This window comes from Psychrobacter submarinus, assembly GCF_904846685.1.
GTDB classification, from domain to species: Bacteria; Pseudomonadota; Gammaproteobacteria; order Pseudomonadales; family Moraxellaceae; genus Psychrobacter; species Psychrobacter submarinus.
In genome coordinates this window covers 171,040-228,710 of sequence record NZ_CAJHBQ010000001.1, presented here as the reverse complement: position 1 = coordinate 228,710, position 57,671 = coordinate 171,040, and the positions used below count along the sequence as shown (strand labels likewise).

44 protein-coding genes and 5 tRNA genes (1 of these 49 running past the window's edge) are annotated in these 57,671 nt (G+C 45.3%); 30 read left to right on the top strand and 19 right to left on the bottom strand.

Annotated features, from left to right (window positions below; all coding sequences use genetic code 11):
• Positions 1–132: 132 nt before the first annotated feature.
• The 10 genes from JMY03_RS01125 (at position 133) to rimI (ending at position 8,699) form a co-directional block, all read left to right on the top strand.
• Positions 133–1,728, top strand: a complete 1,596-nt coding sequence (locus JMY03_RS01125) for a peptide chain release factor 3 (RefSeq protein WP_025644526.1) — start codon at positions 133–135, stop codon at positions 1,726–1,728.
• A gap of 204 nt (positions 1,729–1,932) precedes the next feature.
• Positions 1,933–2,778: a DUF3298 and DUF4163 domain-containing protein gene (locus JMY03_RS01120; protein ID WP_227675438.1), complete on the top strand. Its 846-nt coding sequence runs from the start codon at positions 1,933–1,935 to the stop codon at positions 2,776–2,778.
• Positions 2,779–2,855: 77 nt separating this feature from the next.
• Positions 2,856–3,845 carry an FHA domain-containing protein gene (locus JMY03_RS01115; RefSeq protein ID WP_201600240.1) on the top strand — a complete coding sequence of 330 codons (990 nt, stop codon included), beginning with the start codon at positions 2,856–2,858 and terminating at the stop codon, positions 3,843–3,845.
• 213 nt (positions 3,846–4,058) lie between these two features.
• A complete protein-coding gene (locus JMY03_RS01110) occupies positions 4,059–5,555 on the top strand; it encodes an anthranilate synthase component I family protein (protein WP_201600238.1) in 1,497 nt (498 codons plus the stop codon).
• A 179-nt stretch (positions 5,556–5,734) separates the two neighbouring features.
• Positions 5,735–5,810 (top strand) — tRNA-Thr (locus JMY03_RS01105).
• 79 nt (positions 5,811–5,889) lie between these two features.
• Positions 5,890–5,973 (top strand) — tRNA-Tyr (locus JMY03_RS01100).
• Between the two features lie 63 nt (positions 5,974–6,036).
• Positions 6,037–6,110 (top strand) — tRNA-Gly (locus tag JMY03_RS01095).
• A gap of 135 nt (positions 6,111–6,245) precedes the next feature.
• Positions 6,246–6,320, top strand: a tRNA-Thr gene (locus JMY03_RS01090).
• 472 nt (positions 6,321–6,792) lie between these two features.
• Positions 6,793–7,983 (top strand): elongation factor Tu, encoded by a 1,191-nt coding sequence (tuf, locus tag JMY03_RS01085; protein WP_025644530.1) that lies wholly within the window; start codon positions 6,793–6,795, stop codon positions 7,981–7,983.
• A gap of 224 nt (positions 7,984–8,207) precedes the next feature.
• Positions 8,208–8,699, top strand: a complete 492-nt coding sequence (gene rimI / locus JMY03_RS01080) for a ribosomal protein S18-alanine N-acetyltransferase (RefSeq protein WP_201600236.1) — start codon at positions 8,208–8,210, stop codon at positions 8,697–8,699.
• 2 nt (positions 8,700–8,701) lie between these two features.
• On the opposite strand, the gene JMY03_RS01075 is transcribed toward rimI, so the two are convergent.
• From JMY03_RS01075 to trxB, 3 genes are all read right to left on the bottom strand, one after another.
• On the bottom strand, positions 8,702–9,145 hold the full coding sequence (locus tag JMY03_RS01075; protein ID WP_201600234.1) for a MerR family transcriptional regulator: 444 nt from the start codon (positions 9,143–9,145) through the stop codon (positions 8,702–8,704).
• A 67-nt stretch (positions 9,146–9,212) separates the two neighbouring features.
• The gene (gene aat, locus JMY03_RS01070; protein ID WP_201600232.1) at positions 9,213–10,031 is read right to left on the bottom strand and encodes a leucyl/phenylalanyl-tRNA--protein transferase; all 819 of its coding nucleotides are present in this window, start codon (positions 10,029–10,031) and stop codon (positions 9,213–9,215) included.
• Positions 10,032–10,070: 39 nt separating this feature from the next.
• A complete protein-coding gene (gene trxB, locus JMY03_RS01065) occupies positions 10,071–11,084 on the bottom strand; it encodes a thioredoxin-disulfide reductase (RefSeq protein ID WP_201557941.1) in 1,014 nt (337 codons plus the stop codon).
• Positions 11,085–11,547: 463 nt separating this feature from the next.
• Here trxB and JMY03_RS13490 point away from each other — a divergent pair, with 463 nt between their 5' ends.
• Entirely contained in the window at positions 11,548–14,988 is a 3,441-nt protein-coding gene (locus tag JMY03_RS13490; RefSeq protein ID WP_201600210.1) for a DNA translocase FtsK, read from the top strand.
• Positions 14,989–15,130: 142 nt separating this feature from the next.
• Positions 15,131–16,624 carry an amidase gene (locus JMY03_RS01055; protein WP_201557936.1) on the top strand — a complete coding sequence of 498 codons (1,494 nt, stop codon included), beginning with the start codon at positions 15,131–15,133 and terminating at the stop codon, positions 16,622–16,624.
• A 15-nt stretch (positions 16,625–16,639) separates the two neighbouring features.
• Here the strand turns inward: JMY03_RS01055 and JMY03_RS01050 are convergent, their stop codons facing one another.
• Together JMY03_RS01050 and rlmH are read right to left on the bottom strand one after the other, a co-directional pair.
• Positions 16,640–17,530 carry a DODA-type extradiol aromatic ring-opening family dioxygenase gene (locus tag JMY03_RS01050; protein WP_201600198.1) on the bottom strand — a complete coding sequence of 297 codons (891 nt, stop codon included), beginning with the start codon at positions 17,528–17,530 and terminating at the stop codon, positions 16,640–16,642.
• Positions 17,531–17,595: 65 nt separating this feature from the next.
• Positions 17,596–18,084 carry a 23S rRNA (pseudouridine(1915)-N(3))-methyltransferase RlmH gene (gene rlmH / locus JMY03_RS01045; protein WP_025646669.1) on the bottom strand — a complete coding sequence of 163 codons (489 nt, stop codon included), beginning with the start codon at positions 18,082–18,084 and terminating at the stop codon, positions 17,596–17,598.
• Positions 18,085–18,282: 198 nt separating this feature from the next.
• Between rlmH and JMY03_RS01040 the strand changes: the two genes are divergently transcribed.
• Positions 18,283–18,729, top strand: coding sequence for a DUF2147 domain-containing protein (locus JMY03_RS01040; protein ID WP_201600195.1), 447 nt, complete (start codon positions 18,283–18,285; stop codon positions 18,727–18,729).
• A gap of 115 nt (positions 18,730–18,844) precedes the next feature.
• Here JMY03_RS01040 and JMY03_RS01035 read toward each other — a convergent pair whose 3' ends face one another.
• The 7 genes from JMY03_RS01035 to dapC form a co-directional block, all read right to left on the bottom strand.
• A complete protein-coding gene (locus tag JMY03_RS01035) occupies positions 18,845–19,390 on the bottom strand; it encodes a DUF421 domain-containing protein (protein ID WP_201600192.1) in 546 nt (181 codons plus the stop codon).
• A 263-nt stretch (positions 19,391–19,653) separates the two neighbouring features.
• A complete protein-coding gene (locus JMY03_RS01030) occupies positions 19,654–20,118 on the bottom strand; it encodes an ABZJ_00895 family protein (RefSeq protein ID WP_201600189.1) in 465 nt (154 codons plus the stop codon).
• A 47-nt stretch (positions 20,119–20,165) separates the two neighbouring features.
• Positions 20,166–22,202, bottom strand: coding sequence for a D-alanyl-D-alanine carboxypeptidase/D-alanyl-D-alanine-endopeptidase (locus tag JMY03_RS01025; RefSeq protein ID WP_201600186.1), 2,037 nt, complete (start codon positions 22,200–22,202; stop codon positions 20,166–20,168).
• Between the two features lie 95 nt (positions 22,203–22,297).
• Entirely contained in the window at positions 22,298–22,903 is a 606-nt protein-coding gene (locus JMY03_RS01020; RefSeq protein ID WP_201600183.1) for a 3'-5' exonuclease, read from the bottom strand.
• Between the two features lie 68 nt (positions 22,904–22,971).
• The gene (locus JMY03_RS01015) at positions 22,972–24,897 is read right to left on the bottom strand and encodes a DUF294 nucleotidyltransferase-like domain-containing protein (RefSeq protein ID WP_201557928.1); all 1,926 of its coding nucleotides are present in this window, start codon (positions 24,895–24,897) and stop codon (positions 22,972–22,974) included.
• 173 nt (positions 24,898–25,070) lie between these two features.
• On the bottom strand, positions 25,071–25,829 hold the full coding sequence (locus JMY03_RS01010; protein WP_192529359.1) for an IS5 family transposase: 759 nt from the start codon (positions 25,827–25,829) through the stop codon (positions 25,071–25,073).
• A gap of 91 nt (positions 25,830–25,920) precedes the next feature.
• Positions 25,921–27,174, bottom strand: coding sequence for a succinyldiaminopimelate transaminase (gene dapC, locus JMY03_RS01005; RefSeq protein WP_201600180.1), 1,254 nt, complete (start codon positions 27,172–27,174; stop codon positions 25,921–25,923).
• Positions 27,175–27,440: 266 nt separating this feature from the next.
• Here dapC and JMY03_RS01000 point away from each other — a divergent pair, with 266 nt between their 5' ends.
• On the top strand, positions 27,441–28,112 hold the full coding sequence (locus JMY03_RS01000) for a hypothetical protein (RefSeq protein WP_201557920.1): 672 nt from the start codon (positions 27,441–27,443) through the stop codon (positions 28,110–28,112).
• A gap of 22 nt (positions 28,113–28,134) precedes the next feature.
• Here the strand turns inward: JMY03_RS01000 and glnD are convergent, their stop codons facing one another.
• Entirely contained in the window at positions 28,135–30,894 is a 2,760-nt protein-coding gene (gene glnD, locus JMY03_RS00995) for a [protein-PII] uridylyltransferase (protein WP_201600177.1), read from the bottom strand.
• A gap of 150 nt (positions 30,895–31,044) precedes the next feature.
• Positions 31,045–31,836 carry a type I methionyl aminopeptidase gene (gene map, locus JMY03_RS00990; RefSeq protein ID WP_025646680.1) on the bottom strand — a complete coding sequence of 264 codons (792 nt, stop codon included), beginning with the start codon at positions 31,834–31,836 and terminating at the stop codon, positions 31,045–31,047.
• 344 nt (positions 31,837–32,180) lie between these two features.
• Between map and JMY03_RS00985 the strand changes: the two genes are divergently transcribed.
• The 5 genes from JMY03_RS00985 to JMY03_RS00970 all read left to right on the top strand — a co-directional run bounded on the left by JMY03_RS00985 (position 32,181) and on the right by JMY03_RS00970 (position 35,976).
• Positions 32,181–33,254: an esterase/lipase family protein gene (locus JMY03_RS00985; RefSeq protein ID WP_201600174.1), complete on the top strand. Its 1,074-nt coding sequence runs from the start codon at positions 32,181–32,183 to the stop codon at positions 33,252–33,254.
• A gap of 27 nt (positions 33,255–33,281) precedes the next feature.
• The gene (locus JMY03_RS00980; protein ID WP_201600171.1) at positions 33,282–34,385 is read left to right on the top strand and encodes a lipase secretion chaperone; all 1,104 of its coding nucleotides are present in this window, start codon (positions 33,282–33,284) and stop codon (positions 34,383–34,385) included.
• 173 nt (positions 34,386–34,558) lie between these two features.
• The gene (locus tag JMY03_RS13225) at positions 34,559–34,690 is read left to right on the top strand and encodes a hypothetical protein (protein ID WP_257785223.1); all 132 of its coding nucleotides are present in this window, start codon (positions 34,559–34,561) and stop codon (positions 34,688–34,690) included.
• A 345-nt stretch (positions 34,691–35,035) separates the two neighbouring features.
• Positions 35,036–35,521 (top strand): META domain-containing protein, encoded by a 486-nt coding sequence (locus JMY03_RS00975; RefSeq protein ID WP_201600168.1) that lies wholly within the window; start codon positions 35,036–35,038, stop codon positions 35,519–35,521.
• A 305-nt stretch (positions 35,522–35,826) separates the two neighbouring features.
• Positions 35,827–35,976 (top strand): DUF2256 domain-containing protein, encoded by a 150-nt coding sequence (locus tag JMY03_RS00970; RefSeq protein ID WP_201600166.1) that lies wholly within the window; start codon positions 35,827–35,829, stop codon positions 35,974–35,976.
• Between the two features lie 20 nt (positions 35,977–35,996).
• Here the strand turns inward: JMY03_RS00970 and JMY03_RS00965 are convergent, their stop codons facing one another.
• The gene (locus JMY03_RS00965) at positions 35,997–39,926 is read right to left on the bottom strand and encodes a restriction endonuclease subunit S (protein WP_201600163.1); all 3,930 of its coding nucleotides are present in this window, start codon (positions 39,924–39,926) and stop codon (positions 35,997–35,999) included.
• 28 nt (positions 39,927–39,954) lie between these two features.
• Positions 39,955–43,716, bottom strand: coding sequence for a methionine synthase (gene metH, locus JMY03_RS00960; protein WP_201600150.1), 3,762 nt, complete (start codon positions 43,714–43,716; stop codon positions 39,955–39,957).
• A gap of 556 nt (positions 43,717–44,272) precedes the next feature.
• Between metH and JMY03_RS00955 the strand changes: the two genes are divergently transcribed.
• The 3 genes from JMY03_RS00955 (at position 44,273) to JMY03_RS00945 (ending at position 46,720) form a co-directional block, all read left to right on the top strand.
• Positions 44,273–44,827, top strand: a complete 555-nt coding sequence (locus tag JMY03_RS00955; protein ID WP_201600142.1) for a fasciclin domain-containing protein — start codon at positions 44,273–44,275, stop codon at positions 44,825–44,827.
• A 152-nt stretch (positions 44,828–44,979) separates the two neighbouring features.
• The gene (locus tag JMY03_RS00950; protein WP_201600138.1) at positions 44,980–45,930 is read left to right on the top strand and encodes a fasciclin domain-containing protein; all 951 of its coding nucleotides are present in this window, start codon (positions 44,980–44,982) and stop codon (positions 45,928–45,930) included.
• A gap of 169 nt (positions 45,931–46,099) precedes the next feature.
• Positions 46,100–46,720 carry a fasciclin domain-containing protein gene (locus JMY03_RS00945; protein WP_201600136.1) on the top strand — a complete coding sequence of 207 codons (621 nt, stop codon included), beginning with the start codon at positions 46,100–46,102 and terminating at the stop codon, positions 46,718–46,720.
• 215 nt (positions 46,721–46,935) lie between these two features.
• On the opposite strand, the gene JMY03_RS00940 is transcribed toward JMY03_RS00945, so the two are convergent.
• A complete protein-coding gene (locus tag JMY03_RS00940; protein WP_201558883.1) occupies positions 46,936–48,501 on the bottom strand; it encodes an alanine/glycine:cation symporter family protein in 1,566 nt (521 codons plus the stop codon).
• A gap of 743 nt (positions 48,502–49,244) precedes the next feature.
• On the opposite strand from JMY03_RS00940, the gene JMY03_RS00935 reads away from it, so the two are divergent.
• From JMY03_RS00935 to JMY03_RS00920, 4 genes are all read left to right on the top strand, one after another.
• Entirely contained in the window at positions 49,245–49,874 is a 630-nt protein-coding gene (locus JMY03_RS00935) for a LemA family protein (protein WP_201600134.1), read from the top strand.
• Between the two features lie 48 nt (positions 49,875–49,922).
• A complete protein-coding gene (locus tag JMY03_RS00930; RefSeq protein ID WP_201600132.1) occupies positions 49,923–51,086 on the top strand; it encodes a TPM domain-containing protein in 1,164 nt (387 codons plus the stop codon).
• A gap of 88 nt (positions 51,087–51,174) precedes the next feature.
• Positions 51,175–51,699 carry a TPM domain-containing protein gene (locus JMY03_RS00925; RefSeq protein WP_025644474.1) on the top strand — a complete coding sequence of 175 codons (525 nt, stop codon included), beginning with the start codon at positions 51,175–51,177 and terminating at the stop codon, positions 51,697–51,699.
• Positions 51,700–51,747: 48 nt separating this feature from the next.
• On the top strand, positions 51,748–52,749 hold the full coding sequence (locus JMY03_RS00920; protein ID WP_201600130.1) for an adenosine deaminase: 1,002 nt from the start codon (positions 51,748–51,750) through the stop codon (positions 52,747–52,749).
• 42 nt (positions 52,750–52,791) lie between these two features.
• On the opposite strand, the gene JMY03_RS00915 is transcribed toward JMY03_RS00920, so the two are convergent.
• Positions 52,792–53,586 carry an SIR2 family NAD-dependent protein deacylase gene (locus JMY03_RS00915; RefSeq protein ID WP_201558893.1) on the bottom strand — a complete coding sequence of 265 codons (795 nt, stop codon included), beginning with the start codon at positions 53,584–53,586 and terminating at the stop codon, positions 52,792–52,794.
• Positions 53,587–53,654: 68 nt separating this feature from the next.
• On the opposite strand from JMY03_RS00915, the gene JMY03_RS00910 reads away from it, so the two are divergent.
• A complete protein-coding gene (locus JMY03_RS00910) occupies positions 53,655–54,008 on the top strand; it encodes a hypothetical protein (RefSeq protein WP_201600128.1) in 354 nt (117 codons plus the stop codon).
• A 975-nt stretch (positions 54,009–54,983) separates the two neighbouring features.
• Here JMY03_RS00910 and JMY03_RS00905 read toward each other — a convergent pair.
• Positions 54,984–55,060 (bottom strand) — tRNA-Arg (locus tag JMY03_RS00905).
• 317 nt (positions 55,061–55,377) lie between these two features.
• Here JMY03_RS00905 and JMY03_RS00900 point away from each other — a divergent pair.
• The 3 genes from JMY03_RS00900 to JMY03_RS00890 all read left to right on the top strand — a co-directional run.
• The gene (locus tag JMY03_RS00900; protein ID WP_025644469.1) at positions 55,378–56,046 is read left to right on the top strand and encodes a c-type cytochrome; all 669 of its coding nucleotides are present in this window, start codon (positions 55,378–55,380) and stop codon (positions 56,044–56,046) included.
• A gap of 303 nt (positions 56,047–56,349) precedes the next feature.
• On the top strand, positions 56,350–57,312 hold the full coding sequence (locus JMY03_RS00895) for an ABC transporter ATP-binding protein (protein WP_201600126.1): 963 nt from the start codon (positions 56,350–56,352) through the stop codon (positions 57,310–57,312).
• Positions 57,313–57,344: 32 nt separating this feature from the next.
• Positions 57,345–57,671, top strand: the beginning of a protein-coding gene (locus JMY03_RS00890; RefSeq protein ID WP_025644465.1) for an ABC transporter permease. It continues 447 nt past the right edge of the window; 327 of the gene's 774 nt are visible here — the first part of the coding sequence; its start codon is at positions 57,345–57,347; the stop codon falls past the right edge of the window.

The window sequence follows — 57,671 nt, the reverse complement described above, 5'->3', positions numbered from 1 at the left end:
ATCGTCTAAGGCGTGTTTTTTTTGCGCAAGTTGGGCACCTTAAGACGAAATCGGCTACAATACGCGCACTATTTTATTTTTAGAATACATTTTAAAGCAATATTCTAAATCAACATTATCGAAGTCAAAATTATGAGCGTAGATCCAAAAGTTTTAAACAAAGAAGTCGCCAAACGTCGTACCTTCGCTATCATCTCGCATCCTGATGCCGGTAAGACCACCATGACCGAAAAGCTACTCTTATGGGGTCAAGCGATTCAGGTGGCAGGCGAGGTCAAAGGCCGCAAGACTGATCGCCATGCCACCTCTGACTGGATGAGCATGGAGCAAGAGCGCGGTATCTCTATCACCACATCCGTCATGCAGTTTCCTTATAAAGAGCACATGGTCAATCTGCTTGATACACCAGGTCACGCTGACTTTAGTGAGGATACTTATCGTACTCTGACTGCTGTCGATAGTGCGCTAATGATGGTCGATGGCGCTAAAGGCGTGGAAGAGCGAACCATCAAGCTGATGGAAGTCTGCCGCATGCGTGACACGCCGATTATCTCTTTTGTCAATAAGCTTGATAGACAGATTCGTGAGCCGCTAGACTTGCTCAGCGAGATTGAATCTGTACTAAAAATTAAATGTATTCCGCTGACTTGGCCCATCGGTATGGGGCAGGATTTCGTGGGCGTCTATCATCTGACTGAAGACAAAACCTATCTTTATGAAAAAGGTCATGGCGGCGAGATCACAGTGTCCGAGACCCGCGAAGGTTATGATTATCCAGATATTCGCGAGCGTTTAGGCAAGTTGATGTTTGACGCTTTTGAGGAGTCGCTTGAGCTAGTACAGATGGCGCTTGAGGACTTCAATACTGAGGAGTTCTTAAAAGGGGAGATGACGCCGGTATTGTTCGGTACCGCGTTAGGTAACTTTGGTGTCAATATGGTGCTAGATACGTTAGTTAAATACTCGCCGCCGCCCAAGGCGCATCCGACAGAGCAGCGTATTGTCTCGGCAACAGAGCCTAAGTTTTCTGGCTTTGTGTTTAAGATTCAAGCCAATATGGATCCGCGTCACCGTGACCGTATTGCGTTTTTGCGGGTGTGCTCTGGTAAGTACGAAAAAGGCATGAAAATGCGGCAAGTGCGTCTAGGTAAAGACGTGCGGATTGCTGATGCTTTGACCTTTTTGGCAGGTGACCGCGAGGCACTAGAGGAAGCTTATCCCGGCGATATCATTGGCCTACATAATCACGGCACTATCTCGATTGGCGATAGTTTCACTGAAGGCGAAGCGCTGAATTTCACTGGTATACCGCACTTTGCGCCTGAGCTGTTTCGCCGAGTGGTGCTCAAGGATCCACTGAAGTCCAAAGCGCTACAAAAGGGCTTACAGCAGCTCTCCGAGGAAGGCGCCACGCAGGTATTTATGCCGCAGATTAATAACGACTTAATCTTAGGCGCGGTCGGGGTGCTGCAGTTCGAAGTTGTCGCTCATCGTCTCAAAGAAGAGTACAAAGTACAGTGCAGCTTTGAGCCGGTCTCTATCGCTACCGTACGCTGGATTCACTGTGATGATGAGGCAGCATTGGCGAAGTTTAAGAAAAAAGCACATGACCAGTTATCGATTGATGGTGGCGGTTATTTGACTTATCTAGCACCGTCACGGGTGAATCTACAGCTGATGCAAGAGCGCTATCCGGAAGTGACGTTTAGTAATACCCGTGAGCATTGATTTTTAGTTTTTATTTTTAAAGAGGCACGCTTAGCGTGTCTTTTTTTATGCCACTTTAGATAACATCTGAGAGAAGTAGCGGGTCATTCAATCTAGAGTAGCGCATAACCTTCAACACATTTTAAACAATGAGTATCAGCAGATACGCTATGATTATAAAAATTAAGCATAATAATTTTTATTCATAACAGACTGAGGTCTACTGTGGTATCTGCCTTCTTAAACACTGCCAATAAAGCGAAAAGAGACGTTGTTCGGATTTTTTCACTCACATTTGTCACTGGTGGCTTACTCTTCGCTAGCCTAGCAGCAAACGCCAGTACTTTAATCAGTAGTACTGAATACATAGACTACGAGTTTCCAGACAGCGTACAAGAGCAATGTTATGAGAAAAACAACTGCCCAGAGATTAAGGTTAAATATCTAAAAGCCAACCAAGACTGGCTGAATGATATCGTCAATAAACGCGTGAATAATATTGTTATTAATAGCAAGATGAGTGAGTCGCCAGTGAGTAACGCTACTGATGATAAGGCGGCCAAACTCGCTATCGACGACTTTGCTCAGTCGCAAATGATTGACCTACCAGATGAGGTGCAATGGTCCTATAGTCTAATCGTCACCCCTGAATATTTGGGCCACGTTAAGCTTGGACAAGGAGAGGATTTAGAGCTATTTGAAATCAGCTCCTACGTCTTTACAGGCGGCGCTCATGGCATGCCTTCTAGGGAGTATCTGGTATTTGATCCGGCAAGCAAACAGCAAATCACTCTCGAGGATATGCTAAAGCCGAATCAGCAGGCGCGTTTTAACGCTCTGGCCTATGACGCGTATCAATCTTGGGTGCAGTCAATGGATGAGGATGTCAAAAGTTATGAGCAGAGCTGGCCTTTTACTTTGAGTCACAACATAACTCTGACTGATAAAGGCGTTGATATTCGTTATCAGCCTTATGCTATTGGCCCTTACGCTTATGGTATGCCAGTACTAACAATTGCGTATAGCAAACTTCATGGCCTCCTCAAGCCGCGTTTTTTGCCTAGCATCTAAACATCGCTTATAAGCGTTCATTGTTTTAAATTTTATTTTATCAATAATAACACTTACCAATAATAAGGAAGAACCACATGACAGACAATACCAACCAATCGAACCCAGTAACCCCAGATGCTACATCTGAGTTATCTAGCTCTACTACGACTTGGCAGCTGACCGCATTGACTGCTGCACTTGGCGACTTACAGCTGAGCGTTAGTGACAGCCTATCAGTAGGCCGTGGCAGCGATAATGATGTGGTGCTAGGCAGTAAAGCGGTTTCGCGTAACCACGCAGTACTGAGCGTGCTGGATACTGAGCTTTATGTCAAAGACTTAGACTCCTCTAACGGGACCTTTGTTAATGATAAGCGTATTGAGGCGAATAAAACGGTTCAGCTGAACGCCGACGATAAGCTTGGCTTTGCTAGCTTTGAGTTTCAAGTCATGGCTTTAGCTGCCGAGGATATAGAGTCAAGCGCCATTGATCCAGCCACCAAACAGCCGAAAGTAAAAGAGCCAGAAGAGATAGTAGGCTCAGTGCAAGAAGATCTAGAGAGCACTAGCACGCCATCGAAGCAGTCGGCAACAGAGTCATCACTACCACCTGCCGCTGTTGAAGAAACGATCGCAGCAAGACCTGCATCACCTAGTGAGCCAGTAGCCAAAGAACAAGTCGCTGCAACGCCAGTAGTCGAAGATCCAGTCGTTAAAGAGCCGGCCACTAAAGATCCAGTCGTTGAAGAACCAATAGTAAAAGAGCCAAAAGCCGAAGCACCCGTAGCCGAACGTCAAAGTCCTGAGCATGACAAAACCACGACCACGTCTCTACAAGAAGAAGCCGATCCAGAGGTCTTACGCGCTAAGCAAGCGGCTACAGCGCAGTTCTCAGGAACGGCAAATCTAGGTCAGTCCCGCGACCTAGGAACGACGGGTAATAATGCTATGGATCAAGCGGTAAACAACCCAGCCAATACTGCCGCTAGTGAGAAAAAGCCGAGCGGCGGTTGGTTTATCTGGGTATTTATCGCTCTTATTATTATCGGTATCGCGCTGTGGTTATTTAACATGGGCGGCGCGTAATTCGATTCGCTGACGGGCTGGTATCCGAAGTCCTATGATATGAGCAACTTTACTATCCTATTTTGTTATAATAGCGAGCCTAATGTTGGCTCGCTTTTGTTTAGCCCTCGTTTTAACCCTTTACTTAACTATCACTGAAACTTACGAGTTTTCTCGATTATCACTGTGGTTTACTTTATCCTTGTTAATTAATACCGTGCTCAGAGACGTCTTATGATGACCTTCGAAGAATACAATACCCTAAAAACCAAAGGCTTTAGCCATGCTCCTCTTGTCAAAAAGCGTTTGATGGACGCGCAGACACCCGTATCTGTGTTTTCAAAAGTGCGTGACTTGAGTGGTTCTGCTTATTTGTTTGAGTCAGTAGTCGGCGGCGAGCGTTGGGCACGGTTTTCGATGATTGGCCTCGGCAGCGATCTGATACTGCAGTATGCTGATGGCAATATGACTATCAAGCAAGACGATCAGATAAATGTCGATGCCGTCGATGATCCATTTGCTTATATACGTAAGCTTATGGCCGATTATAACATGCCAACAGTGGATGATATTCCCTCGTTGCCAAGTTTTAGCGGCGGTTTAGTCGGCTATTTTGGTTATGATATGGTACGAGTCATCGAGCCTAGTGTGGGCTTGTCAGAGACACCTAATCCGATGACTTTGCCTGATATGTGGCTGATGCTATCGATGAGCGTCATTGTCTTTGATAATCTAGAAAACACCTTATCTATCATCGTTTACGCTGATTGTAGTGATGAGGATGGCTATGGCGCGGCAATTCGCGAGCTTGAAAGGATAGAGGACAAGCTTGCCGAGATGCCAGATTTGAGCGCGCCTATTATGCCAACGCCGAAGTTCGTCTCGCAAACCGGGCAAGATAAATACTGCTCAGACGTCAATAAAATAAAGGACTATATCTTTGCAGGCGATGTCATGCAAGTCGTCCCAGCACAGCGCTTAACCGCTGACTACAGTGGCGATTCGCTGGCTGTATACCGAGCACTAAGATTCCTCAATCCATCGCCTTATTTATTCTTAGTACACGGATATACGTTGGACGATCACAAGCGCTTTGACATCATTGGCGCCTCCCCTGAGATTCTATCGCGCATTGAAGATGGTAAAGTCACGGTGCGCCCTTTAGCGGGTACTCGCAAACGTGGTCAGGATGAGAGCGAGGACTTGGCATTAGAGCAAGAGCTACTCTCAGATACCAAAGAGATCGCTGAGCACTTGATGCTGATAGACTTGGGCCGTAATGACATCGGCCGCGTCTGCGAGTATGGCAGTGTTAAAGTCACCGACAAGATGTTCATTGAGCGCTACTCACAAGTCATGCATATCGCCTCTAACGTTGAGGGCACTGTCTTACCTAATAAAGATGCTTTAGATGTGTTTTGTGCCACTTTTCCTGCAGGGACGCTGTCTGGCGCCCCCAAAATACGAGCGATGCAGATCATTGATGAAGTAGAGCCTGTACGCCGCACAGTATTTGGCGGTTCAGTCGGTTATCTAGGCTGGCATGGCAACATGGATACCGCGATTGCAATTCGCACTGCAGTTATGCGCCGCGGTAAGATCCATATTCAAGCTGGGGCAGGGGTCGTCGCCGACTCAGTGGCTGAGGCGGAGTGGGAGGAAACCAACAAAAAAGCCTTAGCACTGGTTAAAGCGGTAAAAATGGCTTGTGATGGTCTTAGAATTCGTTAAGATTGCACGACGGCTCTAGCGATAAGAAACCGAGACTCACAGCGGCTATTTATAGCGAATAAAAAATATCAATATAATCAAAGTATTAAAATTTAATTTTAAAAAGTTAGGAAAAAATAAAAAAAGGTCTTGCGTTCCAGCAAATATTTGATAGAATAGCCACCACTTTGAGAGAACAAGCCGACTTAGCTCAGTTGGTAGAGCAACTGACTTGTAATCAGTAGGTCGCCAGTTCGATCCCGGCAGTCGGCACCATCTCTTTCAAAGTCGCTTTTTTTAGAATTGCTTTATATTATTTTTACAGTAATAATAGCGTTTATTAAAAGCAAACTAAGGTGGGATTGGGGAGCGGTCAAACCCAACAGACTGTAAATCTGTCGCGAAAGCTTCGAAGGTTCGAATCCTTCTCCCACCACCATATTTTTTACAGCACCAAAAGCACTCTAATACCAATTATATTTTGGTTATAAATAGAGCTATTGCGGGTGTGGTATAATGGTAACACCTTAGCCTTCCAAGCTAATGACGCGGGTTCGATTCCCGCCACCCGCTCCATATACGCGGCATCCATTGATCAAGCATTCATAGCAATGTAAATAGCCAGCACCCATACATCACGACAGTCATTTATTATAGCTGTTTCGTGATATTTTTTTATATAACCGATAGGTTTTTGGTTATTTAAGATAGGCTCATATAGCTCAGCGGTAGAGCACTCCCTTGGTAAGGGAGAGGTCTCGAGTTCAATTCTCGATATGAGCTCCATTTATTATTCTATTTGCTAATGCTGCTTGTTAATTGTTAGTATATAAAAAGCCAGATGGTATAAAAAATACTATCGAGATATTCAATAGCATTATAAGAGTTATGCGAATATTAAAAAATATAAAGCCTACTCAGTAAAATGATGATTTTAGGGTGACACTGAGGTGTTGCCTTTTAGTGCTGTCAGTAGCTCGATATTGCTAATGTGATACTGTTATAAAGTAGTTAAAATTAAGCATTATAGTTTATAATTACTGATATATGGTTACTGGTCTATGATTACCAATAGTCCGTAGAATGTAGCTTCTATAATTATTGATAATAATGCAGTGTTAATAGCATAGCGTCAACGGTTTGATGGTCGTGTCAGCAGAATGAATAGGCATCTTGAACCGTCAAATATCTATTTATCGATCTTATTTGTTTATCATTTTCTAAGCATAAAGATTCACCAATAAAAAAGGAAATACTCATGGCAAAGGCCAAGTTTGAACGCAACAAGCCCCACGTCAACGTCGGCACCATCGGACACGTTGACCATGGTAAAACCACACTAACTGCCGCAATCGCAACCGTAGCAGCAAAAACCTCAGGCGGCGAAGCCAAAGACTACGCGTCAATTGACTCAGCCCCAGAAGAAAAAGCACGTGGCATCACCATCAACACCTCACACGTAGAATATGACACCGAAACTCGTCACTACGCCCACGTTGATTGCCCAGGTCACGCCGATTATGTCAAAAACATGATCACCGGTGCCGCTCAAATGGACGGCGCAATCCTAGTCGTATCAGCAACTGACGGCCCAATGCCACAGACTCGTGAGCACATCTTGCTATCACGTCAGGTAGGCGTACCATACATCATCGTCTTCATGAACAAATGTGACCTAGTAGACGACGAAGAATTGCTAGAGCTCGTCGAAATGGAAGTACGTGAACTTCTTAACGACTACGACTTCCCAGGCGACGACACCCCAATCATGAAAGGCTCAGCCACCCAAGCCCTAAAAGGCGACGACGGCAAATACGGCGAACCAGCAGTCGTAGAACTACTAGAAACCCTAGACAGCTACATCCCAGAGCCTGAGCGTGACATCGACAAAGCATTCCTAATGCCAATCGAAGACGTCTTCTCAATCTCAGGTCGTGGTACCGTAGTAACTGGCCGTGTTGAATCTGGTATCGTAAAAGTTGGCGACGAAATCGAAATCGTCGGTATCCGTGACACTCAAAAAACCACCTGTACTGGTGTTGAGATGTTCCGTAAGCTACTAGACGAAGGCCGTGCAGGTGAGAACTGTGGTGTACTACTACGTGGTACCAAGCGTGAAGACGTACAACGTGGCCAAGTACTAGCTAAGCCAGGTTCAATCACCCCGCACACCAACTTCGACGCTGAAGTATACGTACTATCAAAAGAAGAAGGTGGTCGTCATACGCCATTCTTAAACGGCTATCGTCCACAGTTCTACTTCCGTACCACTGACGTAACTGGCGCAATCCAATTACAAGACGGTACTGAAATGGTTATGCCTGGTGACAACGTTGAGATGAGCGTAGAGCTTATCCACCCAATCGCTATGGACAAAGGCCTACGTTTCGCTATCCGTGAAGGTGGCCGTACTGTAGGTGCTGGTGTGGTTGCAAGCGTAAGCAACTAATACTTAGTAACGAGCTGAGCTTTACCTATAAAGTTTAGGTGTCATTTTCTTAACTTAATCTTAATAGGTACTAGCAAAGTCAAAAGCCGCTCTCTTCATTGAGGGCGGCTTTTTTTGTGGGTGGCTATATTTTTTATAGGTGGTAATAAGAGTTAAGATAGTCTTTACACGGCTATACTAATAGTTGTATTTATTAATAATGATTAAAGGTAGGAGAGGGAGTGGTGCTAACCATAGAGTTACTCAATAAACACTTATTTAAAGCGCAAAGCATTATCCAAGCTGTTGCCGATATCGAAGCTCTTATTCAACCGCAAGATGCTTGGAGTTATCGGACTCTAGTAGACTTACTTGAGCAAGATAGCATTGATTTATTAGTCGTTTATCAAAGTGATAAAGTCGTTGGCTACTGTCTTTATCAAGTGATGTTCGAGCAGGCAGAAATCTTGCGTATAGGCACGCACCCTAACTATCAACGTCAAGGTATCGCATCAAACCTAGTGGCCGAGTTAAATCAGCAGCTACAAGCGTTAACTGTTGAGAGTTTATTATTAGAAGTGCGGGCAGATAATTTGCCAGCGATAGCTCTGTATGAGCAGCAAGGCTTTGAGACGATCCATCAGCGCAAAGGCTATTATAAAACGGCACACAAGCCTGCTGTCGATGCGTTAATTATGCAGCTTAATTATAAAAATAAAGCAGATAGGAGTGGATAAGGTTATCGATGATAAGGCAGCTTAGAGCTGTTATTTTTGCAGTCCTCTATAGAAGGTACATAACTCTCATCTTCTTGCATACGCGTCAGCAGAGTAATACGCTGAGTTAGCATCTCCACCATCAGATTGATATTGGCTTGTTGTTTTTTGACTTGTGCTAGTTTTTGCTGGGTGACTAGCAGTTGCTCATCAAGGTTTAGATTACCATCGTAATAGTCATCCAAGCTATTTTTTATCTCCGTTAGCGTAAAGCCGATAGCCTGCGCGCTTTTGATCAGCTCAATACGTTCAATACATTCAGGATGAAACTCAGTATAAAGCCGCGAACCTGCTTGCCGCTTACGAGACCTCAGCAGACCTAGCTCGTCATAATGACGCACGGTATCTTTGGTGGTATTGGCTCTTTTGGCCAAAGCTCCTATGAGTAAAAACGCAGTATCTGGCATTGCAGTCTCTTTATGTATGTCAATCTTATCGATTAAATGTCATCCATTTTGAGCCATTAGTAGCAGTTTAGAGTGGCCAAAATTTTGAATGCCCATTAGAGCGCCCATTAGAGCTATCAAGCTGAGCCACAGGCATTTGCTGATGGGGCGGAATGGGCCAGCTAACAGCGCCTTTGTGTAATAAACGCTCCAGCTGCGCTAAAAACTGATGGCGGCCAAGAGTAGTCGCGCCTAAGCTTAGTAGATGGTCATTAGTCAGCTGACAATCGACTAACGCTACGCCGCTATCAATACAGAGCTGCATCAAACCCCAAAACGCTAATTTTGAGGCGTTAGAGGCGCGATGAAACATCGACTCACCAAAGTAGATGTGGCCAATCTTTAGTCCATAAAGCCCGCCTATCAGCTGTCCATTCTCATCCCACACCTCAACGCTATGAGCGAAACCATAGCGATGGAGCTCGGTATAAGCCTCGATCATCTCCTGATGAATCCAAGTGTGCTCACCCTCAGGCAGTCCATTATTACGTGGCAAACTACAAGCATGAATGACTTCATCGAACGCTTGATTGACCGTTAACTGCCAACGCGAGCGCCGAGCTTGCTTACGTAGCGATTTGCTGGGCTGATAGTCGCTTGGCACAATGACACAGCGCGGCTCCGGGCACCACCAAGCAATAGGCTCATCTTCATTAAACCAAGGAAAGAGCCCTTGCGCATACGCCGATATCAGCGTCTCAGGCGCCAGATCACCGCCTAGCGCTACTACGCCATAGCCATCAGGATCGACCGCGTTAGGATTGGGAAAGTCATAACGCCCAAGACTTTTAATGGTTTTATAAAAAGTCTCAGGCGTCATGTTGTGTATATTAAGCTTATTGAGCATATAGGTTATTATTTCACTCAGTCTTTTGGCGATTACTTTCTAATCTATCGTCAAAGTCGAGGCGTAAGTGTGATCAGCAGCAACTGTTTCGCCAATAGCATCTAAGTACTTTTCAGCATCGAGAGCAGCCATACAGCCGGTTCCTGCTGAGGTAATGGCTTGACGATAAACATGATCAGCAACGTCGCCTGCGGCATATACGCCTTCAATACTAGTTTGGGTAGCATTACCATTGATACCGCTATTGACGATAATATAACCATCATTCATCTCAAGCTGGCCTTTGAACATGTCAGTGTTGGGCTTATGACCAATAGCGATGAATACACCATGGATATCTAGCTGTTTGGTTGCGCCATCTTCGGTGGATTCGATAACGACGCCATTGACGCCCATATCATCACCAACGACTTCGCGAACGGTATGATTCCACTCGATTTTGACATTGCCATTTTTGGCTTTTTCAAATAGCTTGTCTTGCAAGATCTTCTCAGAGCGTAGGCTATCGCGGCGATGCACTAAAGTCACTTCTGAGGCAATATTGGATAGATATAGCGCTTCTTCAACCGCCGTATTACCACCGCCAATGACCGCGACTTTTTGATCTTTATAAAAGAAACCATCACAAGTGGCACAAGCAGATACGCCCAAGCCTTTGAACTTCTCTTCTGACTCTAAGCCGAGATACTGCGCTGAGGCACCAGTTGAGATAATGAGCGCATCGCAAGTGTAGCTGCCATTATTACCAATCAAAGTAAAAGGGCGCTCCGTTAGTTGTACTTCATTAATATGATCATAGACCAGCTCGGTACCGAAACGCTCGGCATGCGCTTTCATGCGATCCATCAGCGCCGGACCTGTTAAATCGTGAGCATCACCTGGCCAGTTGTCGACTTCAGTGGTGGTCGTCAGCTGTCCACCGACTTCGAGACCGGTAATCATGACCGGCTTGAGGTTAGCACGCGCAGCATAGACAGCAGCGGCATAACCTGCGGGGCCTGAGCCTAAGATAATGAGTTTTTCGTGACGCGGCGCTGTAGTGTCAGTTGCCATAACATATTCCTTACTAATGGTTTAATGATCTAGTTATAGATATAAAGCGTTATAAGTTATTAAAATGAAAAATAAAAAATTGCGACTAAAGTAGTTTGTTAAAGTGCGATGTGATAATAACATAAGGGCAGCGGGCAAAAAGTGCAAGTTTGCTAAAACAAACATCGCTATGATTAGAACTAAACGACACCTCAAAATTAAAGCCCGCTTTCTTAATACACAGTCACCACTTTGGCTAGGTATTTGTTATCATAAGCAGTGATAGTAAAAGCAGTAAAAGCCGCAGTAAAAGCTATAGAAACAGCGACTTGTAAATATAAAGTCATATGGATTGAGCTTTACTGACAGTGAGCTGGAAAGTTAGAAATTTAGAAAGTAAGCATAAAAACACCTAAGCACGATTGTCAGCAATCGTGTGTTACCATTTATTTAGTATCAATATATTGATAAAGGCAGATCCTACGTGATATCAGCAGCAGTTATAGACTATTTAAAAAAAGGGATATTTACCATTCTTGGGCTAATGCTAGCAGTCTATCTGTTCATTATCTTGGTGACGTATACCGGGAATGATCCTAGCTGGTCACATATCAGTAGCGATATGACAACCATCAATAATATGGGCGGCGCGACAGGTGCGTGGTTGTCTGACTTGCTTTATAGCTTTTTTGGCTATAGCGCGTGGTGGCTGCTGGTATTTATGGTTTATGAGTCTATCCTGATTTGGTGGAATAACAAACCTACCTTTTGGATATTACGTTTGGTGGCTTATGTCTTTTTGCTGCTGAGCGCTAGCGCTTTATTCGCGCAATTAATAGCATTAATCCAGCAAGTGGCAGACCCGGTGACATCAGGTCTCAAAGGCGTCGCTGGTGGTATCATCGGGCTTGAGCTACAGGCACGCTTAGCGCTGTTATTAACGAAATGGGGTAGCCTGTTATTTTTGAGTGTTTTTGTAGTAGTGACGGCCACTTTTGCTTTTAACATTCATTGGTTATCGTTATATCGTAAATTGACTGATCTGCATTGGCTCGGTTCTGGCATAGGCAGTACAGCTAGTACAGTCTCTGATACTGACCAAGCTTTGGATAGCGGTGCCTTGACCCGCGATGATGGCATTGATGTGATCGATCAAAGCAGCGCTGCCCCTACGCCAGCTGCAGACTATGAACAGCTACCACTTGAGCTGCCACAAGAGTCTAGCACCGCTGCCCAAGATAGCGGCCGCTTTAGCCATGTGTTGACTGACTTTTTAGCTAAGTCAGGATTAGGAGCTAGCGTCAAAGAGGCGATAGCAAATGCTGAAGCGGCGGCGACTAATAAAGCTGCGAGCGATCATCTACAGCCCGCTACTGCTACCGCGAATACGCAGAACGCTCAGGAGCTGGCTCATCCGCGCCAACAAAACACCAGCGCCGCTACTGCGCCGCTACGCAAAGTTGAGCCAAGCTTTGCTTGGAATGATGACGAAACGGTAGCTGACTTGCTCGCGCGTGATGCCGCTATCGAGCAAGCAGAGCAGGGCGGGCCAATCGAGCACATGACTCATTTAGAGTCTAAGCAAACAACGCTTGATGAGCCAAAAGAGATAACTGAGACTGCTGCTAGCGATGCTAATGATGCAGAAATGAATCGAGCAAACGCTACCATCAATAATGAAGGTCATGATGAATCAGCCAATACTGATACTCATAATGAGGTATTAGACAGCAAAGCAGTACCAGCAATGTCAGCTCAGGTTGATGATCTAGCTGATGCTTGGTTGGCTGAGCATAGCACTGTCGAAGCGAGTATCGCTAAGCCTAGCACCGCTGAACCTAGCACCGCTGAACAAACCGTAAGCGCTCCTCAAGCTTCAACTACTCAGCAGGCTGATGCTGAGTTAGAGCCCATGCAAACCACTGGTACTGAAACCACTGACACTGAAATAACTAGCGCCGAAATAAATAACATCGAGACAAATAGCAGACAGACAGCAGCTAGCGAAAATAATGCGATTGAATCAGCTGTGGCCGCGAATCCTATAACAAAACCTTCCGCCGCTGCAGTGGCTACAGAGCGTGCAGCTACGCAAACGGCATCAATAGCTAGCCCTGCTGGTGAGCCAGCGCCGACAGCCAGTGCCTCCTCGCTTACAGATATGACCCCAACCAATACGCCGCCGTCCAATCCAAAAGAAGCGCCTAAAGCGCAGGAAACGACTGAGGAATTACCGGTAGAGTCAGCACCAGTGACAAAACCTGCGGTAAGCTTTGCGGTACCTGATGGCGATGCGAGCAATCTCATTACTGATATGATGCCGGAAGACAATAGTCCGGCAAGTAATGAGGACTTGGATGAGCCAGTCATGCCGGATATTCATGATGATGACGCTTTCACTAAGCGCTCAAGATCGATGCAAACCGCTCAGTACCGCAGTAGTCTCAGTAAAATCCCAGAGCTGTCCATTCTCGATGAGCCTGATCCTGATCGCAAGCCGAGCTATACCGAAGCCGAGCTTGAGCAATTATCAGAGCTACTAGAGATCAAGCTGCAAGAGTTCAATGTCAAAGCCGAAGTTGTCCAAGCAATTCCAGGACCAGTCGTCACCCGTTTCGAAGTTGACCTTGCTGCCGGTATCAAAGCCAGTAAAGTCACCGGTATCGCGCGCGATTTGGCTCGTTCGTTATCTATGGCATCATTACGCGTGGTCGAGGTCATCCCGGGTAAGCCTTATATCGGCATCGAGGTACCTAATAAGCAGCGCGAGATGGTACGTTTGATTGAGTTATTAAATACCGACAAGTATAAAGACCCTAGCGCGCAAATTAGCATGGCGATGGGTAAAGATATCGGCGGCAAGCCTATCATTACTGATCTGGCACGCGCGCCACATATGTTAGTCGCTGGTACCACAGGCTCTGGTAAGTCGGTACTGGTCAACTCTATGCTGCTCTCGATGCTACTGAAATACACCCCTAATGAGCTCAGACTGATCCTCATTGATCCTAAGCAGCTTGAGCTGGCCAATTATAATGAGATTCCGCATCTGCTGACGCCGGTAGTTACTGATATGACAGAGGCGGCCAGTAGCTTGTCTTGGTGTGTGGCAGAGATGGAGCGCCGCTATCAGCTGATGAGCCTGCTAAAGGTGCGTAAACTTAATGAGTTTAATAAGAAAGTCCTCGCCGCTGAAAAAGCAGGTAAGCCAATGCTCGATCCCTTATGGCGGCCCAATGACAATGTCAGTATCGATCAAGCGCCTAAGCTTAAAACATTACCGATGATCGTCATCGTCGCCGATGAGTTTGCCGATATGATTATGCAAGTCGGCAAACAAGCCGAAGAGCTGATCACCCGCTTAGCGCAAAAATCACGGGCTTCTGGTATTCACTTAATGCTAGCGACTCAGCGTCCTTCAGTTGATGTGATTACCGGTCTGATCAAAGCCAATATTCCCGTACGCGCGGCTCTACGCGTCAACTCAAAAGTCGATTCGCGTACGATACTAGATAGTGGCGGCGCTGAAGACATGCTCGGTAATGGCGATATGCTGTTCTTAGGGCCAGGTCAAATTGAGCCAGACCGCGTGCATGGCGCTTATGTTAGTGATGAGGAAGTCAACCGTGTCTGTGATGCCTGGCGTGAGCGCGGCGCTCCAGATTATATCGATAATATGGCGGGTAACTTTGAGTTATCAAGCTCTGGCGGTGGTAGCTCTGGTGGCAGCGCGTCGGGCGAAGATGACGATCTTTATGATGAAGCAGTGGCCTTTATTATGGAGACGCGCAAAGTCTCCGCCTCGTCCATTCAGCGCAAATTTAGTATCGGTTATAACCGCGCGGCGCGTATCGTAGACTCAATGGAGGAGGCCGGTCTGGTCAGCTCTATGGGTAAAAGCGGTAAGCGTGAGCTGCTGATGTAGCTGCAATTAGATTGGGTTTATCTAGCAAAAAACGAGTCACGAGAGTGGCTCGTTTTTTTGTTGTACATTGTGTTCTCGCCTAATTCTGGGCTATAGTGTTTGCTGATATGTTTTGCAACCAATAGCTATGCAAGGATGCTTTATGTTTAAAGAATACACCCAATATGACGCGCTAGGCTTAGCAGATCTCGTCAGCAAAGGCGAAGTCAGCGCCAAAGAATTGCTTGATAGTGCCGTTGCACGCGCCAACAAGCTCAACCCCAAACTCAATGCCATAATTCACCGTTTCGATGAGCGCGCTTACGATCAGGCGCAAGCAGGGCTACCGTCTGGTGCGTTTACAGGCGTGCCTTATTTACTCAAAGACTTATCATACAGCTTCGAGGGCGAGCCTTTGACCATGGGTAGCCGTAGCGTTAATATTCAGTCAGATTATGATAGTGAAATTGTCAAACGTATGAAGGCCACAGGAGTCAATACCTTTGGCAAGACCAATACGCCTGAGTTTGGACTGATTATTACCACTGAGCCCAAAGCGCATGGTGCCACTCATAATCCGTTTAAAAAAGGCTATAGCTCGGGCGGCTCATCGGGTGGTAGCGCGGCAGCCGTAGCAAGTGGTATCGTACCCATGGCAGGCGCGGGTGACGGCGGCGGCTCTATTCGTTTCCCAGCGGCTTGGTGCGGCGCGTTTGGTCTCAAACCTAGCCGCGGTCGTAACCCAATGGGTCCTAAAGTAGGAGAAGGTTGGGAAGGCGCGGTTGCTGATCACGTGATTACCCGCAGTGTGCGTGATAGTGCTGCGATGCTTGATGCCACGAGCGGGGCCGAGGTTGGTGCGCCATTCGTGATTGCACCACCCGAAGGTAGCTTTTTAGAGGCGGCGATGCGCGCACCTAAGCCGCTGACCATTGCGCTGCATCAGCAGCCGCTGATTGCTGGTACAGTAGTGGATAAAGAGGTGCTAGCGGTACTCGAGCAAACGGCTAAGCAGTTAGAGGCCATGGGGCATCGCGTGGTACCTGCCGAGCCGAATATCAACATAGAGCAGTTTTGGCATGATTTTATGGTGGTCGTCTGTACTCATACCGCCTTTACTATCGATGATATTGAGCGCCACTATGGTGCTCATCACGTCAAAAAGCTAGAACCTCAAACTCAAAACATGGCGCTACTAGGACGCTCGCTATCCGCAGTTGATTTAGCGCACGCTAAGCAAGGCTGGCACAATAGCCAATATCAGACCGGATTGTTATTAGAAACTTATGACATGATTTTGTGTCCGACCGTACCGACGCCAGCGGTCAAACACGGTGTACTGCCACCAAGCGTGATGGATGAGATGCTGATGCGCAGCGCTGAGCTGCTTAATAAAGGCATCGATATGGGCAAGTATGCCTTTAGCTCTGGCATGATAGAGAAGCTTAGCCATCCGGTACTCAGTAAAATGGCCTTTACCTTATTAGGTAATGTCACAGGCTTGCCTGCAGTTTCTGTACCCGTCGGCATGAGCAAAAAAGGCTTACCTATTGGCATGCAGCTGATCGGGCGTATGAATGATGAGACGACACTATTTAGTGTGGCAGGAGAGATGGAACGCGCTGGCATGTTTACTAAACCAGCGTTTGCAAAATAGGTAGATAAGAAGACGCTAATCGAAGCGGTAAATATCCATTCCTAAGCTATGATGCGCCATGCTTTGATGCACGACACTGACGCGTTGACCCGCACCTAAAGCAAAAAACAGCGGCAATAGGTGCTCATCGCTTGGATGGATATCTTTGTAATTGGGATATCGCTGCCAATTTAAGGCGGTAGGGATATCAGTTTTGAGCTGCTGCAATAACCAGAGCTTAAAATCCTTTGCCGTCTTATCAATGCTATCAGCTTCCCAGCGCATTGCTTGTAGATTATGAGTAATGTTGCCTGAGCCGATGATTAGAATTTGCTGCTCGCGCAGACGAGCAAGCTGCGCGCCCAATTGATAGCATGCTATGCTGTCATAATGCTGTGGTAGCGATATTTGTACCACAGGTACATCGGCATTAGGATAGAGATGACGAAGCGGTGACCAAACGCCATGATCGCTGACTCGTAGCGGATTCGCTGCAGTATTGATACCGCGCGTGCTGAGCTGCTGCGCTAAAGACTCAGCAAGCGCGGCATGTCCTAAAGCTGGGTATTGTAGTTCGTGTAGCTGTTGATTAAAACCTGAAAAGTCGTGCCAAGTCTTGGGCTGCGGGTTACTGCTAATCTCAAGCTGAGTAGATACCCAGTGCGCTGACATAATGATAATGGCGCGCGGCTTAGGTAGGTTTTGTCCGATACGTGCAAGCGCACTGGTCGTCGCTGACTGCTCGATAGCTAAGGTCGGCGCGCCATGCGAGATAAATAAAGCAGGCAGTTTGGCCGCGTTAGTCAAGCCTATAGGCGCATCTGACCAAGCCGCCGCACCACTGATAGGCGCAGTGGTATTCAGGCTTTCATGATGCAAGCTGTGATTTAGCGGGCTTGTGGCTTTAGCTGACTTTGATTGATTCATGTCAGCTTTATTAGGGCAGATTCGCGTTTTTCAATCCGCTTGGCTGTTTTCGCTTAGCTCTGGTGCTAGTTGCCGCGGTGATAAGGATGATTGTTATTGATACTCATCGCGCGATACAGCTGCTCCATCAGCACGACGCGCACTAGCGGGTGCGGTAACGTGAGCGCAGATAATGACCAGATCATATCAGCCTTTGCTAGTACAGCAGGTGAGACGCCATCAGCGCCGCCTATCACGAGCGCCACATCCATGCCTTGCGGCATTACATCGGCAAGCTTATCTGCCAACTTCTCAGTTGAGAGCATCTTGCCTTTGACATCGAGTACCCATAACTGCTCATGACCTGAAGCGTTATGCGCCGCCAGTATCGCCTGTCCTTCTTGCTCACGGTACTGAGCTAGATTAGCGGTCGATGGGTTTTTTGCGCGTTTTGCCGCCGCAATCTCCACAATGTCTGTGCTAATCATAGGCTGGATACGTTTGAAGTATTCATCAAACCCGGTCTGTATCCATTTAGGCATCTTATTGCCGACGCTCAGTATTCTTATTTTCATGACAGTTAGCACTCCAATAATTGAGTAAAAATAACAAAAGAAGTCTACGCTTAAGTTAATGTAACAAACAAGCCTTTTACCTGCCTTTTTTTATGCTTAACTGGCATTCGATAAACAAGAGTTTGTTTTGTCACTAACCTGTCACTGGGTTATCTTTTTTATGGAGTTAATTATAAGTTTTTACGAAAGGAGTCGTTTATGAACCGTACTATATCAAGCACATTCACCTTAACTGCAGCAGCATTGCTGTCCACTTCTGTGTTTGCCGCCTCGCTAGATGGCACTCAGTGGCAAACAGTCGATGACAAAACCGGCGAAAAAAAAGCCATCATTCAGCTAAATGAAAAAGGTGGCAAAGTCTCCGGCAAAATCATCAAGGTACTCGATAAACAAAAAGCAAAGGCAGTCTGTACTAAATGTTCCGGCAGCCTAAAAAACAAACCAGTCGAAGGGCTGCAGAGTCTAACAGGTCTAAAAGCGGACGGTAATAATCAGTGGAGCGATGGCAAGCTGGTTGATCCGGAGTCTGGCAAAGTCTACTCAGGAAAGATTACCTTGAGTGACAATGGTCAGAGCTTAGATCTGCGCGGCTACGTGGGTACGCCTTTGTTTGGCCGCTCACAGACTTGGCAGCGTATCAAATAATCGGCGTAAACAGATATAAATAAAAAGGAGGGCTAATCATTATTAGTCCTCCTTTTCTATGCTGACTCTTTGGAATAAGCAACAAAGCTATAACGAAGTTCTCATGATCAGCGCATTACGGCTGCCTTATGAGCGGCTCTAAAGTGTCACTAGGGTCAGTGTTGTCGGTGTCATTAGGGCCATCGTGTTTTCTAGGGATGACGCTGAGCATAGCATCAGACTCTAAGACGATAGCTTCGACATCATTTATATTATGGATACCTTCTTTACGCATCGCACTTTCAAGCTCTTGGCGAGTGAGCCGTTCCTCAAGCATCGCCGTTGTCAAAAACTCCCCTTGATAAAATAAAATACGCGGCTCAGAGAGAATAAGACGGCCAAAGTAAGGCGAGTAAGAAGCGTACTTGGTCACCGCATACTGTAATAGATATAGGGTCACAATAGAGGCACTACCCTCAATGAACGGGATGTCCTTGAGCAAGATAGTACTAGCGCCCAACGAGCCGATCATCACCGTCACAATCCAGTCAAAGTTATTGAGCTGCGAGGTTGAGCGCTTACCTGAGACTTTGGTGGTGACGACAATTAAGATGTAGACCAGCACAGCAGTCAGCACAATACGTAAAAGCTTTTCTATATTGCCAAAAAACAGCATATCCATAACGATCACCTCTATTTATATTTCTAGCTACTGATTGCAAACCGCTGTTCGTTAAACGCAGTGCATAATTTGCTCAGCCTAACGGATTTTGTGGCGTAGTAATAGCGTAGTAGGATAGAAGTTTTGTATTCACATAGAATTTAGAGACAAACTAATAAAAATCAGCTTATAGCACTGTTTTGACTCACCACATTTTGCGTAGCGGCCAGTCGTTGACAGGCTAGTAGGTTGACGTGTGGAGAGATTGATAGGTTGATCAAAAGCTACTTTAGGCTTAGTAGCCGATTAAACAGCCAAATACCGATGCCAGCGCTGACAAAGGTGAGCAGAACAATCGCGATTAGAGCGAACAACAATGGCAGCGGCTGCTGTAGGCTCATTTCTATAAAGACTTGCCGATTGGCCTCATCAAATAGCCATAGCCAAATAGTAAAAAAGTACAGCGCGTTCAGCAACCAAACAATGCCCGTACCGCCAATAGCTAGTCTGATCATCTCAGCTTTATGTAACGCACGGCTGTAATGTTTGATAAATTTGTGCACGGCAATAAAAGCGCCGACTAAGATAGAGAGTAACGTCACCAACTGCGGATTGAGCGCAATTTGCGTTTGCAGCAGCATTAATAAAGCGCTGGCGAGAATATAACCCACCATAAAAAACCCTAAATACTGTGCGAGTTTGACTGACTGAGCTTTAGAATTACTTAAGTTTGCAGATTTGCGCGACATAACTTTGCCTATATAAACATATTACGAGCTGAACGATACAGCTAAGACTATTTTTCGGCAGTCCAATCAAGCATAGCATCGAGTACCGGGCGTGCCAAATAAGGATTTAGCGCGCTGTCGGTATTTATGATTCCGACTACCGCATAGTCTTGTCCGGACTGTCCTTTGACATAACCTGCCATGGCAGTGACATTGCTTAAAGTGCCGGTTTTTATCCAAGCTCGGCCTATAGCCTTTGACTCTGGCAAGCGTTCGCTATGATGCATAATTGTGCCACTAACTCCGGCAATGCCTAATGAGTTGACATAAGCGTCAAAGCTGGGATGGCGATAGGCAAAGCTCAGTAGCTCATTAAGATTGGCGGCGGTCAGCGTGCAATCGCGACATAGTCCTGAACCATTGGTCAGATACGGCGGGGTAGTGGTCAGATTGGTTTGCCACCAGTCATCGATGCGCGCTAATGCCTGCGGGTAATCAGTCGTTGTTGCTTGTCCAAATTGATACAGGCTAGTAGCGTTTGGTTTAGTATTATTAACGTCAGTTATAGTCTGACCCTTAACAGCGCTGCTATTCGCGGCGCTGTTATTTGTATCAATAATATTTGGGCGCTTAGCATCATAATAACTGCCAATGGAGAGCGCTACTTGCTCAGTCATTACATTATTGGAGAAGTGATTGATATCGTATATTTGCCGCGTCAAATTATAAGAAGGATAACTGACTAGCGGTAAAGGCGATAACGGTAGAGAAGATAAACCACTAGTTGAGTGGTACGCCGCGTAAGGCTTTTCTTGACTGAGTACCTCTCCGCTAAGCGTATTACCAAGCGCCTGCCATTTACTAGCGATGACACGAGCGGTAAAGTCTTTGGCATCTGGATGGTTTACATAGAAGACATGCTCACCGCAGCTCTCTGGCAGCTTGGCATTAAGGGCGAGTTTATCTTGTTGCCAGCGCGGCGCTAAGCTATTACGAGCCTGCGAGCAGCGGGCACTGCGAGTGCCTATGTGACTTGGCAACTGGTAATTGGCCAACTGCGGGGTATAAGTGAGCTTTGCTTGTCCATTTGCCATAGGATACGTTCTAATAGCAAGGCTATTAAAGTTCACTAAAAAACCATCTGGACTGGCATTATAAGGGCGCAGAGGGGCGTTATCGAAAGCGGCTGGATCTTTACTGACGTTATTAAATATTGAGCTGTCGACAATGATATCGCCATCGATGTGGCGAATGCCGGTTTTTTGTACTTGATAAAGGAGCTGCTCTAAGCGCGCGTGGGTCATTTTGGGGTCGCCGCTGCCCTGAATGATCAAGTCGCCTTGCAGTCTATCGCCAAGGATGAGGCCGGTATGATAGACCCGAGTAAACCAAACAAAATCTGCGCCTAGTGTGTCGAGTGCCACAAAGCTAGGTATCAGCTTCATAGTGCTGGCAGGCGTACGCGGGGTATCGATATTATGGCTAATCAGGGGGGTAAGTTGGCGTTTGCCAGTATCTTTGCTCTCGCTATGGCGGACGCTGCGGCTTTCATCGATGGTCAGTACCGGCGGCGGGTTCTCTAAGCTTTGATAAATGTAAGGGTCGTCGGTATAAGCTTGCAGCTGACGATTCTGTTGCTCGATGGCTTGCTTGTCGACAGCAAGGGTTACATTCGCGGCTTTGCTGCTATTAACAGAAACATTATCATCGGCAGGATCGTTAACAGGAGCATCACTGGCGCTTACTGCCACTTTGTCTACGGATACCGTCGTCGAATCCGTGCTATTACGCTCAGCACTGCCCTCAGAATCATTGTTAGAGTTATCATTAGTATCGCTATCGATGACTTCTATAATCGCGGGTAAACGACTCTTGGTTGTATCGCCGAGTGGAGTAATGAGGATACTTATCGTATCAGGGCTGAGCTCGGCTTTGTTTAACGCCGCCTCGATAGAAGCGGGTAGCGCGGCTTGTGAGGTGAGCGGCATTACGCTCAGCATAATGCCCGTCAATAGCTTTGAGCACTGGACATGCCGATGGCGGCTAGCAGAGTCAGTAGCACAAGAGATAGTAAGCAGATTTGAGAATCTAGATAGTATTGTCATGAGGCATCGAGCTTAAATCGTAAAACGGCTTATAGTAACATGAGTGGCTACGCGAGTCTCAAAAAGCGCATAAAACACAGGCTAAAATCGCCCTCTTAGCGCACATGCAAAAAAGCCATAGCGGTCATTAGGGCGTCATTATAAGCATCATGGCTACCAAACTCAGGGATATTATAATGAGCGAGTATTTTGGACAGTTGCTGTGATGCTTTGGGCGTATTCGGGTCGCGCTCGCCCATACGTTGACTGTATAAGCGTCTAACATCAAGCACTTCATTGGGCAAGGTAGTACCCATATATTGCTTGATTAAGGGATTTAAAAACGCGATGTCTAGCTGCGGACAAAACCCAACGATAGGACGGTTACTGATAAAGGGCAGTATCATGGACAGCATCTCATCATAGCTCAGACCCTGAGCGACATCGGCGCTCCGTAGACCATGAATGATGATAGTATCGCGATCGGGCATGACCGGCGGGCGACAGACTAGATGTAGGCCATTACCAGTATCGATAGTATCGCCATTGATATGAATGGCGGCGACTGAGAGCAAGTGATGCTTACGAGGATTGAGACCTGTCATTTCACAATCTATCGCCACCCATTGATCTTTTATAGGCGGCTCAAACATCGGGGCAAGCTCCGCACGCTGTAGCTTGTTTTTTTGCCATTGGTTTGATAATTGCTTAAGCCAACTCATAAGTGTTTGCTTCTCAATAATAGTGGTAGTCAATAAGCAGTATAGCGCTTACACCGTTTAATTCTGCCTTAACCGATCTCGAGCTGGTAGTGCTGGCGTAGCTGGTTTTTGAAGCTCTTCACGACCGATAAGCACTCTTTTAATACATCGCGCTCAAGCGCCGATAGGGTCATAGGGTCGACTTGCCGAGCATACTTATTATCAGTCGCAAGCGCTACTGCCAAGCGCTGACCCATAAAGAACTCCAATGCTTCGTTTAAAGTGGTCGCTCGCTCTTGATTGAATACTCCAGCTTGCACGAGTGCCCTGAGTCGACCTCTAGTACTAGGCACGTGTAGGATGTCATATTCCAATGCCATACTGCGTATGCCATGCACTAACGGAAACAGGCCAGACTTTTTGAGATCGATAGTGGCGTCATTGGTCTTACCCAACAAAGGCGCAAGGCGCTGCCACCACTGATTGACATCGCCAAACTGCAAAGCCGCGCGCGCGAATTGCCGCACAAACATAGGGTCAGAGTGGCGATGCGCAACTTTGAGATGCTCACGAACTTGAGTCAATAGCGTCTCATCACCGCAAACATATTCGCTATCGAGTATCGCGGACAGATAGATCGCCTGCATCGGATCAGTATTTTGAAACCACCGGCTGATCTGCGCGGTAAACTCCTGTAGCGGTTGTCGCCACATAGGGTTAGTCATCATAATATTACCATCGCACAGCGGATAGCCTAATGCCGCTAATTGCTGATTGAAAGAGTCGGCGAATTCAGCGAGATTTGGATGACTAAAGCCATCGCGTATAATCAGCGCATTGTCTTGATCGGTACGCATGATCTGCTCGCCGCGCCCCTCAGAGCCCATCACGATCACACAAGTGTTGTCAAAGACCTCTTCTGGCACGATAAGCTGCCACAGTTTAGTAAATACCTGCGCATTAAGCGTCTGAACCATGCGGCTGACGTTACCAATCTTGACACCGTTTTGCTGCTGAGCACGAATATAGCGCCCAATCAGCTCGACAGCGGTATCAATACTAGCAAAATCCTTGGCTTGCTCGATCTGAATACTGATCAGCTGCGAGTGCTGACCAATATAGGCAAGCATATTGCTTTGCCCCAAGATACCGGCGACTTGGCCACTATCATCGAGGACGGGTAGCCTATGAATACGGTAGCGAGTCATAGTCAGTAGTGCATCGCCAATCTCACTATCAGCGTTGATAGTACGTAGGTTGAAGCTGGCATAGTCTTGGCAAGGGGTAGTTGCTGGGTCTTGTCTATCGCTGACAGCCCTACAAACATCGGCATCAGTCAAAATCCCTAGCGGACTGTCGCTAATATTATTGGCTTTATCTGCTAGTGGACGCACCAACACGTGCTTCATCTTAGCTTCGGTCATGACCTGTGCCGCTTGCTGTAGGCTAGAAGCTGCCTCAACGATATGTACCGGTAATAAACTCACATCGGTCACTGGCTGCAGCATGATTTGCTGTACTTCTTGCTGGGCGGTGTAGCCACTATGACTCAGCGATAGCTTTTGCGACTTAGTGCTTTGGCGCTGCTGTAGGGCCTTGAGCTTTTCGGGTAATTTATCCGAGAGCAGCTGACGCACTAGATGGTTTTGGGCGCTAATCTTATCAATAGCCGTACCGTCTATTTGTAGCAGTAGCGTATCTTCAACGGCGCGGTAGTCATAAGAGGAAGAAGGCGAGCGCGTGTTGGTTGCTTTTTTAGGGGTACGGCGGCTATCGAACCAGTCGTTACTGTGAAAGTGGTCGGAGTGATTACTACCAAAGTAGGCCGCGACAAACTCGTCCGCGTAGGTCTGCTCGATTTGACCTTTTATCACCACATAAAAGTAGAGTAAATCATCACTCGTTAAGCGCTCATCGGCAGCTAGATAACGTATCTGCGTGTGTTTTCTGATACTTTGGCGTTCCGCTAAGCTCAAAACATCAAAGGGCGGCTGGGTGAAATCAAGAGGGATCATGGCATCATCCGTGATAGCGTTATCAATCCGCTATAGTAATAAATAGGGTCGTTGTCTGATTACTATAGCATTATATAAAAAATAATCCTTAATAACATTAGGGTTATTAAGGATTAGTGACCACATTGGCGCTAATGTTATTTGCCAGTTACTTGCTAGGGTGTGTATAGAATTCAAATCAGGGGCAACCAGATAAAGACACAAGCGAGCATTACCGCCGCTGCATAGCTATCTTTGAGCTTATCATATCGCGTGGCAATGCCCCTAAAATGTTTCAATCTAGCAAAAGCGTTTTCTACCAAATGACGGCAACGATACAAATACCAATCTAGTGTGTCGTTACAGCTTTTAGAGTTCGACTTAACAGGTATGACTGACTGAGCACAGTGCGTGAAGATACACTCTCTAATATCGCTACTATCGTAGCCCCTGTCTGCAATCACCGCTTTAGTCTGGTTATTAATCGTGCTAAATATCAACGCCTTTGCCATCTTAGAGTCATGTACTTGCCCACCTGACAGCTCAACATGTATAGGGTTGCCACAAGCATCGACCACTAAGTGCAGTTTGCTGCTATTACCTGCAACGCTTTTACCAATGGCCTCATCAAGATGACTGGCTGCGCCTGTACTATGCTGATGAGCTTTGACCACGCTACCGTCTATAAATAACCATTCACTATCATAGTTTGCTGTGACTATCTTCATGAGCTTTTGCCATTTACCGGTTTTACGCCAGTAACGGTATTGATGATATATGCTAGACCAATGACCAAAATAAGAAGGTAAGTCTCGCCATGGACAGCCTACTCGTATGCGGTACAACATGCCTTCAACGGTACGTCTTAGATTGGGCTTGTTATATACGTTAATTTGTCGCAATATAATAAATAGCTTGTGCCAATGTTCATCGTTGAGCTTGGTGCGAGCCATAAGTGACGCCTTGTTTCTTTGTTGTGGTAAACATTAGAGTAAGGCGTTGCTTATTTTTTTCAATGTTTTCTCAATTCTATACAGCCCCTAGTTATTTGCTATCAGCCGCGCCAGTCAGTAATTGACGAATACGCTCAATCGCCTCGCGGCTCTCTTCAACGCTTGCTACCAGTGCCATACGCACATATCCTTGTCCAGGGTTTTTACCATTGACCTCGCGGGATAAGTAGCGCCCCGCTAGAGCATGGATATTTGCTTGCTCATAAAGCGCCTTTACAAACGCTTCATCGTCGCCTGCAAATAGCTCCGGCACTTTTACCCAAAAGTAAAACCCAGCATCCGGCATCCGCAGCTCTAATAAATCGCCAAGCTCTGCCATCCACAAGGCAAATTTTTCTTTATATAGCGCTCGATTATGAGCGACATGCTTCTCATCTTGCCAAGCTGCGATAGAGGCGAGCTGATGCGGGATAGGCATAGCGCAGCCTTGATAAGTGCGATACTGCAAGTAAGACTTTAACAGGGCTGCGTCACCTGCGACAAAGCCTGAGCGTAGACCGGGCAAGTTTGAGCGCTTGGACAAGGAGTGAAAAACGATACAGCGCCTAAAATCATCTCGACCAAACGCTGTGCACGCTTGTAATAAGCCGATAGGGGCTTCGTCAAAGTACAGCTCGCTATAACACTCGTCGCTGGCAATGATAAAGCCGTATTTATCAGATAAACGCATGATAAATTCCCAATCGTCCAAACTCATCACTGAGCCTGTTGGATTGTTTGGACTACAGACAAATAGCAGTTGAGTGCGCTCCCAAACCTCAACCGGCACCGAGCGATAATCACCCTTAAAGTTATTGTCTAAGGTACAAGGAACAAAATAAGGCGTCGCCTCGGCCAGTAGCGCCGCTCCCTCATAAATCTGATAAAAAGGATTGGGCATAACCACCATCGGCGGCGACGTCTCTTCGCTATGATTGTCACTATTATTATTACTGTAGTTGTCACTATGATCGATAACCGCTTGCACAAAACTAAAGATAGCCTCGCGAGTACCCATCACGGGCAGTACTTGCTTATAAGCATCGACATGATGCAAAAAAAAGCGCTTTTCTAACCAGTGCGCTATCGTTTGCCGCAGCTCAAAAGTCCCATTAGTAGTGGGATAACGGCTTAAACTGTCCAAGTTTTGCTGTAGAACGTCCAAAACAAAGGCAGGCGGCTCATGTTTTGGCTCACCAATACCTAGCTTGATTTCGCTGTAGCTTGGATTTGGCTTACTGTTAGCGAGTAGGTCGCTCATTTTGGCAAAAGGATAAGGGTGCAGGGCTTGTAAGTTGTGATTCATAGACGTAGTAACTATAATAGACAATTAATAATAAAGTAATAAAGAAAAATAACATTAACGCAGTGTAGCACCTCTCTTATTTTTTGTCTTTTTCTTCTTATAACGTGAATGCGAATTTATTGTGCTTGAACGGCTGATCTTATCATAGCCTATTCAGTCCTACTTACAAAGCGCATTAAACGCTTCGCGTCTGATAACTTATAACAATATAAAAGATGACTGTCAGTGCCAGAGACAGAGACAGATCATTTTAAGGATAGTTTGATATGCCTAGTGCACTAGATCATAATGACTTCATCGCGACAGATATCAATAATGAAAACCTTGATACCGACTCGCAGCGTATCAAGTTGTACGCTCGGCTAAAAGAGCGTGAGCAGTGTTGGTGGCAATCTCGTCAACAGCTGATTGAACATCAAGAACAAAAAGTGTTTTGGTATGGCGAAAACAGTCTCATCATGTGGCTATTGTGGCAGCTGGTTGGCTACGTGGCGGTAGCGATGGTACTCATGTTGCTTAATAATATGATGAATATCTCGTTGACCTTGTGGCAATACATTGCTTTATTTATCTTACAGACCCTATTTTTTGTCAGTATTTTTGCGGCCAAAGGACGACTGGCCAATAAATTACAAAATGATATTGATAAGGATTATCTGCAGGGAGAGCAGGCATTAAATGAGATGATTGTACTTGCAGAAGATAGCCTCTATCCGGATGTGCATGCCAAGTCGCCGATTTCTTTAAGGCAACTGGGTGACTATCTTAATGGCGAGTTTCACCTATCAAGCTTGCATTGCTTATTACAAAAAGAAATCAAGGCTGGACGATTAATCATGGAGCAGCAGCTACTTGAAGTAGGTGTTTTGCCACCAGAGCTTGCTGATGTAGAGCTGATAGAACATGCTGACAATATAATATACAAGAGCACGTTATAAAACGTGCTCCTAATAACGTCAATTAATAGCTATAAACCACGTTGTTTTCTCTTTTGGTCGCTAGACTGGCTATCAAGGCCTCTTTTAGGGTTTCAAGCTTACTGTCAGATAAGGGCGCGTCATTTTGATCGCTAATATAAAACATATCTTCAGCGCGCTCGCCTAGAATCGTAATACGAGCCGCATGAACCTCAATTTGCTCCTGCAAAAACACCTGTCCCACTCGGGCCAAAAGTCCTGGTTGATCCAGTGTCTCTAAGCTCATGATATGCTGATCTGACGCTTCATTAAACTCAAAGTTAATCACCGTAGCCACTTCAAAATGCCTGAGCTGGCGTGGCATACGTTTGTTGGTGAGCTTTAGTACTGTTGGATCTTTAAAGGCATTAATCAGGCGCTGTTTAAGTTCTTGCTGACTGTCTTCATCGACTAACAGCGTACCGCTAGGATCTAGCAGCACATAAGAATCCAAGGCAAAGTCGCGGGTAGCAGTAATGATACGCGCATCTAATACATCAAGATTCATCTGATCGAACACCGCCATCGTAACAGCAAACAGATTTATTTGATCTTGGGTATAGACAAAAACCTGTACCGCATCCAGTGCCAGTTCACGATGTTCACGCAAAACCACCAGTGGCGGACTATCCGCATTAGAAGCAAGCCCAATCGGTGGATGGTTTAAGATGGCTTCGGTGTGCCACAAGATGTCTTCTGCAATCTCTCGCAAAAAGTACTCATCGCCCAAATCGTCCCATAGTCGCAATACTTCATCGCGATTCATGTGCTGATTATTGACATTATCTAGCATCGCGAGCGCCTGCGCACGAGTGGCACTGATCATATCTTGGCGATTGGTAGGCGCATCAATATCGGCGCGTAATATCCGCCGCGTCTGCGAGTATAACTGTTTCATTAGCGTTGCCCGCCAGCTATTCCATAGCTGTGGGTTGGTTGCATTCATATCAGCAACCGTCAGTACATACAGATGATTCAAGTGCGTCACATTACCGATAAGGTCTGCAAAGACAGTCACCACCTCAGGGTCTGAGATGTCTTTTTTCTGTGCGGTCATCGACATTAATAGATGGTAGCGAGTCAGCCAGCCAACCAAATTGGCGTCGGCTAAGCTCATGCCATGTGACAGACAGAACTCAATGGACTCTGTCTGACCAAGCTCGCTATGGTCGCCGCCGCGGCCCTTGGCAATATCATGAAACATCGCCGCCAATACCAAAATCTCTTTGCGCTCGATACGCTGAAAGATAGCGCTGACCAGTGGAAACTCTTCAGAAAACATAGGATCGGTAAAGCGGTGCAAAATTCGAATCAAAAATAACGTATGCGCATCGACCGTATAGCGATGGAACAAGTCATACTGCATGAGTCCTGTTACTTGTGCAAAGGAGGGGATGTAATTACCTAAGACGCCATAACGGTTCATCGTTCGCAGACGGTGGAACAAATAGTTTTGCTCTTTAAGATTGGCTAAAAACAGCGCTTGATGCTCAGGTGTGTCACGGTAGTTCTGATCAATACCGCGGGCTGCGACTTTGAGCGCGCGTAGCGTATGGGTGCGAACCTTGTCGATACCGTGCTGCCCCATCAGTAAGAACATCTCTAGTATCGCTTCTGGATGCTGAGCAAACACACGATGATGGGCGATAGCGATTTGATCGCCGATTTGATTGAAACGCGCATTCAAAGGGCGTTTTTTTGGGCGCTGCTCTTCAGGCAAGTGCGGCTCTATGATAGTTTCAAAATAATGATTGGTCAGCATCTCAGACAGCGTTGATATTTGCATGGCACAGCGATAGTAATCGCGCATAAAACGCTCGACTGCGGCGTTGGGCTCGTCATCAGGCTGAGTCTCGTAACCCATGAGCTGCGCGATATCACGCTGATAATCGAACAACAGCCTATTTTCATTGCGGCCGGTCAGCTCATGCAAATGATGACGTATCTGCCAGATATAACTCTCGGCAAAGCTGAGCTCATCGTACTCTTTTTCGGTCAAAAAGCTCTGCTGAACTAAATCATAGAGCTTACCGACTCGAAAATAGCGCTTAGTCACCCAGCCTATAATATGGATATCACGTAGACCGCCAGGGGCTGTTTTTATATTGGGTTCAAGATTATACTCGGTGGCATTGTGCTGTAGGTACCGGTTTTTGGCTTCCTCTATTTTGATCTCGTAGAAATCGAGCTGCGACCATAGCTTATTAACGACGGCGATAGGTGTATCTTTTAGATCGTTATTACCGATGAGTAGTCTTGCTTCGAGCAAGGAGCTGGCAACGGTATGATCATGAGCGGCCTCTAAGCACTCGTCAACGCTACGTACCGCAAGCGCAGGCTCCAAGCCAACGTCCCAAAGCATAGCAACTAAGCGATCTATTTTTGTGCTGACTTCTGTGCCGATATCATCAGGAGAGAGTAATAAAATATCGATGTCTGAATACAAAGACAGCTCACCGCGACCATAGCCGCCGATAGCAAACAGTGCCAGATCAGTCTGCTCCAATTCAAACCATAAAAACAGACTGCTTAACAGCTCATCGATAGCGCAGGCGCGCGCCGCAACTAATTGTCTGATATTGACCCCGCGCTCAAGCGCTCGGCTGATATCTTCATTGATCTGAGCTAGCCACTCAGGAATGCCTAGCAAGGACTTTTTGCTAGGGTCATTGACGACCAATAAAGGCGTGCCTGCTGACTCATCAGGAGCAGCTAATGCAGGTAGAGGCGTGATATAAACAGAGGCAACATCGCAAGTAAACATGATTGTTATTCCATAAATCAAATACTTAGAAAGCAGAAAACCGAGAGCTATAAAGCTATACTGAAGGTTGTCATACTATGTTTTTTTTAATACTATAAAGTATAAATCAACCGCAAAAAAAAGACCGCGTAAGCGATCTTTTTTAGGTAACTATTGGGTCAAAAAACTCAAATCTTCTTCAGGGCGCGTGGTAAATACTTCACAGCCATTGTCTGTTACGACCATCGTATGCTCCCACTGAGCGGACAGTTTGCGGTCTTTGGTAATCGCTGTCCACTCATCTGGCAAAATCTTGGTCTGCCAAGTGCCTTGATTGATCATCGGCTCAATGGTAAAGGTCATGCCCGTTTTTAGCTCAAAGCCTGTGCCTTTTTTGCCATAATGCATCACTTGCGGCTCGTGGTGAAACTCGTTACTGATGCCATGACCACAGAACTCACGTACGATACTAAAACGCTCAGGCTCGACCACCTCTTGAATCGCCGCACCAATATCACCGAGACGCGCGCCGTCTTTGACTACGCTCATACCCGCATACAGTGCCTTTTGCGCGACATCACAAATGCGCTTAGCCATGATAGAACCTTCGCCAACGATCCACATCTTTGAGGTATCACCGTAGTAGCCATCTTTGATGACCGTTACATCGATATTGATAATATCGCCGTCTTTAAGCAGCTTGCTTTCGGTAGGAATACCGTGACAAACCACATGATTAACAGAGGTGCAGATAGATTTTGGGAAGCCGTTATAGTTCAGCGGTGCTGGGATAGCACCTTGCTCATTGACGATATAATCATGAGCGATTTGATTTAGCGCTTCGGTACTGACGCCAACTTTGACATGCTCATCTAACATGACTAGGACGTCGCTGGCGAGCTTGCCCGCTACACGCATTTTATCTATGGCTTCAGGAGACTGAATGAGGGATTTCTTTATCATATTCTTATACTTACAGTTATAGATTTGAAGTGCTCTAATTATAGCATAAATGCTTTATTAGAGGATTGAAGAGGTTATAATTCATTATATGGAGATAATGTGCGTAAATCACAATATCTATTTAATAATCAAAAGTTGGCTATTGACTTATCAGTTTTAAAAAAAAACCAATTTTCAATTGATTATTGCAAATTATATGAGTAATGTAATTGTAATGCCAAATGGATTGGCATAGGTTTTTTGCGAGCTGCTACTGACTGCAATCAAATATGCTGTATTAAGTAGTTTGTGTTATTGAGCTTATAAAAAGACCAATTAACCTCAGTAAAGACAAGGAAGTGCTCATGACATTTAAGACAACTCTCCTCACGACCTCAAAAAACAAACTGCTGCCTGTGCTCAGTGCTTTAGGTACTAGTGCGCTATTAATGACCATGCCAGCGACCTCAGCGCAAGCGGCAGGGCAGTACTATAATTGTGCCAACGCCAATGGCTGCACGCTAGTCGATAGCAAATACTTTACCTCTAGTTATACCAAGACTCAGTATCCAGTGGTCATGGCTCATGGGCTTGGCGGTTTTACCAAGCTGTTTGGGGTCTTAGATTATTTCAACGGGATTCCTAGTGAGCTGATGAAAGGTGGATCAGAGGTGTACACCACCAAAACATCAGCGGTGAATAATAGCGAAGTCCGCGGCGAGCAGCTATTACAGCAAGTCAAAACCATCACTGCCATTTCAGGCGATCCAAAAGTCAATTTGTTTGGGCACAGTCAAGGCGGTATAGACATCCGCTATGTCGCTGGCGTTGCACCAAAATACGTCGCCTCGGTCACCGCCGTATCAAGCCCAGAGCAAGGCTCAAAAACAGCCGATTTTGTCAAAAACGTCCTTGAACCAAACAATGACACAGGTGAGCCATCAAACGTCACGACACAGCTGGTATCAGGGGTGTTTAATTTGATTGGCGGCTTTACAGATGTGGGATCAGGCATCAGTTTTAAAGAGATACAAGCGCAAGATGGCTGGCAAGCACTCATGGCGCTATCAACCGATGGTGCGGCCAAATTCAATGCCAAATTCCCCGCAGCAATGCCAACAAGTTACTGTGGTCAGCCAACCAGTACCTCTGCAAACGGTATCAAATATTACTCATTTAGTGGGGTAGGACAAGTCATGAGATCCCTTGACCCTAGTGATTATCTGCTTGCAGTAACAGGCGTACCGTTTTTATTTGATGCCAATGATGGTCTGGTCTCTGTCTGCTCAAGCCGACTCGGGTATGTGATTCGTGACAACTACATCATGAACCATTTGGATTCAGCCGATCAGGTATTAGGTTTGACCGCATGGGGCGAGTCTAAGCCCAAGTCCATTTATCGTACTCAGGTCAATCGCCTAAAAAACGCCAATCTTTAAGCTGACTTGTAAAAAGAACTCTCATCTATGTCGAATAATCGCCGTCCAGCCTATTTACCAATCGCTATCATCGTTGTGGTCATCATAGTCATCGCGGCGGCGGTGATTATGTGGTTTAAGCCAGATAGTCAACGAATGGAGACAGCACAATCAGCGTCCATTGCCTCTGCAGATACCTCTGAGAGTACGTTGTCCACTGCGCTGAATAGTGAGCAAACAGAACAAACCGCTTCAGCCCAGAACCAGTCTGCATTTGTCACTGGGTTAGAGCGTTTGCCGCGCTCATTGAAAGGCACGCAAGTGGACGGCGAAATCATCATCGATGAAAACAAGCAGTTGGTCGTTACGGAAGGCTTACGGCGGTTGTTCGATTATTTTTTATCAGCAATAGGAGAAGAGGACGAAGCCGTTATTTTTGCGCGTGTTGAGCGTTATATCCGTCACCATACCCCAGAGCCAGCTGCCAGCCAAGCGGTCGCTATCTTTGGCAACTATGTGGCGTATCTCAAAGCACTGCCAGATATAGAAAAACGCTATGGCAATCTGCAATTACAAGCGAGCAAAAGCGGTGAGCTGGATTTGAATGCCATTGCTCAGCAAAAGCAAGAGGTAGCGAGTTTACGTCAGCAGTATTTTGACAAAACCACCATCGAAGCCTTCTTTGGTGCAGAAGATAACTACGATGACTATAGTATGGAGATGGTCAGAATCAACCAAAACGAGCAAATGAGCGAGGCACAAAAACAGGCTGCCAGACAAGATTATGTGAGCCGTCTACCAGATGGTGCGATCAAAACCAATATCCTGCAGCAAGCCAATCTTAATGAGCTTATGATCCGTACTGAGCGGATGAAAGCAGCAGGTGCCAGTCCTGAAGCGCTATACAACATGCGCCGAGAGCTAGTGGGTGTACCAGCGGCCGAGAGACTGGCGCAAGTCGATCAAGAAGATGCCAATTTTGACCAGCGCTTTACTCAGTATGAAACGCAAAAGGCGCAGCTATTGAGTCAAAGTGCCGATCCAGCAGCGGCGCAAAGTCAGATCGAGCAGCTTGAGCAGCAACTTTTTGATGACGCTGAACGCAAGCGTCTGTCTGGCTATGCTGCGCTGCAAAAAACAAAGACTCAATAGATGCACTTTATTAACATTAAATAACTTACCGTAATGTAAGGGACAGGTATGCTAAAAGTGTGAATAAGCGATGGTGATTGGGAAAAGTACGATCCAATGGCTGTGGCTTTAATACAACGATAGTGATACTTTGCTAAAACCAACCGTTTATTAAAATTGTTCTAGGAGCTTATATGAAAAACTTAACCAAAGCATTGATGACTGGTATTGTCATGGTAACGGTACTCGTCGGTTGCCAGTCGATGTCAAGTATGACAGCGCCTGCGACTGAAGAGCCAAATATCACTGGTACCGATGTGATCTAAACTGAGGTTACAGCGCGTAGAAGCTACTTTATTCTTTTAACCTTTAAGACCTTGCTAATTAGCGAGGTTTTTTTGGCTAGTTCTAGAGTCAAATTTATCTTAGAGCAACTTGTTACGAGCTATCAGATGGTAACAAGTTAGCAGTTAGGTGATTAGCAGCTCAGACATCAACAAGCAAATACCGTTAGCAAAACCACTGCAAAGTGGAACAAAGCGAGGGTTAAGCATATACTTAACTAATGATGACAGTGATACTGTTGTTAGGCACAATAGTTACTCTATTTAGAAAAATAAATAACTCAAATTATTTTTAATAATTACCTTCAATGATGACTAGGAGAGACTATGAAAAACATGACTACATTAGCTATGGCTGCCACACTAGCTGTTGGTACGCTTGCCGGTTGCCAAACCACTCCTAGCGTCACTGCTCCTACTGCTCAGCCGCTAACCGTTGATGCATTAGAAGCCTATAACTGGCAGTTAGTTGATGCTAAGCGCGTAAATGGCGAAAAAGTAACTCAGCTGTTTACTATGCCAAATAATCCGCTGACTTTGAACTTCTTTAAAGACAACGGCAACCAGCGCGTCAGCTTTATGAATACCTGTAATAACATCGGTGGCACTTATCACATCGTCAATAATAATGTACAGCTAGGCAACGTCATCAGCACTATGAAGGCCTGCCCTGAACCACAAGCTAGCTTTGATACTGCTACTATGGCGACGGTACAAGGCAAATATAGCCTAAACAGAAATGCAAATAATGTACCTATCTTGACCATTCGTAATGACAATCAAGTGGCGCATTTTAAAGCTGTTGCTAAGTAGAGATTTTTTTAGTTTTGATCGGTTAATAATAAAATATAAGACCGATACTAACGCAAGATGACATTGATACCGTCAATAAAGAACGCTTTACTTTTTAAGTAAGGCGTTTTTTTAGAGAGAATTAACGATTGTATGAAGTAAGCTTGTGATGGAAAGTATTAAACTATAAGGTTATTCAATAGGTTAAAAAACACTTTAGGATTATGAATAAGTAGTGGTCAATATATAATCACTATCTCAAAATTATACTCTTGATGTAGGCTGGCGCTTTTAGCCCAGCGTCATAGATAGTAAAAGGCACCATCATGGCACATAAAAAACAAAACCTACCGCAAAAAATATGCCCCGTCTGCCAACACCCTTTTACCTGGCGCAAGAAGTGGGAAAAGGATTGGGACAATGTAATTTATTGTTCTGAGCGCTGTCGGCGAAGTAAAAAGGGCGATAAAGACTAAGTCGCCCTTACGATAGATGATTATAAATAGCTTTCAATAATGGCGTGCTTTTTATCTACGCTTGCATCAATGATGGCTTGAGCTTGTGCTATACGATTGTGAAGCTGATTTATCGTATTAACCAATTTAATTTGCTCATCAATGTTTGGTAGTGGAATTTCGAGATTTTGATAAAATCCTGCTGGTACACGACGATGACCGCTTGAGCCTGTCATGTGTTTCTCGGCTTCTAGTCTGATAGTTTCGCGGTTTAGAAAAGCGAATACATAATTACTTGAGCTAACCTTATCATCTACTCTAATGACATGGAACTCTGAACTGCCAAATCCTATGTTATTAGTCAGCCCCGTTGCTATTGCACATTTCCCGTTTTCCATACAAGGCGTGATTTTAGCAATGATAATGTCGTTTTCAGCAAAATATTTATAACTGCCTTTTTTAACATCCTTGAGCAATCTGTCTTCTTTATAATCAATATAGCCGTCTTCATTTACAGATGACATCTCAATAAAAGACACTTTTAAATTATCTCGTTTTGAGCTTATTTCACTCTTCGAAGGATTGAATATAGCAAAGTCATTCAGTTTTTTAATAGGATAGCCTTGGCTATAATATTTATTAATAGCCGTTTCTATAGTTTGGTATATTTCTTTAATGTTCTCTTTTGCCTCTTCGACTTCATCATCAATTTCTTGACAGTCACTAATAATCTGTTCTTGAACATTTATAGGCGGCAAGGGGATTTTAACTTCAGCCATGTCATTATTCATAAGCTTAGGGTTTGCAGACTGAGTGACATATTTCTTAGCTTCTTTATTCAAAGCTTCTGATAAGTAATAATAGCTAATGATTTGTTCATCATATATTTTCAGCGTGCCACATACGTTGGTACAATTAAATCTCCCAGTTCTGTAGAAACAAGTTCCTGCATATATCCCATCCGTTGTCCATGTGACATAATCACCTTCAAAGTCAAAGGTATCTATATAGCCCATAATTCCATTATCTTTAGTTTGTGAAGAATAAACTGGATAGCTTCCTTGGTTTTCATCAATATATTGATGATTAATGACTCTGCCTCTACCAATCTCACAAATATCTTTTATCTTTACCAAAGCCCATTTTGTATCTATAGAAATCTTTTTTCTAGGTATCAAACTAATCGCTTTATTAAAATCAACCACAGTAAAATCTAACATATCAACCAATCGTGCTTTAGTGACAAATGGCTCTAGTTCTTCTGGAATCAAAAATTGTTCCTGTTGGAAGTTTTGATTTATTAAGTGATTAATCTTATTAGCATCGTGTTTATCTTTTGGGTTATACAGTGGCGTATGGATATTATCCAAATTATACAGATTGCTTAATACTCGCTTATCTTCTTCCTCAAGCGCCACCTCACCACTGTCTTTATCGACGGCTTCGACATCCTCTACTTTTACACTACCTAGATATTTAATGCCTTCATTACCCTTGGCACTGCTCCACTCATAGCCCAAAAACGCTTTCATCTCTTTGGTCTTGCTTGGGCTTTTAATAATAAGCACAGGCTGAGGATTGAGACTGGCAAGCACAAAATAATAGACTTTGTCTTGTTCAGCTGCTTTTAGATAATTGATCAAACGCTTGCGCAGTTCAGCTTTTTGCTCATCTTTAGAGAGCGCTTTAAACGACTTATGTTTTTTGAGGTTTTTAATCTCTGACCATTTATCAAACTCTTTGACATAACTGGCAAAATATTCGTTATCTAATAGCGCCTGGCTTGGGTTGCCAGCTAGTAGCGTTTTGTAGTCATCAGCGTCCAGCTCAAGATGGGCGCAGTAGTCATCAATAAAGTGACTGTCCGCAAAAACCTCACTGGTATCTACCGCATCATTATTGGATACACTTGCTTGCACAGGGTTAAACCAGCGATTGACGCGTTCTGCATAGTGATCAGCTTCGACAGGCGCATCCGTGGTTTTACGGCGCAAAAATAGCGTCACTGTATTCGTGCCCGTTTTGCCAAAAGTACCGCTACCAAATTCGGCTATCGCTATGATATCGAAGTATTTTAATAAGATTTCACGAGTCGCAACATAGACGTTTTTAGAGGTAGAGGTACTAGCCGCCTTACCTTTAGTCAGAATGGAGGAAGGTACAATAATAGCCGCAACGCCGCCCGTTTTTAGCAGTTGTTTGGCACGCTCAATAAAAAACGTCTCAATACTGTTATTGACGGTATAGCTTTTCTCATCGATATACTTAAGCAGCTCATATTGTCTGCGCTCGCTAGGCTTTAGCGTATCCAAAAAGCCCTTAACACTGTAGGGCGGATTGGCGACCAACACCGAGTAACTATTATTTTTGATATCGTCATTACTGCCTAGCGCATCGGCATAAATGATATTGATATCATCTTGACCATACATGAAGGCGGAGACTTTAGCCACCTTTGAGAGTCGGTACTCTTTTTCAATGCCAGTGATACTATCGTAATATTCTGCTAGGTTTTTATCAGGATCGTCTTCAATAGTAGGTCTTATCGAGGTGGCATACTCGTTTAAAAAATGCCCTGCACCGCAAGCATAGTCAATCACTTTGGGTATATCATCCGAGGTGGCAATGAGACTGTCCAAAGGCAGCGCGTTCATAATAAACTTCACAATCGGCATCGGGGTAAAAAACTGCCCTTCGGACTGCTTAACACCTTGGTCAAGAAAGCCTTCGAACATATCACCTAAGAATTGATTTTCTTCATTGGTTTTTAGGCGAATATCTTGCAGCATTTTGACGATTTTGAGCAGTACCGCTGAGTTTTGCCCGAATAGCCTTTCGTTATGAACATCGATAAAAGCAAAGTCATTATTGGTAAAGAACTTCAAACGGCGGAACATTGCCTTAATTGCCTTTTGCGTCTCTACGGGGTCATTTTTATAAAATCGAAAAGCGGTCTCAACCTCATCATCGCGCACGTAAGTGACGTCTTCATCTAAGAACTTTTTCATACCTTGTTGATACAGCGCTTGTAGGCGGTCTTGCAAATCAAAAGGGCTGTCGTAGCTGATACCTTTCCAGTGGAACTTTAGGTCTTGCGGGTTGTTGGTTTCATCAACGATTTTGCAAAGAAACAAGTTGACCAGCTTATCAAAGGCATTTTCGCGCCCTGAGACATTATGCTGGCGCATGATAGTCGCAAACTCATTGTATTTACCTTGAATATCACTGCTACTGATAGTATCCAAATCTTCTAATGAATAGTTTTTCTTACCTATAAAGTAAGGCTGAATGTCAGGCTCAAACAATCCGCGCGTGGTATAGTCGCTTTGATAAGTTTCCTTCCATGTGGCTACGATGTCCTCAACATTACGCAATTTGCTATCGGCATAGGTTAATACTGGCTCGTCGCTTAATTCACTAAGCTCATGAATCAAACTTTCATTATCGTTAAGTGAGATGAGGTAGTAATCAGGTTTGACTTGCTCATCAACCCAGTTAGAGGCATACAGACAAATAAATTGAGTCGTACTCGTTTGCTTCACATAGCTAAAGAGCTGACCGCCATCTTGAAGCGTTCGATTCCATGCCTTACTAAACTCATTGCCAGCTGTTTTACATTCGATAATTAGTAAAGTGTCACCTTGATTATCTTTAATTAGAACATCGGCGCGTCCACCGCTGGCACCATGACCTACTTGCCATTTTGGTTCAAGCTCAATATGTTCAGGTTTATACCCTTGAGCTAATAAACGATGCACACATTCGAAGACAACAAAGTTTTCATTTTGCGAAAAGTTACAAGTTTGCCGCTCATTAACAGTCAGCCCTTCATCTTCTGGGTAAATCAACTCTTTTTTGTTGAAGTCAACTTTTAGGTAAGCGCTATTAGCATAGCGATGGATGAAAATATCGCTGCTCTCTTCAAAGTCTAAATATCTAAGTATGTCTTTGAAATTGCTTTTATCTATCATTTATAGTGTCCATTTAAAAATATTTAACCTAAGCCAAATTCGGATTTAACCACTTCTCAGCCGTCTTTATATCCCAGTCTTTCCGCTTGGCATAATCCTCTAACTGATCTCGGCCGATTTTACCGACGTTAAAGTACTCGCTGTCTGGATGTGAGTAATAAAAGCCACTGACCGAAGACGCTGGCCACATTGCATAGCTTTCAGTTAGCGTCGTGCCGATAGCGTCCACTGTACCCAGCCAATCAAACAATTTGCCTTTTTCCGTATGCTCAGGGCAAGCCGGATAGCCCGGCGCTGGGCGGATACCGACGTATTTTTCTTTGATCAACTCATCGTTGGTTAGAGTCTCATCAGCCTGATAGCCCCAATACTCTTTACGGATTAACTCGTGCAAGTGCTCGGCAAAGGCTTCAGCTAGGCGGTCAGATAGTGCTTGTACCATGATCGCGTTATAATCGTCGCCTGCCGCTTTGTACTGCTCAGCGAGGTCTTCGGTGCCAACGATCGACACCGTAAAGCCGCCGATATAATCGTTAGAGTCCTGTAACGGCGAGATAAAGTCGGCCAAGCTAAAGTTTGGCTTACCGCTGGCTTTGTCCGACTGTTGGCGCAAGTGCTCAAAGGTATGGGTTGGCTGTCCGCCGTCTTCCAGCGCGTTATCATAGACGGTGACGGTATCTGCGCCAGTGCGTTTGGCTGGAACAATTTTAAACACCCCTTTAGCGGTGATTAACTTTTCATCAATCATTTTTTGCATCAGGTTTTGCGCATTATCGAACAGATCACGCGCCGCTTCTCCAACGACCTCATCTTGCAAGATTTTTGGATACTTACCTGCCAGACCCCAAGAGATAAAGAACGGCGTCCAGTCGATATAAGGGAGCAGCTTATCGATAGGGTAGTCGTCCAATATGACCTGACCAAGTGTATTCGGCACAGGCGGGGTATAGTTGTCCCAATCGTATTGAAAACCACCCTCAACTGATTCAGCATAAGTCAGCTTCGCCGCTTTGGGTTGACGCTTCGCGAGACGCTCGCGGACTTTGATATACTCTTCGCGGGTCTCATCGATGAGACTTTGACGGTTGTCTTTGGAGAGCAGCTTAGTCACCACGCCGACTGAGCGCGAGGCATCAGAGACATAGATGACCGCATCGTTTTGATACTGCGGTTCGACCTTGACGGCCGTATGCGCTTTCGACGTGGTTGCGCCGCCGATCATCAAGGGTAGGGTCATGCCGCGCTCTTGCATTTGCTTGGCGACATAGACCATCTCATCGAGACTCGGGGTAATCAGGCCCGATAGGCCGATGATATCGACTTTCTCTTTGATAGCGGTATCGAGAATGGTCTCGCACGGCACCATCACGCCCAGATCAAGGATGTCGTAGCCATTACAGCCGAGGACCACGCCGACGATGTTTTTACCGATATCATGGACGTCGCCCTTGACCGTCGCCATCAAGATTTTACCTTTGACTTCGCCCTCGACTTTTTCTGCTTCGATATACGGGTTGAGCCAAGCGACAGACTGCTTCATCACGCGCGCCGATTTGACCACTTGCGGCAAAAACATTTTACCCGCACCGAATAGATCACCGACGATATTCATACCGTCCATGAGTGGTCCTTCGATAACGTCGAGTGGTTTGGGGTATTTCTCCCATGCTTCTTTGGTATCGGCTTCGATAAAGGTGGTGATGCCTTTGACTAGCGCATGAGCGATACGCTCTTCTACTGTGCCTTCGCGCCAGCTCATATCGACAGTGCTGTCTTTTTTCTTACCGTCGTTTTGGAAGTTTTCAGCGACGCTCATTAGGCGTTCAGTCGCATCTTGGCCACTCTCACCTTGATTGCGATTGAGCATGACGTCCTCAATCGCATCGCGAGCTTCCTTGGGGATATCGTCGTATATCTCTAACATTGAGGGGTTGACGATACCCATGGTTAGACCGTTTTGAATGGCGTGGTAGAGAAAGACCGAGTTGATGGCTTCACGAATCGGGTTACCACGGAAGCTAAACGAGACGTTAGAGACGCCGCCTGACACCATAGCATTAGGCAGATTCTCTGTGATCCATCTGGTCGCGTCAATAAAGTCGGCGCCGTAGTTATTGTGCTCGGTGATACCGGTTGCGACCGCAAAGATATTGGGGTCAAAGATGATATCCTCAGACGGGAAGCCGATATCATCAACGAGTACATCATAGCTGCGCTGACAGATTTCAATTTTGCGCTCAAGACTATCGGCCTGACCGTCCTCATCAAAGGCCATGACGATGATCGCCGCGCCGTAGCGCATACACAGCTTGGCATGACGCACGAACTCATCGTAGCCTTCCTTTAAAGAGATGGAGTTGACCACGCATTTGCCTTGCGCGCGCTTGAGGCCTTCTTCGATAATATCCCATTTTGACGAGTCAAGCATCAACGGCACACGGCTAATATCCGGCTCACCCGAAACTAGGTTGACAAAATGAATCATCGCTTGCTTAGAGTCGAGCATGCCCTCGTCCATGTTGATATCGACGATTTGCGCGCCGCCCTCGACCTGATCACGCGCGACATCTAACGCTTCGGTATAAGCTTCGGTTTTAATCAAACGCAGGAACTTCTTTGAGCCTGTGACGTTGGTACGCTCACCGACATTGACAAACAAGCTGTCAGCATTGATGGTAAATGGCTCTAGCCCAGACAGACGGCAGGCAGGGGCAATCTCTGGGATAGCGCGCGGCGGGTAGTTAGCCACCATCTCTGCGATTAAGCGGATATGCTCAGGGGTGGTACCACAGCAGCCACCAACGATGTTTAAGATGCCCGCTTTGGCAAAGCCTTCCAATAGCGCCGTAGTTTCTTCGGCGGTTTCATCATATTCACCGAACTCGTTTGGCAAGCCGGCGTTTGGATGGGCTGAGACATATGTGTTAGCAATGTTTGAGAGTGTTTGAATGTGCGGACGCAGTGCATCGGCACCGAGTGCACAGTTAAAGCCAACGGATAATGGCTTGGCATGACGTACTGAGTTATAGAACGCCTCCGCCGTTTGACCAGATAGTGTACGACCTGAGGCATCAGTAATCGTACCCGAAATCATAATAGGCAGCTCAAAGCCAATATCATCAAAGACGCCCGTAATGGCAAAGATTGCCGCTTTGGCATTGAGCGTATCAAATACCGTCTCAATCAAGATAATATCGACGCCGCCTTCAATCAGCGCCAGTGTCGCCTCACGATAATTATCGACGAGCTGATCAAAGGTCACGTTACGGTAAGCAGGGTCGTTAACGTCAGGCGATAGCGAACAAGTGCGTGAAGTGGGGCCGATGACGCCGGCGACAAAGCGCGGTTTATCAGGGTTCTTTGCGGTGAAGGTATCGGCAGCCTTACGTGCTATCTGCGCTGCGGTCTTGTTCAGCTCTGGCACCAGATATTCCATATCGTAGTCGGCCATCGATAGCCGCGTACCATTAAAGCTATTGGTCTCAATAATATCAGCGCCAGCGGCTAGGTGGTCATGATGGATATCGGTAATCATCTGCGGCTGACTCAGCACGAGCAGATCGTTATTACCGCGCACATCTTGCTCGATATCGGCAAAACGCTCACCGCGATAATCATCTTCTTCCAATTTGTAAGTCTGAATCTGCGTGCCCATCGCACCATCAAGCATCAAGATACGCTTGGTCATCTCAGCTTCGATACGCGCGCGAGCCGTGAGCTGTTGGTCTTTATAGGGGAATACTTTAGGCGGTGTTAGCACAAAATCATTAGTCGTGGTTTTTGAAGTCATAGGAGAAGCACTTATATCATGAAGTCTAAAAGAAAAGAGTAGCGGTCTAATAAAAGTAAATGTAGGCATATTAACATGAAAAGTAAACCACTCATGGATCACTTAAGCGCAGTTTCTATGACTTTAATTGTCTAAGGAGTCAATAAAAAGATATAGGTGCCTGTTTCGTTCAACTGTCTCTCAAGGTATTCGCTAGATAAGCGAGTGCTAAATAAAACGGTTTTGAATAGATATTATTTCGACTCTTGATATTGTTTCTCAATATTAATGGTTATGTCGACAAAATTTCATAATGAAATGAATACTTCAGCATCTGCCTAAAAATTGAGCAAAAATTACACTGGCATTACAAAAAGTAGCGTAACAACAGATTTATACAGAAATTCTATATGTTAATTTAATTTCAGAAGGATTGTTCTTACATAAGGTTTTCTTATAAATCAGCAACTATTAGATCTTTGGTTTGATTTTAGAACATTTTATGATAGTGCACCTTTTATAAAAGCAAGCCAACTCCTAGCTATTAGGAGATACTTCACAATTAAAGGATATAATTATGAAAATGACTAAACTAGTAACTATCGGTGCATTAGCAGTATCTATGGCAGGTCTTTCGGCCTGTAATAACATTATGCCAGCCAAAACTGCTCCCATGAAAGCGCCTGTAACTACGCAAAATATGGCAAAAATGAATGTTGTACAAGTGGCTCAGAGCGACGCTAACTTCTCGATACTTGTAGAAGCGGTGCAAGCAGCCGGGCTAGCAGGTATGTTATCTGACCCTAATGCTAACTATACGGTATTTGCTCCAACCAATGCCGCTTTTGCGCAAGCACTAGCAGAGACTGGTATGACTAAAGCTCAGCTATTTGCCAATAAGCCATTACTAAAAAAGATATTAGCTTACCATGTGGTCAGCAGTGATATGCCTATGTATGCCAAAAACGTTATGCCAGGCAATGTTACGACCGCCAGTAAAGATACGCTAGTCGTTACCCCGCAAAAAATGCTAATGGATGAAAACGGTCGTATGGCGACTATTATTAAGACTGATATCGCAGCAACGAATGGTGTAGTACATGTCATCGATAAAGTGCTACTGCCAGAATAACTCATTGCAATAAGCTTGATAATGTGTGTTTAGCGTAATAATTGACGATACCAATGTCGAATACATTTGATGTTGGTATTATTCTTAAGTACTTATTTTGATCATAGTTAGTTTTATCGAATGAATCAGTTTTAACTTATAAGGATACTATCATGTTAAAAAGGACTTTTTTATCTTTAGCTCTCGCCATGACTGTGCTGCCATTAGCAGCTTGTAATGACGATGATGATGATTTTTCGGCTGTCGTACAAGTTCCTACCCAAAATATTACTGAGATTGCAGCAGATAATGATAACTTCACTATTTTGACTGCTGCTTTGAAGGCGGCTGATCTTGATGATGATTTGATGTCTATGGATACCGAATTTACTGTTTTTGCACCAACAGATGATGCGTTTACTAATCTGTTGACTGACCTAGACATTTCAGCTGAGGAACTCCTTGAGAACGACGATCTTCTTAAAGAGATTCTAGCATATCATGTAGTAGCAGAGGCTAAGGTTACGGCTAGTGATATTCCTTTTGGCGACAGCATTGAGACTCTAAATGGACAAGCCATTATTGTCAATGATGATAACTCTATTAGTGACGCTAGCGGTAATATGGACTCTGACCTTATTCAGACTGATATTCTAGCAACTAATGGTGTCGTCCATGCTATCGATGAGGTGCTTATTCCTTCGACTGACTCTATTGTCGAGCTAGCAATGCAGACAGGTAATTTGAGTATACTAGTAGAGGCAGTCGTAGCGGCAGGTTTAGCAGATACTTTGTCTGATGAAGATGCTAATCTTACCGTTCTTGCTCCTACTAATGCAGCTTTTGCAGATCTATTAGTTGAGCTAGGAGTTACTAAAGAGCAGTTGTTAACTAACAAAACGCTCCTAACAGAAGTGCTTACTTATCATGTCATTGATGATCGCGTCTTTGCTTCTGAGATAATGTCAGGTCAACAAGAGATGCTAAATGGTAAAGAGATTACTTTTGACAATGATAATGTCATTCAGGACCTATTAGGTCGAAAAGCAAATATTATGGCTACTAATATACAAGCTAATAATGGCGTGGTACATACTATAGATAAAGTACTGCGCCCACAATAAGCCTAAACTTCATATCATTACCTATACATAGTACTGGCGATTTGATGTGTTACTCTCAAACTTGAATTGCTATCGTTAATTAAGACAGCAAGTATTGTGCAATTAGTTATGTTTAGTCATGAACGTTATTCATAGCACCACTTATATACTAATTAGAAAGGATACTATTATGTTAAAGAAGACACTACTATCTCTAGCGGTCGCTACTTCTGCCTTGACGCTAGCAGCCTGTAACGACACAGAAACGGTTGCCGATCCAGTAGAGCCAGAAGTGACTACGACTGAAGTCACTGAAACAGAGGTGATGGTTGATCCTGCTGCTGAAACCGATCCAATGATCACTGAAGATCCCATGATGGACACCATGGCGACTCAGTCTATTGCGGAAATCGCAGCAGATAACGAGAACTTAACCATTCTCACCGCCGCCTTACAGTCAGCAGGCTTAGATACTATGCTGATGGACGCAGGGGAGTATACGGTATTTGCACCTACTGATGATGCTTTTGTACCAGTACTAGATGCGTTAGGCGTTACCAAAGAAGAGCTATTAGCGAATACTGAGTTATTAAACGAAGTACTTCCTTATCACGTTGTCCCTATGGTAGTTACTGCTACTGAAATCCCGTATGGTACGGATATCGAGACTGCTAATGGCGAGACAATCTCTATCAGCGACGCTAACATTATCACTGATGCGACGGGTAACACAGCAAATATCACTGGAACTGATATCATGGCGACTAATGGTGTGGTCCATACTATCGATACAGTACTTATGCCTGAATAGTCTCTAGCAGACCTTAAGCAAATTTTTATAGTGTAACTGTATTTAAAGAAGTCATTTAAAGAAGCTATTTGAAAAAGCTCAGCCTCAAAGGCTGAGCTTTTTTTGTGTGTTAATCAAAAAAAATAAAAAGTAGCCATAAAAAAACTCGCAACCTAAGCTGCGAGTTTCTATAAATAGGACGTTTATTCTTTCTTGAAGCGGCCTTTGATTAGAGTCTAAACTCTAGGATCTTTACGCAGACCTGCTTCTTGGTTCTTTAATGCCACTTCAGCGGCATGACGATCTTCCCAATAAGTTGCGTTTTTGATACCGAACTTCTTAGGATCAAAGACGAATCTATTAGCAGTCGTACCACCACCTGCTTTGAGCTGAGCCTCGTAATCACGCAGGATATCGATAGCAGGACGCGCCACAAAGAAGATAATGATAATACCAACGATGTTGAGCCAAGCCATCAGACCAACGCCGACATCGCCAAGTCCCCAGATGAAACCAGAGCTGTTAAGCGCGCCGTAAGCAACCATGAACATGATAACTAGCTTGACCACGAATTGACCGGTTTTACTAGCGCCTTTACCCATAGAGCGGGTGAGGAAAGAGATATTAACCTCAGCGATGTAGTAGTAAGCCAGAATAGTAGTAAAGGCGAAGAAGAATACCGCAACAGCAATGAAGGTATCACCGAAAGTACCGTAGACTGACTCCATTGCCATCTGAGTAAATGATGGCGAGCTTATCTCAACGTCAGCTGCGACGTTTTGTACGATGAACTGACCATCAGCCAACTCACCTTGAATGTTGTACATACCGGTAGATAAGATCATAAAGGCAGTAGCAGAACAAACGAGCAAGGTGTCGACATATACTGAGAATGCCTGTACCAAGCCCTGCTGCGCTGGATGGTCAACCGCTGCAGCTGATGCTGCGTGTGGGCCTGTACCCTGACCGGCTTCGTTCGAGTAAATACCGCGCTTCACGCCCCAACCGATAGCAGCACCAAAACCAGCTTGTGCGGTAAAGGCATCACCGATGATCATACCGAATACTTGCGGGATCATGCTAAAGTTAGTGAACATAATAAGTAGCGCTAGGATGATATATCCTAAAGCCATAAAAGGAACTGCGTATTCAGTAAAGGTTGCAATACGCTTGATACCACCAAAGATGATAAAGCCTAGAACCACTAGAATGATAGCTAAAGCGATTAGACGAGTAGAGCCTGTGTCTATGCCCATAAAGTTCATCGCTGAACCTTCGCCTGCGACCTGTGCGACAGCATTAATAACGCCGTTTGCCTGTACGCCCGGTAGGAACACCCCACAAGCGACGATCGACGCAATGGCGAATAAAATACCGTACCATTTTTGGCCAAGTGCGCGCTCAAAGTAGTAAGCGGGACCACCGCGATACTCGCCAGTGACGACGTCACGCTCTTTATAAATCTGACCTAAAGTAGACTCGACATAAGCCGTTGATGCGCCCAAGAAGGCGACAACCCACATCCAGAATACCGCACCTGGGCCACCGAAACCGATAGCGGCTGCGACCCCGGCGATGTTACCCATACCGACGCGGCCTGCCAGTGATACGGCTAGTGCCTGAAACGATGAAATACCATCATTATCAGGTTTACCCTTAAATAATAGTCTTAACATCTCGCCGAATAAACGCACTTGCACAAAGCGCGTCATTATAGAATAAAAAAGCCCGGCGCCTAGGCATAAATATACCAGCGCTGGGCTCCAAATAATGTCATTTGCTAAACCAACTAAACTTTCCATATCTATATTCCTCAAACGTCCTCAGTAGCGTATCGATAATGATAGAAGCCGCAGCGTGATACAAGCTATCTTGGGCTTCTATTGAACGTCCTACTGAGTATGAGTTTTTTGTGTTTACCCGCGCGGCTCATCGCTTCATTCCATGAATACTTTTTTGTAACGTTCCAACAAACCATGAGCTACGGTGCAATTCCATTGGCCGTCTTAGTCACTACACGATAGTAATATCTTTATGTCATAATGACTTAAAAAATATCATAGGTTAGTTTTTTAAAACATTATGCTAAGTCGATAATCAGTTTATTAGTACTGACAGTTAGCGTAATCACTATATGTCAAAATCAGACTTTGTAACAGACTATCTCTATCTAGTATTAAATCTACTACTAAATGTATGCTAACCGTACGGCTGCGTAACAGCAATTTGCCATATTTTTTGGTAAATTACTAGATATTTCTCACCTCATAACCTCTTTTTTGATTATATAAATTAAAAGGCAATTTAAGTTTAGTTCTAGGATTAGAATGATATGAAGGTTGTCGAATAAAGATTTTGATTTCTTGCAAGGTAGGCAGCTACTAGTTTGCGGTTGTGTTTTGGTAACGGTCAATTGTAAAACCGCTATGATGTTGCCATCATTAGCAGCATAGACTTAGGCTGCCTACATGCCGTCTTAAGAAACGCTATATGTAGCGGTCTATAAGTTTGACTCATTATGAGATTATTATTTGGAGATATATCAATGGCACGACAATCTATTACTAAGCCCTTATCTTTTATTAAACCCTTATTATTGTCAGCGGTATTAGCGACCTCAGCGGTGAGTCTAAGCGGTTGTGGTTATAACAATCTGCAATCACAAGATGAGCAAGTTACTGCTTCTTGGTCAGAGGTGGTCAACCAATATCAGCGCCGTGACGATCTGGTGCCAAACTTGGTCAATGTGGTCAAGCAGTATGCTGAGCAAGAGCAGGAGGTCTTCACACAAGTGGCGCAGGCGCGCTCACAAGCGGGCGGAATCACCGTGACGCCAGAGCTGCTTAATGACCCAGAAGCAATGGAGCGTTATGCAGAAGCCCAGTCGCAGATGACTGGCGCACTATCACGTCTTATGGCAGTGTCCGAGCGCTATCCGGATTTAAAGTCTGATGCACTATTCCAAGACCTACAAGCGCAGTTAGAAGGTACGGAGAATCGTATCGCGGTTGCGCGTAATCGTTATATCCAAGAAGTGCAAGGCTATAATACGACCGTGCGCCAGTTCCCGACCAATATTACGGCTAAAGTGTTCGGCATGGAGACTAAGCCGAACTTTACGGTAGCTAATGAAGACGCTATCTCTACCGCGCCTGAAGTTGATTTTGGTGAATAGTTTTTAGCAGGTCATTATTTGAAAAAAACATTAGGTAAGATAGATCAGATGAGTAACTCTAGAGCAATCGTAACCGCCGTATTATTGGCCCTTAGCACTGCGAGCACTTCTGCGCTGTCTGCCGCGCAGAATGAGGTCGCTGTGGCTAGCGCTGACGGGGATGTGCAGAATCAACGCAGCGTTGAAGACTTAGTCGCTATTGCAAAAGCGGGTGAGTCCAATGAAGCGATCAATGATGCGGTGCTCGGTAATGAGGCGATCAACGACGCTATATTAGGTAACGATGCTATCAACCCTAATGCTAATAGCAATGCCGCTAATCCAAATCAAGCGAACAATCAGCCGCCTGTACGCTCTACTGCTACCGGCGTTGATGCAGATAAGCTTATTCTCAACAGTCCAGTCGTCGATCAAGCTAATATCCTGAACCCCCAACAAAAACAGCGTCTAGAGGCACAGTTGCAAGGCATCTATCGTAAGGGGCTTGCGCAAGCGGCTATTGTTATTGTACCAACGACTGGCGGCGTACCTATCTTTGACTACTCTTTGCAAACCGCTGAAAAATGGCAATTGGGCGAGGCTGATACCGATGATGGACTTTTGATACTAGTGGCGGTGAACGATCGTGATATCTATATTCAGTCGGGTTATGGGTTAGAAGGCGTGCTACCAGATGCTGCTCTCAACCGTATCATTCGTGAAGATATCACCCCTTACTTTAAGCAAAACGATTATGGCGCTGGACTACTAGCGGGCTTAGATAAAATCGAACAGCGCCTAACTGCCGATCCAGAGATCTTGGCCCGCGCCGATGCGCAAGCAGAAGCGCGCCGCGCTGAGCAAGGTTCAGATGAGGTGCCATCGCCTATTTTTTTATTCCTTATGGCGATGATATTCGGTAGCTTTATTACTAATATATTTGGCCGTGTGCTCGGCTCTATTCTGACCGCAGGCGGGTTTTTTGCCGGTTCTTTGGCTTTAGGCGGCGGTGTCTTTATGACCATCATTATGGCTATATTTATATGGCTATTCTTAATCTCTCGCGGCTCAGGCGGCGGTGGCCGTGGTGGACGCGGCGGCGGCGGCGGTATGATATTCTTACCCGGTCTTGGCGGTGGTAGCGGCGGCTTCGGCGGCGGTGGTTTCGGTGGTGGCGGCTTCGGCGGTGGCGGTGGCGGCTTCGGTGGCGGCGGCGCTGGCGGCTCTTGGTAGCCTGCGCGCTATTCATCTGGCCGCGCCTAATTCCTAATTGAGTCAGTATTTATTCATAGAGCAATAGTATATTTGAGGATAAACAAGCATGGTCCAAGATAACTCGTCGCAGGCAAGTTTCGCTCGCTTATGGCGTCAGGTCGCATTTGTACCCGTGCTACATAGTAGGTGGTTGACGCCTGAAGCTCGTGCACGTCTGACGGCGAAAGTAACTGAAGCTGAGATCGGTCATCGCGGTGAGGTATTCTTGATTATAGAAAATGCCTTACCGATACAGTCCGCTTATCATATGGATGCGCGTGCGCGTGCTGTAGACCTCTTCAGCGACTACCGCGTTTGGGATACCGAAGAGAACACTGGAGTCTTAGTCTATGTCAACATCTGTGAGCAAAGCTTAGATATCATTGCTGATCGCGGTATCAGTGCTCATGTTAGCCCAACTGTGTGGCGAGCGATGTGTGATAAGGCGGTCGCCGGTATCGCTAGTAAAAAAGTCGAGGAGAGTCTAGCCGATTTGCTTGATGAGATTGGGCAGCTGCTGCGCCAATACTACCATCTCGAGCATGACCCTGCTGGTAATGAGCTATCCGATGGAGTAGTTTTTTTGAAGTAAGGCATCAATATTAGAACGTATAAAAGAGCGCAGAGTAAAGGTAAAACAATGATTGAGCTGATAAAAAAACTACCAAAAGCGGAGCTGCATTTACATATCGAAGGTTCGCTTGAGCCAGAGTTGATGTTTAGGCTAGCGAAGAAGAATGACGTGACTATTCCTTATGAGACTGTAGATGAGGTACGCGCCGCTTATAACTTTAGCGATTTGCAGAGCTTTTTAGATATTTATTATGCTGGGGCTAAGGTGTTAATTACGGAAGAGGATTTTTATGATCTGACTTGGGCTTATATGCTGCAGTGCGTGGACAATAATATCGTTCATACTGAGATATTTTTCGATCCGCAAACCCATACCGAAAGAGGTATTGAGTTTGCAACGGTCATCGGTGGTATCAAAAGAGCGCTTAGCGATGCCAAGGAGCAGTACGGTATTACCTCCGCTATTATCATGTGCTTTTTGCGGCATTTGTCTGAACAAGAAGCCTTTGAGACCTTCGAGCAAGCCTTAGCGTACAAAGACGATATCATCGGTGTCGGTCTCGACTCAGCTGAGATAGGTAACCCGCCGGCCAAGTTTGAAGCGGTATTCAAACGCGCCAAAGCAGAAGGCTTCAAGCTTGTCGCTCATGCTGGTGAGGAAGCGGACTTTAGCTACATCAATGAGGCTCTAGACTTACTAGCGATTGAGCGAATCGATCACGGCGTACAATCGATCAATAGCCCAGAGCTGATGCAGCGTCTAAAACAAGAGCAAATACCGCTTACTGTCTGCCCGAATTCTAATATTGAGCTTAAGGTATTTGACGATTATCCGCAGCACAATATCAAGGAGCTGCTCGATTATGGCCTAAATGTCAGTGTCAACTCTGACGATCCGGCTTATTTTAAAGGCTATATTAATCAAAACTTTATTAATCTTTATGAGCATATCGACTTGTCGGCAGACGACATGATAACTTTAGTCAAAAACTCCTTTAAATCGGCATTTATCAGCGAGGAGCTAAAGCAAGCGTATCTAGATAAAGTAGATGCTGCTGTGAGTAGTTAACAACGCTTATAGCAAATCATACTTAGCTTGTGTCTTGATACGCTACTTATCTGTTTTGTCTGTTAGTTGATTAATCAATACTGGCATTACTGCGCCTGCTTTAGCTGCTAGTGTGATGTCGACTACCGTGCTTGGCGTAGGGTTGGGATTGACCTCGATGATCTTGGCACCGTTTTGCTTCGCCAATTGCGCAAGACCTGCAGCTGGATAGACGAGGCTTGAGGTACCGATACTCATAAAGACATCGCAATTCGCTGCCGCCTCTTCAGCCATTTGCCAAGCAGCAACCGGTAGCGCCTCACCAAACCAGACGATATCAGGGCGAATATAACTGCCGCAGTGAGGGCAAGTGATGAGCTGCTCATCAAAATCAAGCGGCTTGTCTTTGGCATTATCCTCATAAACGCTATCGCACTGGCTACAGCGATTTTTCCACAGATGACCATGCAAATGAATAGCGTCGCTGCCTGCTTGCTCATGTAAGTCATCAACGTTTTGGGTGATTAAGGTAATATGCTGACCTAATGATGAGCTTGCGGCTTGCCACTGCGCTAAGGCTTGATGCGCGGGGTTGGGCGCTTTATCATGCACCAACTGCCGACGCCACTGATACCAAGACCAGACCAGCTTAGGATCGCGCGCAAATGCGACAGGACTGGCTAGATCTTCGGCGCGAAACTTCTCCCATAAGCCGGTTTGCTTATCGCGAAAGGTTGGGATACCGCTTTCAGCTGAGATACCCGCACCAGTCAAAATACAAACGCGCTTGGCGGACTGCAATAATTGCGCCGCTTGTTCAACTTGTCCTATTAACTCCGCTGATAATTCTGCTACCATAACTGAACCCTCATTCTCTAACGTTTACTCGTCTAAACTCAATTCAATAACGATGGATGTCTCCCTTTATGATAGACGGAATATGGTGGCTTGTCATACTCATAAGTGTAGTCGTTGGACTATGGCTACTGGCCAAGGCGCGTGGTGCCAAAGCGGCGAATGGCGCCAGTACTAATGAGCTACCCAAGAACGACCCACTGCAAAAGACTGCAGCCTTAGTCAAAAGGATTTTTCCTGAGTATCAAGTCAGCCGCAAAGCCAAGCATCTACTCATCAGCCGTCAAGGTAAAAAAGTCGCGATGATTACTATTGACAAGAGTCTTGCTGCCGGTGCGCGCAGATTAGGTGAAGTGCCGATTATGAATTATCACCGCGTGCCTAGTCGCGATGTGTTGACGGCTCATTTAGCAGACGCAGAGTAGAGCAAATCCAGTTTTAGCGATAACTCAACCTAGCTCTTTTTATAAGCTCTATAATTTACTTGTTTTACTAACTAATTATTAGGGCGTGTTGCACATTCGACCATGGCACTGACAGCGACTATTTTTTAGGCGATTCGATGTTAAAAATAATAAGTTTAGTCATTCTAAGCGCTTATTTTTAACGATGAAGCGGCAAAAAAGAGTCCTGTCCCCTGCTTTTATCGTTGGGTCTGATGCTAAAATTGCCCCATACTGCGTTATAAATCTCGCTAAGGCATCTGCATTATCGTCGCTTTATGCCTTGTCTGGAAAAATTTTAGCGATCAGCAGTGCCTATTTGCGAATGTTCAACACGCCCTAGTTATATTTTAATATTTCTATACAATGAAGATTAAATAAAATATATTAGAGTGACAGGGCGCCTTTGCTATATATAAAGAGAGTTCTTTATGAGTAATATTCGCTTTTTCTCGTATTCGCTTGCAGTGTTTAGTTTGATTGCTCTACTAGCGGCCACTCTTGTCATCAGAATCGTTTATTAAAAATAACGAAGTAACAAGACAAGCAATGCCTTGAGTAAAAAACATATGAACACAGCAACAGTAAACCGATATATTTTGTATGATTGATAATAAGACTAAAAGCCTTTAAGAGGGCTTTTTTTATGCCTATAAATCGTGCAGTCTTGAGCGCATCTGATGCGACTTGCAACGACGTTATACTTAGACGTTATGCTTAAATAATAAGCGCAGTTGTCTTATGTTTGCTGCTATTTTACAGCGATAGAATCTTGGTTTAAGTGATACTAGAGCTAGAGACTGCACTGAACTATAAGCGGAATGCTTAATAGTGATACGTATTAGAGGCTTATTGATAGTACTGAGGAGTTTTAATAGTACTGAGGGATTCACTCAAAAGAAAAGCGTCAGCCGTTAAGCCAAAAGCGCAATCTTAGGAAGGGCGAAATACGATGATTGGTGCGCTCGGCGGGAATCGAACCCACGACCCTCGGCTTCGGAAACCGATACTCTATCCAACTGAGCTACGAGCGCTTGTCTAAAAATAAAGACCGCTTAGTCTAACAAATAAAAGCAGCAAAGCCAACGATTGATGCGGCGCTTTATGCTTTTTTGCGAAAAAACAGCATAGTCAGTAAACAGGCATGGCAATTTACCCGCCTTTTCCCTTATAATGTTAGGGAGAATTCATACTGATAAATAATCACCGATGACAAGTGCGCCTGCATATAGAATAATCATGCCTGCTGCCCAACAGCGAACTCGAGAATTATCAAAGTTATGCTGTCATAAGGGTAAGGCGTCAGCTATTCAACGCCGCCACTTGTCTACGTAATAAGAGAACGTGACGAATGAGAAAAGTAGTGATGTTATCGGCAGCTGCCATTCTAGGAATCGCTAGTATCGCTGTGAGCCAAGCTGAAGAAATAGTGGATACGCCTGTAAGCGTCTCTGATGTAGAAGAAGCGCAGGAAGTGGTAGAAAACGCACCGCAAGTATTGGGTGATGACACCCAAGCAGCAGCTGATACCACCGAAGAAGTAGCTGAGGGTGATGCGGCAATGGCTGAGGACGACACGGCGGCTGACGAAACGGCGCAAGCGGCAGCGACCCCTGCTGTTGAAGAAGAGCCAATCCCTGAAGATACACCGCAAGTACAAAAGCTAATCGCGTTATACCCAAATCTCATTGCTCGTATTCAGCCTGTCGGCAACATCTGCTATGAAGGCGAGACTTGTAACGTTACGACTCGCGCTGCTACCCCTGCAGCAGGTGACGGCCCTCGTGATGGTGCAACGGTCTACAATGCCGTATGCCAGACTTGTCACGCATCTGGCCTATTAGGCTCGCCTATGTTAGGTGATGCTGGTGCTTGGGGACCGCGTATCGCCAAAGGTGAAGCGACTTTATATGATCATGCCATCAACGGCTTTAATGCTATGCCTGCTAAAGGTGGTGCTTCTATCCCTGACGAAGAAGTCGAAAACGCAGTGGATTATATGATTGCCGAAGCAAGTTAAGCTGCTGTAACGCTATTATATAAGTGATGCTTAACCAGTAACCAACTTACAATTAATCAGCAGTCGTTTTTTGAATGAGCGTCTATTTCATAAGTTGAGATAGGCGTTTTTTTAGCGCGTAATATTGCAAGTTTGGTAATGATTAAAATTATTAATACTGTAGTTAAGACTTTCCCCTTAAAACTCAGTTGAAATACCTGTAGATTAGCCTCACTTAGACAGCTTGCAGCAATGATGATAAAGCAATCTTATAGAAATACAAAAACGTCATAAACCATTTATAGAATCAATAAAGAGGTCTTCATGTCTGAGGTACCAGCACTTGAGATTAAAAACTTGTCCAAGACTTATGATAATGGCTTTTCAGCTCTAAAAGGGGCCAATCTGACTGTGCCGCAAGGTGGGTTTTTTGCGTTGCTTGGGCCTAATGGTGCTGGCAAGTCGACGATGATTGGTATTATCAGCTCACTGTTTAAGCCAACGACCGGCAGTGTAGAGATCTTGGGCACCGATTTATTAGCCAATCCTTCAGTCGCTAAGCAGTACCTTGGCGTGGTGCCGCAAGAGTTTAATTTCAATATGTTTGAAAAAGTTGGCGATATCTTGATCACCCAAGCAGGCTACTTCGGTATACCAGCGAGCGAAGCTAAGCCGCGTGCCAAACGCTTGCTAACAGCTTTGGGATTATGGGATAAACGCGGTAGTAAAGCGCGTGAGCTCTCAGGGGGTATGAAGCGGCGTTTGATGATTGCTCGCGCGCTGATTCATAAGCCAAAGCTGTTAATTCTTGATGAGCCGACAGCGGGTGTCGATATTGAGCTGCGCCGCTCTATGTGGGAATTTATGCAGCAGATCAACGTTGAAGAAAACACCACGATTATTTTGACTACGCATTATCTAGAGGAAGCGGAACAGCTGTGTAAGCGTATCGCTATCTTAGATCATGGTGAAATACGCATTAACACTGAGATGAAAGACTTACTCGGGCAACTATCAGTTGAGACCTTTGTCTTAGACTTAACAAAACCGCTGACAGAGTCTTTGGTTATTGAGCAAGTCACTGATATTGCGCAGCCCGATGAGATGACTTTGGAGGTCACCTTGACCCAAGGCGAGACTCTGAACTGTGTGTTTGAGCAATTAACAGAGCGCGATATTGATGTCGCCAGTATGCGTAATAAGTCGAACCGATTAGAAGAGCTATTTATGCGTTTGGTGGAGCAAAATATTCAGAGTGCAGATAGTATGAAGGAGGCAGGACTATGAGAGAGCCCGTCGTTGTAGATCCGAATGAGTCTATGTCTTGGAGCAAAAAATGGATCGCTTTTAAGACCATCTTATTAAAAGAGATCCGCCGCATCTTGCGTATTTGGCCGCAGACTTTATTACCTCCTGTCATCACTATGACTCTATACTTTATCATCTTTGGGCGCATGATTGGCGATCGAGTGGGCGAGATGGGCGGCGTGCCTTATATGCAGTTCATCGTCCCGGGCCTTATCATGATGGCGGTGATTACCAATAGCTATTCAAACGTCGTCTCAAGCTTTTTTAGTGCTAAGTTTACTGCCAGTATCGAAGAGCTACTGGTATCGCCCGTCTCTAAGCATGCGATTTTGACGGGT

Excerpts from the sequence above, each read along its gene's own strand:
- JMY03_RS00970 (WP_201600166.1), top strand. The coding sequence starts at position 35,827 with ATGGCACATAAAAAACAAAACCTACCGCAAAAAATATGCCCCGTCTGC.
- JMY03_RS01125 (WP_025644526.1), top strand. The coding sequence starts at position 133 with ATGAGCGTAGATCCAAAAGTTTTAAACAAAGAAGTCGCCAAACGTCGT.
- JMY03_RS01050 (WP_201600198.1), bottom strand. The coding sequence starts at position 17,530 with ATGAATCAATCAAAGTCAGCTAAAGCCACAAGCCCGCTAAATCACAGC.
- JMY03_RS00975 (WP_201600168.1), top strand. The coding sequence starts at position 35,036 with ATGAAAAACATGACTACATTAGCTATGGCTGCCACACTAGCTGTTGGT.
- rlmH (WP_025646669.1), bottom strand. The coding sequence starts at position 18,084 with ATGAAAATAAGAATACTGAGCGTCGGCAATAAGATGCCTAAATGGATA.
- glnD (WP_201600177.1), bottom strand. The coding sequence starts at position 30,894 with ATGTTTACTTGCGATGTTGCCTCTGTTTATATCACGCCTCTACCTGCA.
- JMY03_RS00955 (WP_201600142.1), top strand. The coding sequence starts at position 44,273 with ATGAAAATGACTAAACTAGTAACTATCGGTGCATTAGCAGTATCTATG.
- JMY03_RS01040 (WP_201600195.1), top strand. The coding sequence starts at position 18,283 with ATGAACCGTACTATATCAAGCACATTCACCTTAACTGCAGCAGCATTG.
- JMY03_RS00980 (WP_201600171.1), top strand. The coding sequence starts at position 33,282 with ATGTCGAATAATCGCCGTCCAGCCTATTTACCAATCGCTATCATCGTT.
- JMY03_RS01020 (WP_201600183.1), bottom strand. The coding sequence starts at position 22,903 with ATGAGTTGGCTTAAGCAATTATCAAACCAATGGCAAAAAAACAAGCTA.
- JMY03_RS01055 (WP_201557936.1), top strand. The coding sequence starts at position 15,131 with ATGTTTAAAGAATACACCCAATATGACGCGCTAGGCTTAGCAGATCTC.
- JMY03_RS00895 (WP_201600126.1), top strand. The coding sequence starts at position 56,350 with ATGTCTGAGGTACCAGCACTTGAGATTAAAAACTTGTCCAAGACTTAT.
- JMY03_RS00910 (WP_201600128.1), top strand. The coding sequence starts at position 53,655 with ATGATAGACGGAATATGGTGGCTTGTCATACTCATAAGTGTAGTCGTT.
- JMY03_RS00900 (WP_025644469.1), top strand. The coding sequence starts at position 55,378 with ATGAGAAAAGTAGTGATGTTATCGGCAGCTGCCATTCTAGGAATCGCT.
- JMY03_RS01035 (WP_201600192.1), bottom strand. The coding sequence starts at position 19,390 with ATGGATATGCTGTTTTTTGGCAATATAGAAAAGCTTTTACGTATTGTG.
- JMY03_RS01010 (WP_192529359.1), bottom strand. The coding sequence starts at position 25,829 with ATGGCTCGCACCAAGCTCAACGATGAACATTGGCACAAGCTATTTATT.
- JMY03_RS13225 (WP_257785223.1), top strand. The coding sequence starts at position 34,559 with ATGAAAAACTTAACCAAAGCATTGATGACTGGTATTGTCATGGTAACG.
- aat (WP_201600232.1), bottom strand. The coding sequence starts at position 10,031 with ATGCTCAATAAGCTTAATATACACAACATGACGCCTGAGACTTTTTAT.
- dapC (WP_201600180.1), bottom strand. The coding sequence starts at position 27,174 with ATGAATCACAACTTACAAGCCCTGCACCCTTATCCTTTTGCCAAAATG.
- JMY03_RS00940 (WP_201558883.1), bottom strand. The coding sequence starts at position 48,501 with ATGGAAAGTTTAGTTGGTTTAGCAAATGACATTATTTGGAGCCCAGCG.
- tuf (WP_025644530.1), top strand. The coding sequence starts at position 6,793 with ATGGCAAAGGCCAAGTTTGAACGCAACAAGCCCCACGTCAACGTCGGC.
- JMY03_RS01015 (WP_201557928.1), bottom strand. The coding sequence starts at position 24,897 with ATGATCCCTCTTGATTTCACCCAGCCGCCCTTTGATGTTTTGAGCTTA.
- JMY03_RS00930 (WP_201600132.1), top strand. The coding sequence starts at position 49,923 with ATGAGTAACTCTAGAGCAATCGTAACCGCCGTATTATTGGCCCTTAGC.
- JMY03_RS00935 (WP_201600134.1), top strand. The coding sequence starts at position 49,245 with ATGGCACGACAATCTATTACTAAGCCCTTATCTTTTATTAAACCCTTA.
- JMY03_RS01000 (WP_201557920.1), top strand. The coding sequence starts at position 27,441 with ATGCCTAGTGCACTAGATCATAATGACTTCATCGCGACAGATATCAAT.
- JMY03_RS01115 (WP_201600240.1), top strand. The coding sequence starts at position 2,856 with ATGACAGACAATACCAACCAATCGAACCCAGTAACCCCAGATGCTACA.
- JMY03_RS00925 (WP_025644474.1), top strand. The coding sequence starts at position 51,175 with ATGGTCCAAGATAACTCGTCGCAGGCAAGTTTCGCTCGCTTATGGCGT.
- JMY03_RS00945 (WP_201600136.1), top strand. The coding sequence starts at position 46,100 with ATGTTAAAGAAGACACTACTATCTCTAGCGGTCGCTACTTCTGCCTTG.
- JMY03_RS00965 (WP_201600163.1), bottom strand. The coding sequence starts at position 39,926 with ATGATAGATAAAAGCAATTTCAAAGACATACTTAGATATTTAGACTTT.
- JMY03_RS00915 (WP_201558893.1), bottom strand. The coding sequence starts at position 53,586 with ATGGTAGCAGAATTATCAGCGGAGTTAATAGGACAAGTTGAACAAGCG.
- map (WP_025646680.1), bottom strand. The coding sequence starts at position 31,836 with ATGATAAAGAAATCCCTCATTCAGTCTCCTGAAGCCATAGATAAAATG.
- JMY03_RS00985 (WP_201600174.1), top strand. The coding sequence starts at position 32,181 with ATGACATTTAAGACAACTCTCCTCACGACCTCAAAAAACAAACTGCTG.
- metH (WP_201600150.1), bottom strand. The coding sequence starts at position 43,716 with ATGACTTCAAAAACCACGACTAATGATTTTGTGCTAACACCGCCTAAA.
- trxB (WP_201557941.1), bottom strand. The coding sequence starts at position 11,084 with ATGGCAACTGACACTACAGCGCCGCGTCACGAAAAACTCATTATCTTA.
- JMY03_RS00950 (WP_201600138.1), top strand. The coding sequence starts at position 44,980 with ATGTTAAAAAGGACTTTTTTATCTTTAGCTCTCGCCATGACTGTGCTG.
- JMY03_RS01030 (WP_201600189.1), bottom strand. The coding sequence starts at position 20,118 with ATGTCGCGCAAATCTGCAAACTTAAGTAATTCTAAAGCTCAGTCAGTC.
- JMY03_RS01075 (WP_201600234.1), bottom strand. The coding sequence starts at position 9,145 with ATGCCAGATACTGCGTTTTTACTCATAGGAGCTTTGGCCAAAAGAGCC.
- JMY03_RS01110 (WP_201600238.1), top strand. The coding sequence starts at position 4,059 with ATGATGACCTTCGAAGAATACAATACCCTAAAAACCAAAGGCTTTAGC.
- JMY03_RS01025 (WP_201600186.1), bottom strand. The coding sequence starts at position 22,202 with ATGACAATACTATCTAGATTCTCAAATCTGCTTACTATCTCTTGTGCT.
- JMY03_RS00920 (WP_201600130.1), top strand. The coding sequence starts at position 51,748 with ATGATTGAGCTGATAAAAAAACTACCAAAAGCGGAGCTGCATTTACAT.